Here is a 56,281-nt window from a genome sequence, read left to right on the forward strand (position 1 = left end):
GACCTCAGCGCTGATGACGGATGCGTGGGTTGGCAAAGCCGTAGAGGATGTCCACTACGAAGTTGACCAGAATCACCAGGCAGGCGATTAACAGGATGCCGTTTTGTACAACCGGATAGTCACGGGCGCCAATGGCTTCGATCAGCCATTTGCCGATGCCCGGCCAGGAGAAAATGGTTTCGGTCAGGACCGCGCCGGCCAGCAGGGTGCCGACTTGCAGGCCAACCACGGTCAGTACCGGGATCAGCGCGTTACGCAGGCCGTGGACGAATACCACACGCGATGGCGACAGGCCTTTGGCGCGGGCGGTACGAATGTAGTCTTCACGCAGCACTTCGAGCATCGACGAGCGGGTCATTCGCGCGATCACCGCCAATGGAATGGTCCCCAGCACGATGGCCGGCAGGATCAGGTGGTGCAGCGCATCGAAGAACGCGCCGACGTCATCGGCCAGCAGTGTATCGATCAGCATGAAGCCGGTACGTGGCTCGATGTCGTAGAGCAGGTCGATCCGCCCGGATACCGGGGTCCAGCCCAGGCTCACCGAGAAGAACATGATCAGGATCAGGCCCCACCAGAAGATCGGCATCGAGTATCCCGCCAGGGAGATGCCCATCACCCCATGGTCGAACAGGGATCCTCGCTTGAGTGCCGCAATCACCCCGGCCAGAAGGCCCAGGATGCCGGCGAACAACAGGGCGGCCATGGACAGTTCCAGGGTCGCGGGGAAGAGGGAGGTGAACTCGGTCCAGACGCTCTCACGGGTACGCAGGGATTCCCCGAGATCGCCGTGGGCCAGTTTGCCGATGTAATCCAGGTACTGGGCATACAGGGGTTTGTTCAGACCTAGGCGTTCCATTGCCTGAGCGTGCATTTCGGGGTCGACCCTGCGTTCTCCCATCATGACTTCCACGGGGTCGCCAGGGATCATGCGAATCAACGCGAAAGTCAGCAAGGTGATGCCGAAGAACGTGGGGATCAGTAACCCCAGTCGGCGGGCAATAAAACTAAACATCGTGTGGTGTACCTCATCAGCCGGTTAGGCGTGCCCGGCAGGCCTGGATCAGGCTTGCCGGGAGTTTTCTTATTTACTTCACCTGGGTGGTGGCGAAGTTATTCGTGGTGAGGGGGCTAATGTGATAGCCCTCTACGTTGTTGCGCATTGCGGTGAACATTCTAGTGTGCGCCATGCTGATCCATGGCTGGTCCTGGTTAAAAATAACCTGAGCCTGTTCGTACAGGGCTGCACGCTCGGCCGGGTCGGTTTTTTCCCGGGCCTGATCGAGCAGTGCCTGGAACTTGTCATTGCACCAGCGTGCGTAGTTTTCGCCGTTCTTGGCCGCTTCGCAACTGAGCATAGGCGTAAGGAAGTTATCCGGGTCGCCGTTATCGCCCGCCCATCCGGCGGAAACCATGTCGTGCTCACCGTTTTTCGCGCGTTTGAGCATTTCGCCCCATTCCATGACGCGGATGTCGACCTTGATCCCGACTTTGGCCAGGTCAGCCTGCATCATCTGCGCGCCGAGCATCGGGTTCGGGTTGGTCGCGCCACCACCGTTGCGGGTGAACAGGGTGAAAACCGTGCCTTCCGGTACGCCGGCTTCCTTGAGCAGGGCACGAGCCTTGTCCAGGTCGCGGACCGGATTCTTCATGTCGTGGTTATAGCCCAGCAGGGTGTCCGGGAACGGGTTGACCGCCGCGGTCGCATTGCCTTTGCCGAACAGCGCGTTGACCGCCGCTTCCTTGTCGAAGGCGATGTCGATGGCTTTACGCACGCGCACGTCGCTCAGGTATTTGTGCTGGGTGTTGATGGCGATGTAGGCGACGGTCATCGCGTTCAGTTCATCGACTTTCAGGTTCGGGTCTTTCTTGATGCTCGGGATGTCGTCCGGCTTCGGGTACAACGCGACCTGGCACTCGTTCGCCTTGAGCTTCTGCAGGCGCACGTTGTTATCGGTGGCGATGGCCAGGATCAGCGCCTCGGCCGGTGGCTTGCCACGGAAATAGTCCGGGTTGGCCTTGAAGCGAACCTGGGCGTCCTTGTTATAACGCTGGAAGATGAACGGGCCGGTACCGACCGGTTTGTTGTTCAGATCGGCGGTTTTGTTGGCCTTGAGCAACTGATCGGCGTACTCGGCGGAATAGATCGAGGAGAAGGCCATGGCGATGTCAGCCAGGAACGGCGCTTCACGGCGGGTCAGGGTGAACTTGACCGTGTTGTCATCGACTTTTTCGACACTCTTGAGCAGTTCCTTGAAGCCCATGCTTTCAAAGTAGGGGAAGCCCACGCTCGACAGTTTGTGCCATGGGTGATTCGGGTCCAGTTGACGCTGGAAGCTCCAGACCACGTCGTCGGCATTCATGTCGCGGGTCGGCTTGAAGTATTCGGTGGTGTGGAATTTGACGCCTTTGCGCAGGTGGAACGTGTACGTCAGACCGTCTTCGCTGATGTCCCAGGATTCGGCCAGTGCCGGAATCACATCCGTGGTGCCGGGCTTGAAATCTGCCAGGCGATTGAAAATGGTTTCCGCCACCGCATCGGCTGTGACTGCAGTTGTGTACTGGACCATGTCGAAGCCTTCGGGGCTGTTTTCGGTACAAACCACCAGCGGCTTGGCCGATACGCCCACCGCGACACTCAGCAAGGCGGCCGCGATGGCCGCACGTAGGGGAAGCATTTTCATCAAGAACCCTCTGCAATCGGTTAAAGGACAAAAGCCGAACGGCGACTCATCGCTGAGCGCACCGTTCGGCCCAATGCATTACAGAATATTGAACGGGATGGTGGTCACGAGACGGAACTCGTTGATGCTGCCATCGGACTGGAACTCGCTGGCACGGTGAGCGGTGTAGGTGCCGCGGATCGTGGTGGCCTTGAACGGACCGCTCTGAACTGCATAAGTGGCACCGATACCGTATTCGTAGTGGTGTTCGCCGTCCTGTTCCTGCACACCGTCGTAGCCTTTGCCAGCGACGCCTTTGTTGCCGGTGTAGTGGGTGCCGTCGATGCCCCAGCCACGCGCCTGGTAGATGTTGAATTTCAGGCCTGGCACACCGTATTCAGCCATGTTCAGGCCATACGCTACCTGGAAGGATTTCTCGTTCGGGCCGTTGAAGTCCGACAGCAGGGAGTTGGCCAGGTAGATGCCGTTGGTTTCGTGCAGGTAGTCGAAGTACTCGTTACCGTTCACTTCCTGATACGAGAAGGTCAAGGTGTGAGCCTGGTGGGTCAGGCCGAACGACAGCGAGTAAGTATCGTTGTCGATGTCGCCGATCAGCGCCTTGCCTTCTTCCTGGGTTTTGTAATAGTTCAGGCCAGTGGTCAGGCTCAGCACCTGGCTGTCGCCCAGCACGTGGGTAGCGCCGAAGTAGTACTGGTTCCAGATGTCTTCAGCCTGGGTTGCCCAGAGGCTGGTGGTCAGGCTGGAGAATGGGGTGTAGGTGATGCCGCCCGTGTAAATGTGATCGGATTCCACGCGGCCGTTGGCGTATTCCGTACGGAATTTTTGCAGGCTTTGTTCCATACGCGGAGACACGCGATCGAAGGTCGCGATATCAAAGGTCAGGTTTTCCAGCTCAGCGACGTTCAGGCTCACACCCTCGAAACTCGAAGGCAGGGCGCGGTTGCCGATGGTGTCGACTTGCGGGCTGCTGTAGCTCTGGCGACCGGCAGTCAGGGTGGAGTTGGAGACGCGCGCCTTGACGTTGGCCAGGCCCAGTTTGCTCCACTGGCCCACCGCATCGCCGCCTTTCTCGGTCAGGGTACGGTTGTTACCCGAGAAGGCGCCGGTCTTCGGTGCGCCACCGTTGCCGGCAGCCAGGTTTTCGCGATCACGCTCCAGTGCAATGGCGTTGTAGGCGGCGACTTCAGTGCTGAAGCCGACCGTGCCCTCGGTGAAGCCCGAGTTGTACTTGAGGATGGTGCCTTGCACCCAGTTGATACGGCGATCGGTTTCCTGCAATGCGCCGTCTTTGCTGTAGCGGAACTTGCCGCCGCGTTTCAGTTGTTCATTGGCGTACCAGTTACGCGTGGTGCCGGTAATCGACTGGCCTTCCACAAAGCCAGTGGCTTCGCTTTGAGCGGATTTTTCTTTCACGGTAACCGGTGTGAAAGCCTGGCTCTGGGTTTCAGCGTAAGCCGTGGCGGTCACGCTGCTGATGGCCAGGGCCAGTATTGCGGTGCTGCTCAGTTTCATGGGTGAAGCTCCTTTTTATTTCTTTTTTTTATGCCGTTCTTTTTTGATGAGCGGCTATTGCTTTGGAACTCTTTCACGCAACGCAAACGTTTGCTGCATGCCTTTTGGGCGAATTACGGCAAGGCGCCTGCATGGGGGCGCAGTACGCCCCCAGCGATTCAGCTACACGGTTTTATTTTTCGATGCTGACACCCGAGAAAACGTTACGACCGAAGGGGCTGACCTTGAACCCTTCGATTTTGGCGCTCAACGGCTGATTGACCGTTGAATGGGCGACTGGCGTGATCGGCACCTGCTGCTTGAGGTACTGCTGCGCCTGTTTGTAGAGGACGGTGCGCTGGTCGCGGTCGGTTACGACCTTGGCTTGCTTGATCAGCTTGTCGTAAGCCGGATCACACCACATGGAATAGTTGTTGCCGCCGATGGCATCGCAGCTGTACAGCGTGCCGAGCCAGTTGTCCGGGTCACCATTGTCACCGGTCCAGCCGATCAGGCTGACGTCGTGCTCGCCATTCTTGGTGCGCTTGATGTACTCGCCCCATTCATAGCTGACGATCTTGACCTTGAGGCCGATTTTCGCCCAGTCAGCCTGGAGCATCTCGGCCATCAGCTTGGCGTTGGGGTTGTACGGACGCTGGACGGGCATGGCCCACAAAGTGATCTCGGTGCCTTCCTTGACGCCGGCAGCCTTGAGCAATTCCTTGGCTTTTTCCGGGTTGTAGGCGGCATCCTTGACGGTGTCGTCGTAGGACCACTGGGTCGGCGGCATGGCGTTGACCGCCAGTTGCCCCGCGCCCTGGTAAACGGCGTTGAGAATGCCTTGCTTGTTCACCGCCATGTCCAGCGCCTGACGCACTTCAAGCTGGTCGAACGGTTTGTGGCGCACGTTGTAGGCGATGTAGCCGAGGTTGAAGCCGGGCTTCTCGATCAGTTGCAGCTTGGGGTCGTTCTTCAGCGCGGTGACATCGGCCGGACGCGGATGCAGGGTGATCTGGCACTCGTCGGCCTTGAGTTTCTGCACACGTACCGAAGCGTCGGTGTTGATGGCGAAGATCAGGTTGTCGAGCTTGACGCGCTCAGGCGCCCAGTAATGTTTGTTGCCGGTGTAACGGATGTTCGAGTCTTTCTGATAGCTCTTGAACACGAACGGCCCGGTGCCGATCGGCTTCTGGTTGATGTCGCTCGGCTTGCCCTCGGCCAGCAGCTGGTCGGCGTATTCGGCAGAGAGAATGGCGGCGAAGCTCATGGCGATGTTCTGAATGAACGCGGCGTCGACGCTGTTGAGCGTCATGACCACGGTCAGCGGCCCGGTCTTTTCAACCTTGGCGATGTTCTTGTTCAGGCTCATCCCGTTGAAGTACGGAAACTCTGTCGGGTAGGCCTTGCGGAAAGGTTGTTGCGGATCGAGCATGCGGTTGAAGGTGAACAGCACGTCGTCGGCATTGAATTCACGGGTTGGGGTGAAATATTTGGTGGTGTGAAACTTCACCCCTGGGCGCAGGTGAAAGGTGTACTTGAGGCCGTCCTCGGAAATATCCCAGTTTGTGGCCAGGCCCGGTACGACATTGGTCGAGCCTTTTTCAAACTCTGCCAGCCGGTTGTACAGCGGCTCGGCGGCATCATTGTCAGTCGCTGTCGTGTATTGCGCCGTATCGAACCCGGCGGGGCTGCCTTCGGAGCAGAACACCAGGCTGTTACTGGCCGCGTGGCCCATGGAGGTAGCGGCCAGCAGACCGGTGCCCAGCAATGCAGATAAAACCAAGGTATGGCGCATGACGCTCTCTCTTGTTCAGTGTTGTGACAATGAGCCTGCAATCCGTGCGTAGACGACGAGGCTTCACTGGTTTCAAGCCATGACGTGCAGCAAACAAACCGATGACCCACGCATGAGCTGGTCGGATACCGACGGTATGAACCGTGGCTCCGGCAGTAAATGCGAAGAGTCCGAAAGTCTCGTAGGAAATGACTACGTGGCCTGACGTTCTGCTGTAAGCAGCAGTCGACTTGGATGTAGGCGAATTCCTGCTTTCTCGGTTGATAAAGTAACGGCGACGTCCAGGACGTCGCCGTTACCCGATCTTATTTGCTGACGCTGACGCCGTAGAAGGAATTCAAGCCAAACGGGCTGATCTTGAAGTCCTGCACATTGGCGCGCATGGGTTGGAACACCGTCGAGTGAGCGATAGGTGTCATTGGAACAGCGTCTTTGAGGACGTGTTGCGCTTGCTTGTACAGTTCGGTGCGCTTGCCTTGATCCGAAGTGCGCTTGGCTTGCTTGACGATGTCGTCAAACTTCTTGTCGCACCACTTGGAGAAGTTGTTGCCTTCCAGCGAGTCGCAGCCGAACAGCACGTTCAGCCAGTTATCGGGATCACCATTGTCACCGCTCCAGCCAATCAGCATTGCCTGGTTCTCGCCGCCTTTGGAGCGCTTGATGTACTCGCCCCACTCGTAGCTCTGGATCTTGACCTTGAGGCCGACTTTCGCCCAGTCGGACTGCAGCATTTCTGCCATCAGCTTGGCGTTCGGGTTGTACGGACGCTGTACCGGCATCGCCCACAGAACGATTTCGGTACCTTCTTTCACGCCGGCTTCCTTGAGCAGCTCTTTGGCTTTCTCAGGGTTGTACGGTGCATCCTTGATGGTGGTGTCGTAGGACCACTGGGTCGGCGGCATGGCGTTGACGGCCAGTTGGCCGGCGCCCTGGTAAACCGAGTCGATGATCTGCTGCTTGTTGACCGCCATGTCCAGTGCCTGACGCACTTTCAGTTGGGCCAGCGGGTTCGGCTCGTTGCTGCCCTTGACTTTGTCCATCACGTTGTAGGCGATGTAACCGAGGTTGAAACCAGCCTGGTCAGGCAGCTTCAGGGTCTTGTCTTCACGCAGCGCCTTGAGGTCGGCCGGACGCGGGAACAGGGTGACCTGGCACTCGTTTTTCTTCAGTTTCTGGATGCGTACCGACGGGTCGGTGGTGATGGCGAAGATCAGGTTGTCGATCTTCACGTCATCCGGCTTCCAGTAGTCCTTGTTCCCGGTGTAGCGGATGTTGGAGTCTTTCTGGTAGCTCTTGAACACGAACGGACCAGTGCCGACCGGCTTCTGGTTGATGTCGGCGGCTTTGCCTTCCTTGAGCAGCTGGGCGGCGTACTCGGCGGACTGGATCGAGGCGAAGCTCATGGCCATGTTCTGGATGAACGCGGCGTCTACGTCCTTGAGGGTGAACTTGACGGTTTTGTCGTCGACTTTATCGATCTTGGTGATGTTGGTATCCATCCCCATGTCGGTGAAGTACGGGAATTCGGTCGGGTACGCTTTGCGGAACGGGTCATCCTTGTTAATCATGCGATTAAAGGTGAACAGCACGTCGTCGGCGTTGAACTCACGGGTCGGCTTGAAGTAGGGAGTGGTGTGGAACTTGACGCCTTCGCGCAGATGGAAGGTGTACGTCAGGCCGTCATCGGAGACGTCCCAGCTGGTCGCCAGACCAGGAATGACAGCGGTGCCGCCGCGCTCGAACTGGGTCAGGCGGTTGAACATGGTTTCTGCAGAGGCGTCGAAGTCGGTTCCGGTGGTGTATTGACCTGGATCGAAACCGGCCGGGCTTCCTTCGGAGCAGAACACCAGGTTGGTCGCAGCTTGGGCGAACGGTGCGGCGGCCAATAAGCTGGCGCCGACTAAAAACGGAATGACCGCTTGTTTAAGCATGGTGGCCTCATGATTTGTTGTCATTTTTTAATTTTGAGGACGACCTCGTGAGTCGTGCCTGCGGATACTTATGCAGGGGGCATACCCAATGCAAGATCTTGAGCGACTGCAGGTCTTAAACGGTGGCACGAACGTACCTTAATGTCGCATTTGTATAAAAGTTGACGCATTTGACCGTTTGCGCGGCATTTTTGCAGTGCATTCAGTGCACCTTTGTGGTGCGAATATAGCTTGGGTTGCCCGTGGGTGGGGCGAGGTGTTACCTATTTATACCCCGCTCTAAAGGGGTGGGTAGAGATTGATGGGAGTGGTTATCGTTGCACTGCAATTGGTCGAGTTGTACGAAGTGCAACTGTGGCTGTTTTTCAGGGATTTCTGTCGTCGCAGATAGAGCATAGATGGCAGTTTGCAAAAAAAAAGGCGATCACCGTGTGATCGCCTGATTGCATGGTGGCTTCGACTCAGGGCATCAGCACTTCGATCGAGCCGTCAGCCGTCATGCTGACCTGGCTGGTGCCGGCTTCGACTTGTGGAGTGACCGGCGCCGCTTCGTCCATGCTGGCCGCTTTCATCATCATCGGCGCGCGCATGTACGGTTGCGGATAGCCGTTGCTGTTGAGGTTCAGGTTGACGATTTTGTAGCCTTTGCCGCCCAGCGCATCGGTTGCCAGTTGCGCCCGTGCCTTGAAGGCAGTCACTGCTTCCTTGAGCAAGGTGTCTTCGCTGGCCTTGCGGGTTGGCGTGGCAATGGCGAAGTCCATGCCGCCCATCTTCAGGTCTGTGAGCAGTTCGCCGGTCAACTTCGACAGGGCGGCAAAGTCGGTGCTTTCCAGGCGCAACTCGGCACGTTCACGCCAGCCGGTGATCTTCTGGCCTTTGGTGTCGTAGATCGGATAGCTGTTGCGACTGCCTTGGCGCAGGGTGATGTCCTTGACCTGTTTGGCCTGGGCCAGCGCCTTGTTCATGGTGGTGCTGACGTCGGCCGCGAGTTTGGCCGGGTCGGTGTTTTGTTCTTCGGTGTAGAGGGTCACGATCATCAAGTCGCGAGCCACTTCCTGGCTGACTTCGGCGCGCAGGGAAATCTGGTTGTAATGAAGCTCGTCGGCCGCCAGGGTCGGGAGGCTGGCGAAAGCGCCAACGCTCAGGGCAAGGAGGGCGGCGCTGCGGCGGAATGTGTGCATGAAAGCTCCTGGGATGATGTGCAGGGAATCGTTCGGGCCTGCGTGAACCCATCAGACTCTAGCGATAATGATCCGGTTCGCACAGTTACAACTTCTATACAGATAACGTGTGCTGGGCTATTTGTGGCGAGGGAGCTTGCTCCCGTTCGGCTGCGAAGCAGTCGCAAAGTCGGATTGCAGGACCTCCCTGTTTTACCCGGTACGATGGAGCGGGCCTGCTACGCAGTCCAGCGGGACGGTGCGGCGATCCGACAAGCCCCCTCGCCACCACAGCGTTATCAGATTTGGCATGTGGTCGTTTGCCGCACTTTCGCTTCTGAAGGCGCCGCTTGGTTATACTCCCAATGATCCGCCTGGAGCGCTCATCAGGAGAGCTCATGCTCGCCCCCGTTCAAATCACTTCCGCCACTCGCCAGAATCTCTGGCGGCTGACTTTCATCCGGACTTTGGTACTGGCTGCCCAAGCCGGGTCGGTAGGCCTGGCCTACTGGTTCGAATTGTTGCCGTTGCCCTGGTTTCAACTGGCCGCCACCCTCGGTTGCTCAATGCTGCTGTGTGCATTCACCGCGATTCGCTTGCGCACCTCATGGCCGGTGACCGAGCTGGAATACGCCGTACAACTGGCCTGCGACCTGTTTATCCACAGTGCCTTGCTGTATTTCTCCGGGGGGTCGACCAACCCCTTCGTTTCCTATTATCTGGTGCCGCTGACCATCGCTGCCGTAACGTTGCCGTGGCGTTATTCGGTGATCCTGTCGGGCATTGCGCTGACGATGTACACCCTGTTGCTGGCACGCTTCTATCCGCTGCAAACCTTCCCCATCGCCCGGGAAAACCTGCAGGTGTACGGGATGTGGCTGAGTTTCGCCCTGGCGGCGGCGGTGATCACCTTCTTCGCCGCTCGCATGGCCGAAGAACTGCGCCGACAGGAAGAGTTGCGCGCCATCCGCCGTGAAGAAGGCCTGCGCGACCAACAGCTCCTGGCTGTCGCCACCCAGGCCGCGGGCGCGGCGCATGAGCTGGGTACGCCATTGGCGACCATGAGCGTGCTGCTCAAGGAAATGCGCCAGGACCATCACGACCCTATGTTGCAGGACGACCTGAGCGTGTTGCAGGATCAAGTCAAGCTGTGCAAAGAGACCTTGCAGCAATTGGTACGCGCCGCCGAGGCCAATCGCCGGTTGGCGGTGGAAATGCAGGACGTTACCGATTGGCTCGACGAAGCGCTCAATCGCTGGCACCTGATGCGTCCGGAGGCCAGTTACCGCTTCCAGCGCCTCGGCCAGGGCACGGTGCCACGCATGGCGCCACCGCCTGACCTGACCCAGGCCTTGCTGAATTTGCTCAACAATGCCGCTGATGCCTGCCCGGAGGGCTTGCAGGTGACGCTGGACTGGGACGCCGAAAACCTCACCATCAGCATCCGCGATCACGGCGCAGGCGTACCATTGGCTATCGCCGAACAGATCGGCAAACCGTTTTTTACCACCAAGGGCAAAGGCTTCGGCCTGGGCCTGTTTTTGAGCAAGGCCAGCGTGACACGCGCCGGCGGCTCAGTGAAACTCTACAGTCATGAGGAAGGTGGCACGCTCACCGAGCTGCGCCTGCCCCGTGTCGCCCGAGGAGACCAACATGAGTGACGAAACCCAAGTCGAAGGCGAAGAACTGCCGCATTTGCTGCTGGTCGATGACGACGCCACCTTCACCCGCGTCATGGCTCGCGCCATGGCTCGCCGTGGTTTCCGCGTCAGCACGGCTGGCTCCGCCGAGGAAGGCCTGGAACTGGCCAAGGCCGATCTGCCGGACTACGCCGCCCTGGACCTGAAAATGGATGGCGATTCCGGCCTGGTGTTGTTGCCCAAGTTGCTGGAAATGGACCCGGAAATGCGCGTGGTCATCCTCACCGGTTACTCAAGCATTGCCACCGCCGTCGAAGCGATCAAGCGTGGTGCCTGCAACTACCTGTGCAAACCGGCCGATGCCGACGACGTATTGGCGGCGCTGCTGTCCGAACACGCCGACCTCGACAGCCTGGTGCCGGAAAACCCGATGTCGGTGGACCGCTTGCAGTGGGAACACATTCAGCGGGTTTTGACCGAACACGAAGGCAACATTTCCGCCACGGCCCGCGCCCTGGGCATGCACCGCCGCACGCTGCAGCGCAAACTGCAGAAGCGCCCCGTTCGTCGCTGAACCTGCGCTGAACGAATGCGGGCCGCTCCTCGCGACAAACCGAACCGATCATCTATGATCGGTTCGTGCGTGTACTTTTCTCTATTGAGCCTTATCCATGAACCAGAACGCTGAGTACTCCGCGGTCAACGATGCTGTGCGCGGGCAGTTTTTTCGCAAAGTGTGGGCGATGATCACGCCTTACTGGCAAAGTGAGGAGAAGGCCAAGGCCTGGGCGTTGTTGATCGCGGTGATCGCGTTGTCACTGATCAGCGTGGGCATCTCGGTGTGGTTCAACACCTGGTACAAGGATTTCTATAACGCGCTGCAACAGAAAGACGAAGCCGCTTTCTGGCGCCTGATCCTGTACTTCTGCGCGATTGCGGCGGTGGCGATTGTCGGTGCGGTGTATCGCCTCTACCTGACTCAGATGTTGACGATCCGCTGGCGGGCCTGGCTGACCGAAAAACATTTCACGCGGTGGCTCAACGACAAGAATTACTACCAGCTGGAGCAGGGCGGCTACACCGATAACCCGGACCAGCGGATTTCCGAAGACCTCAACAACTTCACCAACAACACCCTTGAACTGGGTATCGGTCTGCTGCGCAATATCGTCAGCCTGGTGTCGTTCTCGATCATTTTGTGGGGCGTGTCGGGCAGTATCGAAGTCTTCGGTATCACCATTCCCGGCTACATGTTCTGGTGCGTGCTGGTTTACGCCGTGGTGGGCAGTTGGCTGACGCATTTGATCGGTCGTCGCTTGATCGGTCTGAACAACCAACAACAACGCTTCGAGGCCGACCTGCGTTTCTCCATGGTGCGGATTCGTGAGAATGCCGAAAGCATCGCGTTGTACAACGGCGAGCCGAACGAAAATCGTCGCTTGAGCGGCCGCTTCGGGATGGTCTGGCACAATTTCTGGGACATCATGAAGGTGTCCAAGCGCCTGACCTTCTTTACGGCAGGTTACAACCAGGCTGCCATTATCTTTCCGTTCATCGTTGCTTCGCCGCGTTACCTGGCGGGCAAGATCGAACTGGGCGAGTTGATGCAGATCAGCTCGGCGTTCGGCAATGTGCAGGAAAGTTTCAGCTGGTTTATCAGTGCCTACCAAAGCCTGGCTTCCTGGCGCGCCACCTGCGATCGTCTGCTCAGCTTCCGTCAGGCCATGACCGACAACGAACAGCGCGCACCGGCCATCGATGTGCAGAACCAGGGTGATGCATTGAAAGTGCACAACCTGGGCCTGGACCTGGCCGACGGCCGTGACTTGCTGACCAATGCCGACCTGACTGTGGAGGAGGGCGAGCGCGTGATGCTCAGCGGGCGTTCCGGCAGCGGCAAGTCGACGTTGCTGCGGGCGATGGGGCATCTGTGGCCGTCCGGTCACGGCAGCATTCGTCTGCCGGCGGCGCGTTATCTGTTCTTGCCGCAAAAGCCGTATCTGCCGATCGGTACGTTGCGTGAAGCGCTGAGTTATCCACAGGATGGCGGTACGTATCAGAGCGAGCGTTATGCGCACGTCCTGGAAACCTGCCGATTGCCGCATCTGGTGGCGCGTATTGATGAAGCCAATCACTGGCAACGCATGCTCTCGCCGGGTGAGCAACAGCGACTGGCCTTTGCCCGCGCGCTGCTTTACGCCCCGCAATGGCTGTACATGGACGAAGCGACCTCGGCGATGGATGAAGAGGACGAAGCGTCGCTGTATCAGGCACTGATCGACGAATTGCCCGGGCTGAGCATTGTCAGCGTTGGCCATCGCAGCAGTCTCAAGCGCTTCCATCCACGGCATGTGCGTATCGAAAATGGGCACTTGGTGGACCAGGCCGTGACCGCCTGAACATCATGCCTCTGTAGGAGCAAAGCTTGCTCGCGATCGCCGTCATGCGGTTTTCGACCTGGGACCGCGTGATCGTTCATCGCGAGCAAGCTTTGCTCCTACCAGGGGTGGTGGTGATCGTACAACCGCGTTGCGCTATGATGCGGTTTCAGCAGCCGAATATTTCGAGACAGACGTCCACCATGGAAAACCCGAACGACGCACCACGCCTACCTCGCAAGCGCCGCAGCCTCGCTCAGGAACTGGTGACGGTGCTGTCCGAGCAGATCCGCGACGGTCACCTCAAGCGTGGCGACAAGTTGCCCACCGAGTCGGCGATCATGGATGCCCATGGTGTCAGCCGCACGGTGGTGCGCGAGGCGATTTCCCGTTTGCAGGCGGCGGGGCAGGTGGAGACCCGCCATGGTATCGGCACCTTCGTTCTCGACACACCGAGCCCGAGTGGTTTTCGCATCGACCCGGCAACCGTGGTCACCTTGCGTGACGTGCTGGCGATCCTGGAATTGCGCATCAGCCTCGAAGTGGAATCCGCCGGCCTCGCTGCCCAGCGTCGCAGTCCCGAGCAATTGGCCTTGATGCGCGCGGCACTGGATGCGCTGAACGAAAGCGTGTCTCACGCCAGTGATGCCGTGGCTTCGGACTTCCAGTTCCACCTGCAGATTGCCCTGTCCACCGGCAACCGTTACTTCACCGACATCATGACTCACCTGGGCACCAGCATCATTCCGCGCACTCGGCTCAACTCCGCGCGGCTGGCCCATGACGATCAGCAGCACTACATGAATCGCCTGAGCCGCGAGCACGAAGAAATCTACGACGCCATCGCCCGCCAGGACTCCGATGCCGCCCGCGCCGCCATGCGCCTGCACCTGACCAACAGCCGCGAGCGGTTGCGTCATGCCCATGAAGAGGCTGAGGCGCAGCGGGTTTAGGGGAGCACAGGATTTTCCACTGGCACCGTCACATAGTCGATGTACTCGACTGTGTTATCACCCAATACCTTGAATTTTTTTTGAGTGACCTCCAGGTTTTTTTCCCGGCATCAACTCAAATTCGACCCAATCTCCAATGCTCACGTGCAGGTCGAATTCCATTGGCATGACCAGCGGCTTGAGCTGGGCGCTGGTCGGAAAGTTAAATCGATGTTTCGTTGGCATGACTGATTACCATTCGATGCGCAATGTCAGCAGTGAGCTGGTTTGTGGTTCGTTCTCGCCGCCGATCTGGTAGCACAGCGTGACTGTCTTGTTTACGTGTCTCTTCACTTCTTCTCTGGAGACGTAAACTTTCAGGTTTGGCGTTCTTGCGACGTCGTCAATGTCTTCGTTGTATTGTCCGGTAGGGATCTTTTTCCCCCGCCATTCCAGGTCGCCCTTGTCCAGATTCAAGATTGCAAAGGCTTCGTTGTAAGGCGAGGAATATGCGGAATCGGGAATGCAGACTTCCAGATCTCCTTGGAGCTTCGACAACACCACGACAGTTTCCTGATCGTCGGGCCGGGTTGTGATTCCTGTAAGCGTTGGGGCTTCAAGCGCCATGATGTATTCCTTGGAGTGTCGAGGTTGGCGAAATGGGGTTGCGGCACATGCCAAGCTCCGGATCAGAGTTATCCCTCTAGAGATGCGTCATTCGGAACTTGATAGAAATTACAGTTTCGACAAGCGGTTATGCTTCTTAGGGTCCTAGGATGACGTATCTCTAGGATTGGCATTATTCGAAGCGCCATCTTCTTCAGTCCCACCAAAGGCTTTTAAAAATGGGGTTTCCGAGCCTTTTGTCGAACAATTTTCACCCAGCGCGATGAAATGCAGTTGACGGTTGTATTTTAAGTTGTACGATGACCTACAACTTCGGCGAAGGCTGAACGGTTTTCTCACACAACGTTGCTACCAGGGTGTTCGAATAATGAATCCACAAGAACTGAAGTCCATCCTCTCTTCCGGTCTGCTGTCTTTCCCGGTTACCGATTTCAATGCACAGGGCGATTTCAATCGCGCTGGCTACATCAAGCGTCTGGAATGGCTGGCCCCATACGGCGCCTCGGCTCTGTTCGCCGCAGGTGGCACCGGTGAGTTCTTCTCTCTGGCGGCCAGCGAATATTCGGAAATCATCAAGACTGCCGTCGACACTTGCGCCACCAGCGTGCCAATCCTGGCCGGCGTGGGCGGTTCGACTCGTCAAGCCATCGAGTACGCACAGGAAGCCGAACGTCTGGGCGCCAAAGGCCTGTTGCTGCTGCCGCACTACCTGACCGAAGCCAGCCAGGACGGTGTTGCCGCCCACGTTGAAGCGGTGTGCAAATCGGTCAACATCGGCGTCGTGGTCTACAACCGCAACGTTTGCCGCCTGAACGCGCCGCTGCTGGAACGTCTGGCCGAGCGCTGCCCGAACCTGATCGGCTACAAGGATGGCCTGGGTGATATCGAGTTGATGGTGTCGATCCGTCGCCGCCTCGGTGATCGCTTCAGCTACCTGGGCGGTTTGCCGACCGCTGAAGTCTACGCCGCTGCCTACAAGGCGCTGGGCGTGCCGGTCTACTCCTCGGCGGTGTTCAACTTCATCCCGAAAACCGCGATGGATTTCTACCACGCGATCGCTCGCGAAGATCACGCCACCGTTGGCAAGATCATCGACGACTTCTTCCTGCCGTACCTGGACATCCGTAACCGCAAAGCGGGTTATGCGGTGAGCATCGTCAAGGCCGGGGCAAAAATTGCCGGCTATGACGCAGGCCCTGTGCGGGCGCCGCTGACCGATCTGACTGGCGAAGAGTACGAAATGCTCGCGGCGCTGATCGACAAGCAGGGTGCGCAGTAACACATCCGTTTAAGTAAGGCCGCTGAGTGATCAGCGGCCTTTTGCGTGAGGAGATCTTAAAGTGGCAGATGCAAAGCGTTTCGATAACTACATCAATGGCGAATGGGTTGCCGGTGGCGATTACTCGGCGAACATCAACCCGTCCGAGCTGAGCGACAACATCGGCGATTACGCCAAGGCTGACCTGGCCCAGGTCAACGCCGCCATTGATGCTGCCCGTGCCGCATTCCCGGCCTGGTCCACGTCCGGTATTCAGGCGCGTCACGATTCCCTGGACAAAGTCGGCAGCGAAATCCTCGCCCGTCGCGAAGAGCTCGGCACGCTGCTGGCCCGGGAAGAGGGCAAGACCCTGCCTGAAGCCATCGGTGAAGTGACCCGCGCCGGTAACATTTTCAAGTTCTTCGCCGGCGAATGCCTGCGTCTGTCCGGCGACTATCTGCCGTCGGTGCGCCCGGGCGTCAACGTCGAAGTGACTCGTGAGGCCTTGGGCGTGGTCGGTCTGATCACTCCGTGGAACTTCCCGATTGCCATTCCGTCGTGGAAAATCGCCCCGGCCCTGGCCTACGGCAACTGCGTCGTGCTCAAGCCTGCGGACCTGGTGCCGGGCTGCGCCTGGGCGCTGGCGGAAATCATTTCCCGCGCAGGCTTCCCCGCCGGTGTGTTCAACCTCGTGATGGGCAGTGGTCGAGTAGTGGGCGATGCACTGGTGCACAGCCCGAAGGTCGACGGCATCAGCTTCACCGGTTCCGTGGGCGTTGGTCGCCAGATCGCCGTGAGCTGCGTCTCGCGCCAGGCCAAGGTTCAGTTGGAAATGGGCGGCAAGAACCCACAGATCATTCTCGACGACGCCGACCTCAAGCAAGCGGTCGAACTGTCGGTACAGAGCGCGTTCTACTCCACCGGCCAGCGTTGCACCGCGTCGAGCCGCTTCATCGTCACCGCCGGGATTCACGACAAGTTCGTTGAAGCCATGGCCGAACGCATGAAGTCGATCAAAGTCGGCCACGCCCTGAAAGCCGGCACTGACATCGGTCCTGTCGTTTCGCAAGCGCAGCTCGAGCAAGACATGAAGTACATCGACATCGGCCAGTCCGAAGGTGCGCGTCTGGTCAGCGGCGGTGGTCTGGTGACCTGTGACACCGAGGGCTACTTCCTCGCGCCAACGCTGTTTGCCGACAGCGAAGCTGCGATGCGCATCAGCCGTGAAGAGATCTTCGGTCCGGTGGCCAACATTGTCCGCGTCGCCGATTACGATGCTGCGCTGGCCATGGCCAACGACACCGAATTCGGTCTGTCGGCGGGCATCGCCACCACATCCCTGAAGTACGCCAACCACTTCAAGCGCCACTCCCAGGCCGGGATGGTAATGGTCAACCTGCCGACCGCCGGCGTGGATTACCACGTTCCGTTCGGTGGGCGTAAAGGTTCATCCTACGGGTCACGTGAGCAAGGTCGCTATGCGCAAGAGTTCTACACGGTCGTGAAGACCAGCTACATCGGCTCCTGATCCACGCAATACCCTGTAGGAGCCGGCTTGCTGGCGATCGCATCACCCGGTGTCAATGACACACCGGGGGTGCCCGCATCGCTGGCAAGCCAGCTCCCACAAAAGACCGAAGAAGATTCACCCGCGCATAAAAATAATTTGTGGGAGTACATCTACATGCAATCGACGCAAAAGCCGACTCACGTCCGCTATCTGATCCTGCTCATGCTTTTCCTGGTGACCACGATCAACTACGCCGACCGGGCTACCATCGCTATCGCTGGCTCCAGCCTGCAAAAAGACCTCGGCATCGACGCCGTCACCCTTGGCTATATTTTCTCCGCATTCGGTTGGGCCTACGTGGCCGGGCAAATTCCCGGGGGCTGGCTGCTGGACCGTTTCGGTTCGAAAAAAATCTACGCACTGAGCATCTTCACCTGGTCGCTGTTCACCGTGCTGCAAGGCTTCGTCGGTGAATTCGGCATGTCCACGGCGGTGGTTGCGCTGTTCATGCTGCGCTTCCTGGTGGGCCTGGCCGAAGCGCCGTCCTTCCCTGGCAACGCGCGCATCGTTGCGGCGTGGTTCCCGACCGCTGAACGCGGTACGGCCTCGGCGATCTTCAACTCCGCGCAATACTTCGCCACCGTGCTGTTCGCCCCGCTGATGGGCTGGATCGTCTACTCCTTCGGCTGGGAACATGTGTTCATCGTCATGGGTATCCTGGGCATCATCTTCTCGCTGATCTGGCTGAAAGTGATCTACAGCCCGCGTGAACACCCACGGATCAACGATGCCGAGTTCAAGCACATCTCCGAGAACGGCGGCATGGTCGACATGGACCAGAAGGGCAAGAAGTCCGACGGTCCGAAGTGGGATTACATCCGTCAGTTGCTGACCAACCGCATGATGCTCGGCGTGTACCTGGGCCAATACTGCATCAACGGTATCACCTACTTCTTCCTGACGTGGTTCCCGGTGTACCTGGTGCAGGAACGCGGCATGACCATCCTCAAGGCCGGTTTCATCGCCTCGTTGCCGGCGATCTGCGGCTTCATCGGTGGTGTGCTCGGCGGGGTGATTTCCGATTACCTGCTGCGCAAAGGCCATTCCCTGACCTTCGCCCGCAAGGCACCGATCATTGCCGGCCTGCTGGTTTCCAGCAGCATCGTGGCCTGCAACTATGTCGATGTTGAGTGGATGGTCGTCGGCTTCATGGCCCTGGCATTCTTCGGCAAAGGCGTGGGCGCACTGGGCTGGGCCGTGGTGTCCGACACCTCGCCGAAACAGATCGCCGGTCTGAGCGGTGGCCTGTTCAACACCTTCGGTAACCTGGCCTCGATCACCACCCCGATCGTGATCGGCTACATCATCAGCTCCACCGGCTCGTTCAAGTGGGCGCTGGTGTTCGTTGGTTGCAATGCACTGGTCGCGGTGTTCAGCTATCTGGTGATCGTCGGTCCGATCAAGCGTGTGGTGCTCAAAGAGCCACCGGTCAGCGGTCCTGAAACCAACAATAAATTGTCTCAAGCGCATTCCTGAGGAGCGGCGTCATGCAGTTGATTGAACATTCCGACTCGCCGCGCTACATCCGCCTGCACGAGCGGGACAATGTGGTGATCGTGGTCAACGATCAGGGCGTCCCGGCCGGCACCGAGTTTGCCGATGGCCTGGTCACCGTGGACTTCGTGCCACAGAGCCACAAGGTCACCCTGGAAGACATTCCCGAGGGTGGCCAGGTGATTCGTTACGGCCAGGTCATTGGCTACGCCTTGCAGCCGATTCCACGCGGCAGTTGGGTCAAGGAAGATCAACTGCGCATGCCGACCGCGCCACCGCTGGACAGCCTGCCGCTGTCTACCGAAGTGCCGGCCGCGCAAGCACCGCTGGAAGGCTTCACCTTCGAGGGTTATCGCAACGCCGACGGCACCGTCGGCACGCGCAACATCCTTGGCATCACCACCACCGTGCAATGTGTGACCGGTGTGCTCGACCACGCGGTCAAGCGTATCAAGGACGAATTGCTGCCCAAGTACCCGCACGTCGATGACGTGGTGGCGCTGACCCACAGCTACGGCTGTGGCGTGGCGATTACGGCCACCGACGCCTACATCCCGATTCGTACCGTGCGCAATCTGGCGCGCAACCCGAACCTGGGTGGCGAGGCCCTGGTGATCAGCCTGGGTTGCGAGAAATTGCAGGCCGGGCAGGTGATGCACGAGGACGATGCCTCGGTGGACTTGAGCGAGCCGTGGCTCTATCGCCTGCAGGATTCCAGTCACGGTTTTACCGAGATGATCGAACAGATCATGGAACTGGCGGAAATCCGTCTGAAGAAGCTTGATCAACGCCGTCGGGAAACCGTGCCGGCGTCCGAGCTGATTCTCGGCATGCAGTGCGGTGGCAGCGATGCGTTTTCCGGCATCACTGCCAACCCGGCCCTCGGCTATGCCTCGGACCTGTTGCTGCGGGCGGGCGCGACGGTGATGTTTTCCGAAGTCACCGAAGTGCGCGACGCAATTTACCTGCTGACATCTCGGGCGCAGACCAAGGAGGTCGCCGAGGAATTGGTACGGGAAATGGACTGGTACGACCGTTATCTCGCCAAAGGCGAAGCGGATCGCAGCGCCAACACCACGCCAGGCAACAAGAAGGGCGGGTTGTCGAACATCGTCGAGAAATCCCTGGGCTCGATCGTCAAGTCTGGCAGCAGTGCGATCAGCGGCGTGCTCGGCCCTGGCGAGCGGTTCAAGGACAAAGGCCTGATCTTCTGCGCGACCCCGGCCAGCGACTTCGTCTGCGGGACGTTGCAACTGGCGGCGGGGATGAACCTGCACGTGTTCACCACCGGACGTGGCACGCCTTATGGGTTGGCCATGGCACCCGTGGTGAAAGTGTCGACCCGGACGGAACTGGCGCAACGCTGGCCGGACCTGATCGACATTGACGCCGGGCGCATTGCTACAGGCCGGGCCTCCATCGAGGAGCTGGGCTGGGAGTTGTTCCACTACTATCTGGATGTGGCCAGCGGCAAGCAGCAGACGTGGGCTGAGAAGCACAAGCTGCATAACGACATCACCTTGTTCAACCCGGCGCCGATCACCTGAGACCAACCAGTGATCGTTCCCACGCTCTGCGTGGGAACGCAACCCGGGACGCTCTGCGTCCCAAAAGCTCGACGCAGAGCGTCACAAGAGGCATTCCCACGCAGAGCGTGGGAACGATCAGGGTGAAAGTGGCTTATCATTAGCCTACTAACGACGCTCACCCAAGGTTACCCCCGGCATGCTGGCAATTTTCCTCGAAACCCTGAACATCACCGCACCGGTGTTCGCCATGCTGTTTCTCGGGGTGTTGCTCAAACGCATCGACTGGATCAACGACAACTTCATCCACACCGCGTCGGCCCTGGTGTTCAACGTCAGCATGCCGGCGTTGCTGTTTCTGGGCATCCTGCATGCCGACCTGCATGCCGCGCTGCAACCGGCGCTGCTGATCTATTTCTCCCTCGCGACCCTGGTGTGCTTTGCCATCGCCTGGGGTTGGGCGATTGTCAAATGCCCGCGCGAAGACCGCGGAATTTATACCCAGGGCGCCTTTCGCGGTAACAACGGGGTCATCGGCCTGGCGCTGGCAGCGAGCATGTACGGCGACTATGGGATTTCCCTCGGGGCGATTCTCGCGGCGTTGGTCATCCTGTTCTACAACACGCTGTCGACCATCGTGCTGGCGGTGTACAGCCCGGTGATCAAGTCCGATCCGTGGAGCATCTGCAAAAGCGTCATGGTCAATCCGTTGATCATCAGCGTGTTTGCGGCGGCCCCGTTTGCGTACTTCAAAATCAGTCTGCCGGGATGGCTGGAGACGTCCGGCCAATATCTGGCGCAAACCACTTTGCCGTTGGCGTTGATCTGCATTGGCGGCACGTTGTCGCTGGCGGCGATGCGCAAAAGTGGTTCGATGGCATTCAGCTCGAGCCTGGTGAAAATGCTCGGCCTGCCGATCCTGGCGACACTCGGCGCCTGGCTCTGGGGCTTCCGTGGTGCGGAGTTGGGGATTCTGTTCCTGTACTTCGGCAGCCCGACTGCAGCGGCCAGTTTCGTCATGGCCCGCGCGGCGGATGGCAATCATGAATTGGCGGCGGCGATCATCGTGATCACCACGCTGATGGCAGCGGTCACCACCAATATCGGGATCTTTTTGTTGCAGTGGGGTGGGTGGATTTAATCGATAGATTTGCGGCGTGTATCAGGGCTCTTCGCGGGCAAACCTCGCTCCTACGGGTTCGATATCCCCTGTAGGAGCGAGGCTTGCCCGCGAAGGGGGCGGACCTGATTACTCCGGCTTCTGGTAGCTATCAATCACTTCCTGCGCCGCCCGAAACGCATCGATTGCCGCCGGCACACCGGCATACACCGCGCAATGCAGCAGCGCTTCGCGGATTTCATCCACGGTGCAGCCGTTGTTCAGTGCGCCGCGTACATGACCTTTCAATTCCTGCGGGCACTTCAGCGCGGTCAGCGCGGCGAGGGTGATCAGGCTGCGGGTTTTCAGCGGCAAGCCTTCACGATTCCACACGGCGCCCCAGGCGTGTTCGTTGACGAAATCCTGTAATGGCTGGGTGAAATCTGTGGCGTTGCCCAGGGCGCGGTCGACAAAGGCGTCGCCCATCACTTGGCGACGTACTTCAACGCCGGGTTTTTTATGCTCGGTCATGGCAATTCCTTCTTGTGGTGTTGGCGCCGCCAGGCGCGCAGCGACGTGAACAACAAAAATGCCACCAGCGCCGGCAGGATGAAAAACAGCATCAGGTGCTCAAGCTTGCCCGCCAGTGGCATGCCGGTGGTGAACGACAACACGTGCAGGCCGTAAGCCAAGTACAAGCCCAGAAACAGCAGGCCTTCGGCGCGGGTTACGCGATAGCCGGAGTAGAACACCGGCATGCACAGCACGGCGACACCGAGCATCACCGGCAGGTCGAAGTCCAGGGCGTTGGGCGATACGGACAGGGGCGATGGCGCAAGCAGTGCCGTCACTCCGAGCACGCCCAGAAGGTTGAACAAATTACTGCCGATCACGTTGCCCACGGCGATCTCCCGTTCACCGCGCAACGCTGCGATCAGCGATGTCGCCAGTTCAGGCAAGGAGGTGCTGACCGCAACGATGGTCAGACCGATGATCCGCTCTGACAAACCCAGGTCGGTGGCAACCGCCACCGCTGCGCCCAGCAACAGATGCCCCGCATACACCAGCATCCCCAGCCCGGCGATGATCATCAGCACGCTGGTGAACCATGGCGCTTCGCCGGTGAGGCTGTGAGCCGATACCGGACGCACAGAATGCCGTGACTGGCGCAGCAACAACGCCAGGTACAGAAGCAATGCCGCCAACAGAACCACACCGTCGGCGCGAGTCAGTTCTTCATTCCACGCCAGTACGAAAACCAGCAGGCTGGCACCGATCATCAGGGGAATATCCAGGCGCACCAGTTGCCGCGACACCCGCAGTGGAATGATCAACGCCGAGAGGCCGAGAGTGACCAGGATGTTGAATATGCTGCTGCCGATCACACTGCCGACAGCGATGTCAGCGTTATGGGCTAGCGTGGCTTGCAGGCTGACGGCCATCTGCGGCGCGCTGCTGCCGAGGGCGACGATGGTCAGGCCGATGATCAGCGGTCGAACATGCAGGCGCGCGGCCAGTCGTACCGCGGCGCGCACCATCAATTCGGCGCCGGCAATCAACAGCACCAGGCCGCTGAGCAATTCGATCACGCTGATCAGGGGTAGGTCGGCTAGTCCGAAAATGGCTGGGGCTCCAAGTGTCAGTCGTCGAGGGCCTGGACGCGAACCCGCGCAGTGCCGCTCCTGAGCATGCCCAAGCGCGCGGCAGCTTCATGTGACAAGTCGATCAGGCGTCCACGGGTATGTGGCCCGCGGTCGTTGATGCGCACCACGCAGGACTTGTCGTTGTTCAGGTTAGTGACCTTCACCCGTGTGCCGAAAGGCAATTGGCGATGGGCGGCGGTCAGGGAATTCTTGTTGAAACGCTCACCACTGGCGGTGCGCTTGCCTTGGTGTTTGGCGCCGTAATACGAGGCAACGCCGGTCTTGTCATAGCCGTGCGGATCGACGATATCGTTGCTGGCGCAACCGGCAAGGAGCGAGAGGAGGGCGCAGGCACTTAGCAGACGCTTCATTAGGTGACCCCATGATCGTTCCCACGCTCCGCGTGGGAATGCAGCTCGTGACGCTCCGCGTCACAAAAAAAGCGGACGCAGAGCGTCCAGAGAGGCGTTCCCACGCAGAGCGTGGGAACGATCCCTGTGGTTAGCCTTCGAGCTTGCTTTTCAGCAATTCGTTCACCTGCTGCGGGTTGGCCTTGCCTTTGGAGGCTTTCATGGCCTGGCCGACGAAGAAGCCGAACATCTTGCCGCGCTTGGCTTCGTCTGCCGCGCGGTATTGCTCGACCTGTTCGGCGTTGGCCGCGAGCATTTCGTCCAGCACCGCCGAGATGGCGCCGGTGTCGGTCACTTGCTTGAGGCCACGCTTGTCGATGATCTCGTCGGCACTGCCTTCGCCGTTGGCCATCGCTTCAAACACTACCTTGGCAATCTTGCCGGAGATGGTGTTGTCCTTGATGCGCAACAGCATGCCGCCCAGTTGCTCGGCGGAAACCGGCGACTGTTCGATGTCCAGGCCTTGCTTGTTGAGCAGGCTGCCCAGTTCGACCATCACCCAGTTCGCCGCCAGTTTGGCGTCGCCGCCGATGCTCGCGACTTTCTCGAAGTAATCGGCTTGTTCGCGGCTGGTGGCCAAGACGCTGGCGTCGTACACCGACAGGCCGAATTGCGCCTGGAAGCGCTCGCGCTTTTGCGGTGGCAATTCCGGCAGGGTGGCGCGCACGTCATCGAGGAAAGCGTTCTCGATGACCACTGGCAGCAGGTCAGGATCGGGGAAATAACGGTAGTCGTTGGCTTCCTCTTTACTGCGCATCGGACGGGTTTCGTCCTTGTTCGGATCGTACAGGCGTGTCTGCTGGATCACCTTGCCGCCATCTTCGATCAGCTCGATCTGACGCTGGATTTCGCTGTTGATCGCCTTTTCGATGAAGCGGAACGAGTTGACGTTCTTGATCTCGCAGCGTGTGCCGAACTCGACCTGGCCTTTCGGGCGGATCGACACGTTGCAGTCGCAACGCAGCGAACCTTCGGCCATGTTGCCATCGCAAATCCCCAGGTAACGCACCAGTGCGTGGATCGCCTTGACGTAGGCCACGGCTTCCTTGGCGCTGCGCATGTCCGGCTCGGAGACGATTTCCAGTAGCGGCGTGCCGGCACGGTTCAGGTCGATGCCGCTGGCGCCGCTGAACTCTTCGTGCAGGCTCTTGCCGGCGTCTTCTTCAAGGTGCGCGCGGGTGATACCGACACGTTTGACCGTGCCGTCTTCCAGGGCGATGTCCAGGTGGCCCTTGCCGACGATCGGCAATTCCATCTGGCTGATCTGGTAGCCCTTGGGCAGGTCCGGGTAGAAGTAGTTTTTACGGGCGAACACGTTGTGCTGGCCGATCTCGGCGTCAATCGCCAGACCGAACATCACCGCCATGCGCACCGCTTCCTGGTTCAGCACCGGCAGCACGCCGGGCATGCCCAGGTCGATCAGGCTGGCCTGGGTGTTCGGCTCGGAACCGAAGGTGGTGGAACTACCGGAAAAGATTTTCGACCGGGTGGTGAGCTGAGTGTGAATCTCCAGCCCGATCACGACTTCCCATTGCATGTGTGTCTCCTCAGAAGCCGGTTGGGGTGCGGGTGTGCCAGTCAGTATTCAATTGATACTGGTGGGCAACGTTCAACAGGCGGCCTTCCTGGAAATACGGAGCGAGCAGTTGCACGCCGACCGGCAGGCCGTCGACAAAACCGGCCGGCATCGACAGGCCCGGCAGGCCCGCGAGGTTGGCGGTGATGGTGTAGACGTCTTCCAGGTAAGCAGCGACCGGGTCGCTGTTCTTGGCGCCGAGCTTCCAGGCCGGGTTCGGCGTGGTTGGGCCGAGGATGATGTCGACCTCATTGAAGGCCGCCATGAAGTCGTTCTTGATCAAGCGACGGATCTTCTGCGCCTTCAGGTAGTAGGCATCGTAGTAACCGGCGGACAGCGCGTAGGCGCCGACCATGATCCGGCGCTGCACTTCCGGCCCGAAGCCTTCGCCGCGAGAGCGTTTGTACAGGTCGATCAGGTTGACCGGGTTTTCGCAGCGATAACCGAAGCGCACGCCGTCGAAACGCGACAGGTTGGACGAGGCTTCCGCCGGGGCGATCACGTAGTACGCCGGAATAGCGTGCTGCATGTTCGGCAGACTGATTTCCTTGATCACGGCGCCGAGCTTTTTCAGCTCTTCGACACTGGCCATGATCAGGTCGGCGATGCGTGGGTCCAGACCTGCGCTGAAATATTCCTTCGGCACGCCGATGCGCAGGCCTTGCAGCGAGCCGTTGAGGCTGGCGCTGTAATCAGGCACGGGCTCGTCGATGCTGGTGGAGTCGTTCGGATCGAAACCGGCCATGCCTTGCAACAAAATCGCACAGTCTTCGGCGGTGCGCGCCATCGGGCCGCCCTGATCGAGGCTGGACGCGTAAGCGATCATGCCCCAACGCGACACGCGACCGTACGTCGGTTTCAGGCCTGTAAGGTTGGTCAATGCAGCGGGCTGACGAATGGAACCACCGGTGTCGGTGCCGGTCGCCGCTGGCAGCAGACGAGCGGCGACTGCCGCCGCCGAACCACCGGACGAACCACCCGGCACGTGTTCCAGGTTCCACGGGTTTTTCACCGGGCCGTAGTAGCTCGACTCGTTGGCCGAACCCATGGCAAATTCGTCCATGTTGGTCTTGCCCAGGGTTACAGCCCCGGCAGCGGCCAGCTTGGCGACGACGGTGGCGTCGTACGGTGCCTTGAAGTTGTCGAGCATCTTCGAGCCGCAGCTGGTGCGAATACCCTGGGTGCAGAACAGGTCCTTGTGGGCGATCGGCGCGCCCAGCAGCGCGCCGCTCTCACCATTGGCCCGGCGGGCGTCAGCGGCTTTCGCCTGCGACAGTGCCAGGTCTTCGGTGAGGCTGATGAAGCTGTTGAGCTGAGGATCGAGCTGGGCGATGCGCGCCAGCAGGACTTTGGTCAGCTCTTCGGAAGAAAACTTTTTATCGGCGAGTCCGCGGGCGATCTCGGCCAGAGTCAATTGATGCATTGCAGGCTCTTTCCCTTTAGTCGATGACTTTCGGAACCAGATACAGGCCGTTTTCGACCGCTGGTGCGATGGACTGATAGGCCTCGCGATGATTGGTTTCGGTCACGACGTCTGCACGCAGGCGCTGGCTGGCTTCCAGTGGGTGGGCCAGCGGTTCGATACCGTCGGTATTGACCGCCTGCATTTCGTCGACCAGCCCGAGAATGCTGTTGAGGGCCGAAGTGATGTGTGGAAGATCGGCATCATTGAGGCCAAGGCAGGCCAGATGAGCGATTTTTTCCACGTCGGAGCGTTCAAGCGCCATGGGATTCTCCAGTGGAAAACAGAACGGACGGCGTCCGTGTGTTAGATTGTCGGAACACTACCGCACTTCTACGGTCATAAGGCCGCGATTGTGGGGCTTGGTGCACAGAAAAGCGGCCAATTTAACATATTGGCGCCTTGCCCAAAATCCCTGTCGTTGTTAGAGTTTGCCGCACTTTTTTACCCACGCGTTGCCTAGGGTCCCTTTCCCATGTTCAAGAAACTGCGTGGCATGTTTTCCAGCGATCTTTCCATTGACCTGGGCACTGCCAACACCCTTATTTACGTGCGCGAGCGCGGTATCGTCCTGAATGAGCCATCGGTTGTGGCCATTCGGACACACGGTAACCAGAAAAGTGTCGTGGCTGTCGGCACCGAAGCGAAGCGCATGCTGGGCCGTACGCCAGGCAACATTGCTGCCATTCGTCCGATGAAAGACGGCGTGATCGCCGATTTCAGCGTTTGCGAAAAGATGCTGCAGTATTTCATCAACAAGGTTCACGAAAACAGCTTCCTGCAGCCCAGCCCTCGTGTGCTGATCTGCGTTCCGTGCAAATCCACCCAGGTTGAGCGTCGTGCCATCCGTGAGTCGGCCCTTGGTGCCGGTGCCCGCGAAGTGTTCCTGATCGAAGAGCCGATGGCCGCTGCGATCGGTGCCGGCCTTCCGGTTGAAGAAGCTCGCGGTTCGATGGTTGTCGATATCGGTGGCGGTACCACCGAAATCGCACTGATCTCCCTGAACGGTGTGGTGTACGCCGAATCCGTACGTGTGGGCGGCGACCGTTTCGACGAAGCGATCATCACTTACGTACGTCGCAACTACGGCAGCCTGATCGGCGAATCCACCGCCGAGCGCATCAAGCAGGAAATCGGTACGGCCTACCCGGGCGGTGAAGTTCGTGAAGTCGACGTTCGTGGCCGTAACCTGGCCGAAGGCGTTCCACGCGCGTTCACCCTGAACTCCAACGAAGTGCTGGAAGCTCTGCAGGAGTCTTTGGCCACCATCGTTCAGGCAGTGAAAAGTGCACTGGAGCAATCGCCTCCGGAACTGGCTTCCGATATCGCCGAGCGTGGTCTGGTGCTGACCGGTGGTGGCGCCTTGCTGCGCGACCTCGACAAGCTGCTGGCCCAGGAAACCGGTCTGCCGGTGATCGTCGCCGAAGACCCGCTGACCTGCGTTGCTCGCGGCGGTGGCCGTGCATTGGAAATGATGGATAAACACACCATGGATCTGCTTTCCAGCGAATAAGTCGCCGGAACGCCTCTATGCTGTTGAGCGCGCAGGCGGCACTTTGCAGTGCTGCCTGTTCGCGTTTATCTTCTGTCACTCTGCATCCAGGCCGGTTTGCTGCCGTATGAATAAAGAGAACATTTGCCTGGGAGGAGCGGCTTATTAAACCGCTTTTCACCAAGGGTCCCTCACTGGGCGTGCGCTTGTTGGTGCTGGTCGTGCTTTCGGTCGCGCTGATGGTGGTCGATGCCCGCTTCACACTGCTCAAGCCAGTGCGTAGCCAAATGTCGCTGGTGTTGATGCAGTCTTACTGGATCACCGACCTGCCGCAGCGGCTATGGCAAGGTGTCGCCAGCCAGTTTGGCAGCCGGACCGAACTCGTCGCCGAAAACGAAAAACTCAAGACTGAAAACCTGCTGTTGCAGGGGCGCATGCAAAAGCTTGCCGCCCTGACCGAGCAGAACGTTCGGCTGCGCGAGTTGCTCAACTCCTCGGCGCTGGTCAACGAGAAGGTCGAAGTGGCCGAGCTGATCGGCATGGACCCCAACCCCTTCACCCATCGCATCATCATCAACAAAGGTGAGCGCGACGGTGTGGTTCTCGGTCAGCCGGTACTCGATGCCCGCGGCCTGATGGGCCAGGTGGTGGAGTTGATGCCGTACACCTCCCGCGTACTGTTGCTGACCGATACCACCCACAGCATTCCGGTGCAGGTCAACCGCAACGGCTTGCGCGCAATTGCCAGTGGCACCGGTAATCCGGAGCGCCTGGAGCTGCGTCATGTGGCCGACACCGCCGACATCAAGGAAGGCGATCTGTTGGTCAGCTCCGGCCTGGGGCAGCGTTTCCCGGCCGGTTATCCGGTCGCGACGGTCAAGGAAGTGATTCACGATTCCGGCCAGCCATTCGCCATTGTCCGTGCGGTGCCGACTGCAGCACTGAATCGCAGCCGTTACCTGCTGCTGGTGTTCAGCGACACCCGTACCCCGGAAGAGCGTGCCAACGATGCCGCCCAGGCGCAGGAATCCCTGGATGCGCAGGGCGGTGGGCCGGTTATTCCGGCGACCGTGCCCAAACCGGCGCTCGTCCCGTCAGCCGTTGCAGCTCCTGCGACACCGGCAGCGGCCACACCCGCAGCCCCGGCGACCACACCGCCTGCCGCCACACCGGTCAAGCCAACGGCCACGCACCCGGCCGCCCCTAAACCACCTGCGACCGTACCCGCTGCCGCCAAACCACCGGCCGCTCAACCTGCCGTCGTCAAGCCTGCTGCCAAACCGCCAGTCTCTGCGCCGGCTACTCCTGGGGGACGAGAATAATGGTCGGTGTTACTGCCTCCCGAAATGGCTGGATCGTCTGGCTGACATTCGCCATCGGTTTGCTGCTTAGCGTTTCGCCGCTGCCGCAATTCATGGAAATCCTGCGTCCGCTGTGGCTGGCGCTGTTGCTCGCGTTCTGGGCGTTGGCCTTGCCGCAGAAGGTCGGGATGGTCACCGCGTGGTGCCTGGGCCTGGCCGAAGACGTGCTCTACGGTACGCTGCTGGGCCAGAACGCATTGATCCTGACTCTCATCACTTACCTGGTCCTGGCGCTGCAACAACGTCTGCGGATGTTCCCGATGTGGCAGCAGAGCCTGGTGATACTGGTGATCTTCGGTCTCGCGCAACTGGTCCAGTTGTGGCTCAGCGCCCTGACCGGTAACCGTCAGCCAACCCTGGCGCTGGTGTTGCCGGCACTGGTCAGCGCCTTGCTATGGCCCTGGATCAGCTTCGGTTTGCGCGGATTGCGTCGACGCTACAAAATCAATTAATTCGCTCAGGCATTAGACAGGGAGAGGTCTTGATGAAACGGTTGTACCTCGCCTCTGGTTCGCCGCGTCGGCGTGAACTGCTTACGCAGATCGGCGTACCGTTTTCCGTCATCAGTGCGGATATCGATGAAACCCCTTTGATCCATGAAACCCCGTCGGCCTATGTCGAGCGCCTGGCGCGCGGCAAGGCCGAGGCCGGGCAGCGTACGGTCGTGTCTGAAGAATCGTTCTGTGTGCTCGGCGCCGATACCGCCGTGGTGCTCGACGGAAAAATTCTTGGCAAACCGCTTGATGAAGCCGACGCGTGCGCCATGCTGATGATGTTGTCCGGCAACGAACATCAGGTGCTGACCGCAATTGCCGTGCTTGAAGGCGAGCATTGCGAGTCTCGGGTAATTACCAGCCTGGTGCGTTTTCGCCCGATCACGCGTGACGAGGCCGCGGCCTATTGGGCAAGCGGCGAGCCGCAGGACAAGGCCGGCGGCTACGGCATACAAGGGCTGGGCGCGGTGTTTGTCGCCGGGCTCAATGGAAGTTACTCGGCGGTGGTCGGACTGCCGCTGTGCGAAACCTTCGAGGTGCTCGGCCATTTCGGCATACCCTGTTGGCAAACCCATAACGCGCGTTGAGCGTCGTACTGAACAGATGCGGCCATTACCGTGAACATGCCTGAACGAGACCCTGCCATGAGCGAAGAGATCCTGATCAACATCACGCCGATGGAATCGCGCGTGGCGGTGGTCGAAAACGGTGTCCTGCAAGAGGTTCACGTCGAACGCACGCAAAAGCGCGGGATCGTCGGCAACATCTATAAAGGCAAGGTTGTGCGGGTATTGCCGGGCATGCAGGCGGCATTTGTCGATATCGGCCTGGATCGCGCCGCCTTCATTCATGCATCGGAAATTTCCCTGCGCGAGGGTCCGGCGGTCGAAAGCATCAGTGCGCTGGTGCATGAAGGCCAGAGCCTGGTAGTGCAAGTCACCAAGGATCCGATCGGCTCAAAAGGCGCACGGTTGACCACGCAACTGTCGATCCCTTCGCGCTATCTGGTCTACATGCCGCGCACCGCACATGTCGGCATTTCGCTGAAGATCGAGGATGAAGCCGAGCGCGACCGCCTCAAGCAAGTGGTCACCGATTGCGTTGCCAAAGAGGGGATCAAGGAAGCCGGCGGATTCATCCTGCGTACAGCAGCCGAAGGGGCCGGGGCCGATGAAATCCTCATGGACATCCGCTATCTGCGCAGGCTGTGGGACCAGATCAGCGAGCAAATCAAAACCATCAGCGCACCGAGCGTGATCTACGAAGATCTCGGCCTGGCGTTGCGCACCCTGCGCGATCTGGTGAGCCCCAAGATTGAGAAAATCCGCATCGATTCCCGGGAAACGTTCCAGAAAACCACGCAGTTTGTCGCCGAACTGATGCCGGAGATCGCCGATCGCCTGGAACACTACCCCGGCGAGCGGCCGATTTTCGATCTGTATGGCGTCGAAGACGAAATCCAGAAAGCCCTGGAGCGCAAAGTGCCGCTCAAGTCCGGTGGTTATCTGGTGGTCGACCCGGCGGAAGCCATGAGTACCATCGACGTCAACACCGGCGCGTTTGTCGGTCACCGCAACCTCGAAGAAACCATTTTCAAGACCAACCTCGAAGCGGCGACTGCCATTGCTCGTCAACTGCGTCTGCGCAACCTCGGCGGGATCATCATCATCGACTTCATCGACATGGAAGATGAAGAGCATCAGCGCCAGGTGCTGCGCACGCTGGAGAAGCAGCTCGAACGGGATCACGCCAAGACCAACATCATTGGCATCACCGAGCTTGGCCTGGTGCAGATGACCCGCAAACGCACCCGGGAAAGTCTCGAGCAAGTGCTTTGCGAGCCGTGCACGAGTTGCCAGGGCCGCGGCAAGTTGAAGACTCCGGAAACCGTTTGCTACGAAATTTTCCGCGAAATTCTCCGTGAGGCGCGCGCCTATCAGGCGGAAGGCTATCGTGTATTGGCGAACCAGAAAGTTGTCGACCGCCTGCTCGATGAAGAGTCGGGCAACGTCGCCGAACTCGAAGGTTTCATCGGGCGCACCATCCGTTTTCAGGTGGAAACCATGTACTCCCAGGAACAATACGACGTGGTGTTGCTCTGAGTCGCTGCGTCGTGATTTTTCCACAATGGCTGGCCTCAGCTTTTTGCAAAACATTTGCCATGGGAGCCAACTGACATGGAGCGTCTGACACGCATTTTGGCCGCACTGACCCGCTGGGGTCTGGGCCTGTGCGCGTTGGTTTTGGTGTTGATGGCGTTTTACGTCAGTCTCGGCCGGGAACTGACGCCGCTGGTGGCCGAATACCGCGCCGAAGTCGAAACCAAAGCCAGAGAGGCTTTGGGCATGCCGCTGCAAATTGGCGAGCTGCGGGGCGACTGGAGTGGTTTCGCGCCCATTCTCTCGGCCCACGATGTGACGGTCGGTGACGGCACCAATGCCTTGCATCTGGAAAAGGTGCGCGCGGTGCCGGACCTCTGGGCCAGCCTCATGGCCCGTGAAGTGCGCATCGCCCATCTGGAACTCAACGGCCTGAAGATCAGCCTCAAGGAAGGCGAGGACGGGCAGTGGGCGCTGGAGGGCTTGCCGGTCAAGGACGATCAGCCGCTGGACCCCGAGCAAATGCTCAATCGCATGCAAATGATCCAGCGCTTGTCGGTGCTCGACAGCCAGGTCACCTTGCAACCGTTTGGTGAGTCGCCGCTGACCCTGACCTACGTCGGCCTGAGCCTGAAAACCGGTGCGGTTCGCCAGCGACTGGATGCCCGCCTGACGTTGCCGGACGGGCAGCCGGTGGCCATTAACCTGCGCACTCGCATTCGCGCGAGTCAGTGGAAGGACGGCGAAGCGCAGGCTTATGTCAGCCTGCCGCAGAGCGACTGGTCAAAATGGCTGCCCGAACGACTGACCCGACAGTGGAATTTCTCCGAGATCAAGGCCGGTGGCGAGGTGTGGGTCACCTGGGGGCAAGGGACGCTGCAGAGTGCAGCGGTGCGCCTGAATGCACCGCAACTCAATGGCGCCTATGCCGAGCGTAAACCCGTCAAGATCAGTAACCTGGCGCTCAACGCCTACTTCCAGCGCAACGCCGAAGGCATGATGGTGACCCTGGATTCGCTGGCCATGAACCTTGGTGAACGTCGCTGGGAAACGCATCTGCAGCTCAAGCAAACCGCGGCCTCCGACAAGTCCGAAGAGCTCTGGCACCTGCAAGCCGACCGCCTCGACCTGACTCCGCTGACACCGTTGCTCAATGCCCTGGCGCCCTTGCCTGAAGGTCTGGCTACAGTGGTTGAACGGCTGAAGGTGACCGGAGGGTTGCGCAACGTTCTGATCGATTTGCGCCCTAACGCCACCGACGACAGCAAGTTCAGTTTCGCGGCCAACCTTGAGCAGGTTGGGTTTGATGCCTATCACGGGGCTCCGGCGGCACGAAATGTAACGGGCAGCATCAGCGGTGATCTTGGGCACGGCGAACTGCGCATGGACAGCAAGGATTTCATGCTGCACCTGGACCCGATTTTCGCCAAGCCATGGCAATACATCCAGGCCAACGCCCGCCTGACCTGGAAACTCGACAAAGAGAGTTTCACCCTGATCGCGCCGTACCTGAAGGTGCTGGGCGAGGAGGGCAAGATAGCCGGTGACTTTCTGATTCGCCTGTTTTTCGATGAAACCCGGGAAGATTACATGGATCTGCGGGTCGGCCTGGTGGACGGTGACGGTCGCTATACCGCCAAGTACCTGCCGACTGTCCTCAGCCCGGCGCTGGACGAATGGCTGCGCACGGCGATTCTCAAAGGGGCGGTGGATCAAGGCTTCTTCCAGTATCAAGGTTCGCTCAACCACGGCGCCGCCGAGACCGACCGCAGCATCAGCCTGTTTTTCAAGGTGCACGATGCCGAACTGGCGTTCCAGCCAGGTTGGCCACACGTCAGCAAGGTCACCGGTGATGTGTTCGTTGAAGACAGCGGCGTGCGCATCCTGGCCAGCAAGGGCCAGCTGCTCGACACCCGGGTCAGCGACATTTACGTCAATATTCCCCACGTACCCCAGGGGCAGAACAGTCATCTGTTTCTCGACGGTGGGTTCGCCGGCGGGTTGGGCGATGGCCTGAAAATCCTCAAGGAAGCGCCGATCGGCACTGCCGAGACCTTTGCCGGCTGGGAAGGCGAGGGTGATCTGCAAGGCAAGCTGAAGCTGGATATCCCGCTGGCCAAAGGTGAACAGCCGAAAATCCAGGTCGACTTCAAAACCGCCAAGGCTCGCCTGAAACTTCCCGAGCCCCCTCTGGAGCTGACTCAACTCAAAGGCGATTTTCGTTTTGATAGCACCAAGGGGCTAAGCGGGCAGAGCATCACCGCCCGGGCTTTCGATAAACCGGTGAACGCGCAAATTTTTGCCGATGGCCGCGAAGGCAAGCTCAATACCCGGGTCGTGGCCTCGGGGCAGGTTGAAGTGAAGAAACTCACCGAGTGGCTGAGCGTTACCCAGCCGTTGCCGGTCAGTGGCGTGATCCCGTATCAGCTGCAACTGACACTGGATGGTGCCGACAGCCAGTTGATGGTCAACTCCAGTCTCAAGGGCGTTGCCGTCGATCTGCCCGCACCTTTCGGCCTGACAGCAGAGGAGGGGCGAGACACGACATTTCGCATGACGTTGCAGGGCGCAGAGCGGCGTTACTGGGTGAACTACGGTCAGCTGGCGAATTTCACCTTTGCCGCACCGACGGGCAACTTTAACAACGGCCGTGGTGAGTTGTTCCTCGGCAACGGCGACGCGGTGTTACCCGGCGCTAAAGGCTTGCGTATTCGCGGAGTGCTGTCGGAGCTGGATGTCGGCCCCTGGCAGGATCTGGTCAATAAATACGCCGGACAGGATCCGGGGGGCAGTGCCAAGCAACTGCTCAGCAGCGCCGACTTCAAGGTCGGCAAGCTCAGCGCGCTCGGCACTACGCTGGATCAGGCTTCTGTGCAATTGACGCGCAAGCCGTCCGCCTGGGCCTTGCAGCTCGACAGCCAGCAGGCCAAGGGCAGTGCCACTATTCCCGATGCGAAAGCCGCGCCGTTGGTGGTCAACTTGCAATACGTTCGTTTGCCGGCGCCTGATCCGACGGTACTGGCCGACGAAAACTCCCCGGACCCACTGGCCTCAGTCGATCCGACGAAGATTCCGGCGCTGGATATCACCATCAACCAGTTGTTCCAGGGCAACGACCTGGTCGGCGGCTGGTCATTGAAGATTCGTCCGACGCCTAAAGGCATTGCGTTCAATTCGCTGGACATGGGCCTGAAGGGCATTCTGTTGCAGGGCAGTGGTGGCTGGGAAGGCGTGCCCGGTTCCAGCACAAGCTTTTTCAAGGGCCGGGCCAGCGGCAAGAACCTCGCTGATGTGCTCAAGGGCTGGGGCTTTGCGCCGAGCGTCACCAGCCAGGAATTCCATATGGACGTCGATGGGCGCTGGCCGGGATCGCCAGCATGGCTGGCGACCAAGCGCTTCTCGGGCACGCTGGACGCCTCACTCAAAGAAGGCCAGTTTGTCGAAGTCGAAGGCAGTGCCCAGGCTTTGCGTGTGTTCGGCCTGCTCAACTTCAATTCCATTGGTCGCCGCTTGCGTCTGGACTTCTCCGACCTGTTCGGCAAAGGCTTGAGCTATGACCGGGTCAAAGGCTTGCTGGAGGCAAACAACGGCGTGTACGTCACGCGTGAACCGATCCGCCTGACCGGCCCGTCGAGCACCATCGAGCTTGATGGCACTTTGAACATGGTCGCCGATCAGATCGACGCGAAACTGCTGGTGACCTTGCCGGTGACCAACAACCTGCCGATTGCCGCGCTGATCGTCGGAGCACCGGCCATCGGTGGTGCGCTGTTTCTGATCGACAAGCTGATCGGAGACCGCGTGGCTCGCTTCGCCAGTGTGAAGTACACCGTCAAGGGGCCGTGGAAAGAACCGAAAATCACCTTCGACAAGCCGTTTTGAGTTTCTTTTTTGAAAAGGCGCTCGGCAAATCTATGGAGTAGCATGGCCGCATACGTTTCCAGGAGTGCGCCATGTCTGTAGCGGTGATTCAAATGGTCAGCCAGAGCGATGTGCTGGCCAATCTGGTCCAGGCCCGACGCCTGCTCGAACAGGCTGCGAAGGCTGGGGCTGTGCTTGCCGTGCTGCCGGAAAACTTCGCTGCCATGGGGCGCCGCGACATTGCCGACATCGGCCGCGCCGAGGCCTTGGGCGAAGGCCCGATCCTGCCATGGTTGAAACAGACCGCACGTGACCTCAAGTTATGGATAGTGGCCGGCACTTTGCCGTTGCCGCCGGTGGATCAACCGACGGCCAAGGTGCATGCCTGCTCGCTGCTGGTCGATGATCAAGGCGAAACAGTGGCGCGCTACGACAAACTGCACCTGTTCGACGTCGACGTGGCCGACAATCGTGGCCGTTATCGTGAATCCGATGACTATGCTTATGGCAGTGGCGTTGTGGTGGCGGACACGCCGGTTGGCCGGGTTGGCCTGACAGTCTGTTATGACTTGCGCTTCCCGGAGCTCTACAGCGAATTGCGTGCAGCCGGCGCGGAGCTGATTACCGCGCCATCGGCGTTCACCGCGGTGACCGGCGCGGCGCATTGGGATGTGCTGATTCGCGCACGGGCCATCGAGACCCAGTGTTATGTGCTCGCGGCCGCCCAGGGCGGGACGCATCCGGGGCCGCGGGAAACGTTTGGCCATGCTGCCATCATCGACCCGTGGGGCCGGGTGCTGGCGCAACAGGATCAAGGCGAGGCCGTGCTGCTGGCCGAACGCGATAGCAGCGAACAGGCGTCCATCCGGGCGCGGATGCCGGTGTCCAGTCATCGGCGCTTTTTCTCGCAGGGCGCCCAGCGACCTGCCTCAGAACGATGAATTTTAAGGCGTAATGCATATGAGCGAGTTGTTGTCCTCAGTCAGTGAACATCTCCTGGCGCCTGGCGGCGTAACAATCGAAAGCTTGCAAGGCGTACTCGGCGACCTGGCCGGGCCGGGCATCGATGCCGCCGACCTGTATTTCCAGGGGCAGATTTCCGAGTCCTGGGCGCTGGAAGACGGCATCGTCAAGGAAGGCAGTTTCAACCTCGACCAAGGGGTTGGCGTGCGGGCGCAATCGGGAGAGAAAACCGGTTTTGCCTACAGCAACGCCATCACCCTGGAAGCCTTGGGCGCGGCGGCCCGTGCTGCCCGTTCGATTTCCCGGGCGGGACAGAACGGCACCGTGCAAGCGTTCACCACGCAAGATGTCGCTCAGCTGTACGCTCCGGACAATCCGTTGGAAGTGCTGACCCGCGCCGAGAAAGTCGACCTGCTCAAGCGCATCGATGCCGCGACCCGTGCCCTCGACCCGCGTATCCAGCAAGTGACCGTGAGCATGGCGGGGGTCTGGGAGCGGATTCTGGTGGCATCCACCGATGGTGGTCTGGCGGCGGATGTGCGGCCGCTGGTGCGTTTCAACGTCAGCGTGATCGTTGAGCAAAATGGTCGACGCGAGCGCGGCGGCCATGGTGGCGGTGGTCGTACCGATTACCGTTATTTCCTCGCCGAAGACCGCGCCATGGGGTATGCCCGTGAGGCACTGCGTCAGGCGCTGGTGAATCTCGAAGCCATCCCTGCGCCGGCCGGTACGCTGCCGGTGGTGCTCGGCTCCGGTTGGTCCGGCGTGCTGCTGCACGAAGCGGTCGGTCACGGCCTGGAAGGCGATTTCAACCGCAAGGGCAGCTCGGCCTACAGTGGGCGCATGGGCGAGATGGTTGCGTCCAAGCTTTGCACCATTGTCGATGATGGCACTCTGTCGGGGCGCCGCGGATCCTTGAACGTCGACGACGAGGGCACGCCGACCGAATGCACCACGCTGATCGAAAACGGCGTCCTCAAGGGCTACATGCAGGACAAGCTCAACGCGCGTCTGATGGGCGTCGCCCGAACCGGTAACGGTCGCCGCGAATCCTACGCGCACTTGCCGATGCCGCGCATGACCAACACCTACATGCTCGCCGGCGAAAGCGATCCGCAGGAAATCATCGCTTCGGTGAAGCGCGGCATCTACTGCGCGAATCTTGGCGGTGGGCAGGTGGATATCACCAGCGGCAAGTTTGTGTTTTCCACCAGCGAGGCGTACCTGATCGAGGACGGCAAGATCACTGCGCCGGTCAAAGGTGCGACCCTGATCGGCAACGGTCCGGAAGCCATGAGCAAAGTGTCGATGGTCGGCAACGATCTGGCGCTGGACAGTGGAGTGGGGACGTGCGGCAAGGATGGGCAGTCGGTGCCGGTAGGTGTCGGCCAGCCAACGCTGAAGATTGATGCGATCACCGTGGGTGGCACGGGCGCGTAAGGCGTGAAGCTTCGGGTGAGTCGCCTGGCGACTCACCCGGTCAGAGATTCAGCGCAGACCGCGTTGAGTCTCGTCCAGCTCACGGATGTACTTGAAGATTTTACGGCTGGAAGCAGGAGGCTTGTTTTGCGCAACCTCGTGCTGGGCCTGTCGGATCAGGGAACGTAATTGCTGGCGGTCCGCGTCCGGGTAGTCGACGACGAATTTTTCCAGCACGGCATCGTCGCCGGCGATCAGGCGATCGCGCCAACGCTCCAGGTTATGGAAACGTTCGTTGTACTGGCGAGTGGAGGCATCGAGTTGATCGAGCAGAACCAGAATGGCGTCAGTGTCCTGATCGCGCATCAGCTTGCCGATGAACTGAAGATGCCGTTTACGCGCGATGTTCGCGGTGTGCTTGGGCGCATCGGTCAGAGCCCGGCGCAAAGCGTCGGTCAATGGCAGTTTTGCCAGCAAGTCAGGCTTGAGTGTTGTAAGGCGCTCGCCGAGGTCAACCAGAGCATGCAGCTCGCGTTTAACCTGGGATTTGCTTTTTTCTCCCGTATCGAGGGAGTCGTCGTAAGAATCAACCATGGTGGCCGTCCGCAAAGAAACGCCGCCATGATAACCAGTCGGGGGCCGCTTGTCCGGCCCGGTCGCTCGATGACCGTTACCGAAAGCAGAATTTGAGTGGAGAACAGCATGAGTGCAGTTGAAAGCGTCGGCCCACAAGCGTTGCCGGCACTGCAGGAACAAGTCGAGCAGATCATCGCTGAAGCCAAGCGCCAGGGTGCCAGTGCCTGTGAAGTGGCAGTGTCCCTGGAGCAGGGCCTGTCGACCACAGTGCGCCAGCGTGAAGTCGAAACCGTTGAATTCAATCGTGATCAGGGTTTTGGCATCACCTTGTATGTTGGCCAGCGCAAGGGCTCGGCCAGCACTTCGGCGAGTGGCCCGGATGCCATTCGCGAAACCGTCGCGGCGGCGCTGGCCATTGCCAAACACACCTCGGAAGACGAAGCGTCAGGTCTTGCAGATGCTGCTCTGATGGCGCGTGACGTGGAGGACTTCGACCTGTTCCACCAATGGGACATCACCCCGGAACAAGCCATCGAGCAGGCGCTGGCCTGCGAAGCTGCGGCGTTTGCCGCCGATAGCCGGATCAAGAATGCCGACGGCACCACCCTGAGCACGCATCAGGGTTGCCGGGTCTATGGCAACAGCCACGGTTTTGTCGGTGGTTATGCGTCGACCCGCCACAGCCTGAGCTGCGTAATGATTGCCGAGGCCGATGGCCAGATGCAGCGTGATTACTGGTACGACGTGAATCGCCAGGGCAGTTTGCTGGCCGACCCTGTCAGCATCGGCCAGCGTGCCGCGCAGCGAGCGGCGAGCCGCCTGGGTGCGCGTCCGGTGCCGACCTGCGAAGTGCCAGTGCTGTTTTCGGCAGAATTGGCCGGTGGCTTGTTCGGCAGTTTCCTGTCGGCGATTTCCGGCGGCAGCCTGTATCGCAAATCGTCGTTCCTTGAGGGCACCCTCGGCCAGAAGTTGTTCCCGCAATGGCTGACGATCGATGAGCGACCGCACCTGATGCGCGCCATGGGCAGTGCCGCGTTCGATGGCGATGGCCTGGCAACCTACGCCAAGCCGTTCGTCGAAAAGGGCGAATTGGTTTCCTACATCCTCGGCACCTATTCCGGCCGCAAGCTCGGCATGCCGAGCACCGCGAACGCCGGCGGTGTGCACAACCTGTTCGTCACCCATGGCGACGAAGATCAGGCTGCCTTGCTGCGACGCATGGGGCGTGGCTTGTTGGTCACCGAGTTGATGGGCCAGGGCCTGAACATGGTGACGGGCGATTATTCGCGCGGCGCGGCGGGCTACTGGGTCGAGAACGGCGAGATCCAGTTTGCGGTCCAGGAAGTGACCATCGCCGGCAACATGCGCGACATGTTCAAACAGATCGTTGCCGTGGGTAATGACCTGGAGCTGCGCAGCAACATTCGCACCGGTTCGGTGTTGATCGAGCGGATGACAGTCGCCGGTAGCTAACCTCAGCAGCCCATGAAAAAGGCGCGCCACCCATTGGGTGGCGCGCCTTTTTCATGGGCCTGACTCGGCAGAAGCAACCGTGGTCGCGATTTCGCAGTGCCGGTCAACGATAGGCTTGCCGCTTACTCGCCTTCGTCGAAGTAGTTGTTGATCAGTGCGACCAAGGCGTCCAGCGCTTCCTGCTCCTGTTCGCCTTCCGTACTCAGGTAGATCCTCGTTCCTTTGCCAGCAGCCAGCATCATCATGGCCATGATGCTTTTTCCGTCGACGGTGGTTTGCGGCGTGCGGCCTACCCTGATCGTACAGTCCTTGAACTGACCGGCGACCCCAACGAATTTTGCGGATGCCCGGGCGTGCAGGCCCAGCTTGTTGATGATTTCGATTTCCAGAGCAGGCATCGCGATGTGAATCCTTTAGCTGAGGTCGCGGTGGCGAACCTGGACGTTCTTCAGGGATTGCTGCAGGGTCTTGCCCAAGCGTTCGGTCAGGTAGACGGAGCGGTGATGTCCGCCGGTGCAACCGATGGCAATCGTGACGTAAGCGCGGTTACTGGCCGCAAAGCGCGGTAGCCATTTGAGCAAGTATGTGGAAATGTCCTGGAACATCTCCTCGACATCCGGTTGCGCCGCCAGGTACTCGATCACAGGTTGATCAAGGCCGGACTGCGCGCGCAGCTCCGGCTTCCAGTAGGGGTTGGGCAGGCAGCGCACATCGAACACCAGATCGGCGTCCACCGGCATGCCGCGCTTGAAGCCGAAAGATTCCACCAGGAATGCCGTGCCGGGTTCCGGCTGGTTCAGCAGGCGCAGCTTGATCGTATCGCGCAGCTGATACAGGTTCAGGTTGGTGGTATTTACCTTGAGATCGGCAAGGTCGGCAATCGGCCCGAGCAGGCTGGTTTCATCACTGATGGCCTCGGCCAACGAGCGATTGGCGCTGCTCAATGGGTGGCGACGACGGGTTTCGGAAAAGCGTTTGAGCAAGGTTTCTTCGTCGGCGTCCAGGTACAGGACATCGCACTGGATATGCCGGCTGCGGACTTCTTCGAGCAGTTCGGGGAACCGCGACAGGTGACTCGGCAAGTTACGCGCGTCGATGGATACGGCAACCAGTGGTTGCACCAGTTCGGTATGGATCAATGCGCGCTCGGCCAACTCGGGCAGCAACCCGGCAGGCAGGTTGTCGATGCAGTAATAGCCATTGTCCTCAAGCACATCGAGGGCAGTACTTTTACCTGAGCCGGAGCGTCCGCTGACGATGATCAAGCGCATGATTAATGACCGTTTTGCTCGTCCAGGACTACCTGATACAAGGCTTCATTGCTCGGCGCGCTGCGCAGTTTTTCACGCACTTCCTTGCGGTCGAGCATGCTGGCGATCTGGCGTAAAAGTTCCAGGTGCGCATCGGTAGCGGCTTCCGGGACCAGCAGAACGAACAGCAGGTCAACCGGTGCGCCGTCGATGGCATCGAAATCGATAGGGGCATCAAGGTGCATCAAGGCACTGATGGGTGAATGACAGCCCTTGAGGCGACAGTGGGGGATGGCGATACCGTTGCCAAAACCGGTTGAACCGAGTTTTTCACGGGCGACCAGGCTCTCGAAGACATCCTGCATGGCCAGATCCGGCACTTCGCGATGGATGAGGTTGGCAATTTGCTCGAGGGCTTTCTTTTTACTGCCGCCCGGCACGTTCACCAGGGAACGGCCGGGGGTCAGGATGCTTTCAAGTCGGATCATGGGTAGGGAGTGTTAACGACCGGTCGCGCCCTGGAGGAGGCTCTGGGTCTTTTCCTTATGCTTTTTAAGTTGTTTATCCAGCTTGTCGGTCAATGCGTCGATCGCCGCGTACATATCGGTATGCTCCGCGTTGGCGACCACTTCATTGCCGGGAATATGCAACGTGGCTTCGATTTTCTGCTTAAGCTTTTCGACTGTCATCGTGACCTGCACGTTGGTGATCTTGTCGAAATGTCGCTCCAGTCGTTCGAGTTTTTCGCCGATGTAGGTGCGAAGAGGTTCGGTCACTTCCAGTTGGTGTCCACTGATGTTGACTTGCATACAGCTTCTCCTTCGTTGCCAGTGCATAAAGCGGCAGACCCGATGATCTGCCACTGGAACGCTGTGGCGTGGCTCTACATCAACCGCTTGCGTTCGCTCGAAGGCGCGATCCCGAGGGATTCGCGGTACTTGGCGACGGTGCGGCGAGCCACCTGAATGCCTTGTGCCTCCAGTAAACCAGCGATCTTGCTGTCACTCAACGGCTTTTTCTGATTTTCCGCGGCAACCAGTTTTTTGATGATCGCGCGGATCGCCGTAGACGAGCATTCGCCGCCTTCGGAGGTGCTGACGTGGCTGGAAAAAAAGTATTTCAGCTCATAAATGCCCCGGGGGGTATGCATGAATTTTTGCGTGGTCACCCGGGAGATCGTCGATTCGTGCATGCCGACCGCTTCGGCGATGTCATGCAACACCAGCGGTTTCATGGCTTCGTCGCCGTACTCCAGAAAGCCGCGCTGATGCTCGACGATCTGGGTGGCAACTTTCATCAGGGTTTCGTTGCGGCTTTGCAGGCTCTTGATGAACCAGCGAGCCTCCTGCAACTGATTGCGCATGAAGGTGTTGTCGGCGCTGGTGTCGGCGCGGCGCACAAAACCGGCGTACTGGGCGTTCACTCGCAGCCGTGGTACCGACTCCTGATTGAGCTCTACCAGCCAGCGCTCATTGTCCTTGCGCACGATGACGTCGGGGACGACATACTCGGCCTCGGTGGACTCGATTTGCGAGCCCGGACGCGGGTTGAGGCTCTGGACCAGTTCGATCACCTGGCGCAGCTCATCTTCCTTGAGTTTCATGCGGCGCATCAGCTGGCTGTAGTCACGGCTGCCGAGCAGGTCGATGTAGTCGGTGACCAGACGCTTGGCTTCGGCCAGCCACGGAGTCTTGGCGGGCAACTGGCGCAGTTGCAGCAACAGGCATTCGCCAAGGTTGCGCGCGCCGATACCGGCCGGCTCGAATTGCTGGATGCGGTGCAGGACGGCTTCGATTTCGTCCAGCTCGATATCCAGTTCCGGATCGAACGCTTCCAGGATTTCCTCGAGCGTCTCGTCCAGATAGCCCTGATTGTTGATGCAATCGATCAAGGTCACGGCAATCAGGCGATCGGTGTCGGACATCGGCGCCAGGTTCAGTTGCCACAACAGATGGCTTTGCAGACTCTCGCCGGCCGAGGTGCGGGTGGTGAAATCCCACTCGTCGTCATCGTTGCTCGGCAGGCTGCTGGCGCTGGTCTGGTAGACATCTTCCCACGCGGTGTCGACCGGCAGCTCGTTGGGGATGCGCTCGTTCCAGTCGCCTTCCTCGAGGTTGTCCACCGTCGGGGCGCTTTCCTGATACGAGGGTTCCTGAATCTCGGTGTTGGGCTTCTGTTCGACGTTGTCGGCCAGAGGGTCGGAATTGTCGAAATCCTCACCATCTTCCTGGCGTTCGAGCATCGGATTGGACTCCAGGGCCTCCTGGATTTCCTGTTGCAGGTCCAGGGTCGACAATTGGAGCAGGCGGATGGCCTGTTGCAGCTGCGGTGTCATCGTCAGCTGCTGGCCCATTCTCAAGACTAGCGATGGTTTCATGGCAGGGGCTTAACACCTTATTCGCCGGCGCACATGCGCCATCCACTACAGGGCGCCGAAGCGCCAAACATAAGCAAATTATATGCCTGAAACTGAAGTGTTTGCCTAGACCGCTGTAACAATAAAAACAGGTTGATTTTTACTGTTTGTCGCGAACTGTACCGCCATGAGCTTCAGTGCTTACAGGCGGAACTCGTGGCCCAGATACACTTCCTTGACCAGATCGTTGGCCAGGATGGTGTCGGAGTCACCTTCGGCGATCAGTTGGCCATCGTTGACGATGTAGGCGGTTTCACAGATATCCAGCGTTTCACGGACGTTGTGGTCGGTGATCAGCACGCCAATGCCCTTGGCCTTGAGGTGATGAATGATCTGCTTGATATCGCCTACCGAAATCGGGTCCACGCCGGCGAAAGGTTCGTCGAGGAGAATGAATTTCGGGTTGGTGGCCAATGCCCGGGCGATTTCCACGCGACGACGCTCACCACCGGACAGGCTCATGCCGAGGTTGTCGCGGATGTGGCTGATGTGGAATTCCTGCAGCAGGCTTTCCAGTTCCTGTCGACGGCCGGCCTTGTCGAGTTCCTTGCGGGTCTCGAGGATGGCCATGATGTTGTCGGCCACCGACAGTTTGCGGAAGATCGACGCTTCTTGCGGAAGATAGCCGATACCCGCCTTCGCACGACCATGCATCGGCTGGTGGCTGACGTCCAGGTCGTCGATCAGTACGCGACCCTGATCGGCCTGTACCAGGCCGACGATCATGTAGAAGCAGGTGGTCTTGCCGGCGCCGTTGGGGCCAAGCAGGCCGACGATCTGACCGCTGTCGATGGACAGGCTGACGTCACGCACGACCTGGCGGCTCTTGTAGCTCTTGGCCAGATGCTGAGCTTTCAGAGTTGCCATTACTGGGCCTTTTGCTCGTCGGTTTTCTTTTTCGGCTGGATCACCATGTCGACGCGCGGACGCGACTCGGTCACCTTGCTACCCGTGGCGCGACCAGCGCTGGCCAGTTTCTTCTGGGTGTCGTAGACGATTTTCTCGCCCTGGGTGACGTTGTTGTCCTTGTCGATGACTTTGGCGCGGTCGATCAGCACCACGCGATTTTGCGAGGCGTGGTACTGGATGGTTACGCCGTAGCCCTGCACGGGTTTGGTGTCGCCCGCGGTTTGCAGTTGCTCGAAGTAGGCCAGGTTGCCCACCGATGTCACCACGTCGATGTCGCCATTCGGAGCGCGGGTCATGGTCACTTTGTTGCCGGTGACCTTCATCGAACCCTGGGTGATGATGACATCGCCCGTGTAGGTGGCAATACCGTTCTTGTCGTCCAGTTGGGCGTCGTCGGCCTGGATGCGAATAGGCTGCTGTTGATCGTCCGGCAGAGCCCAGGCGCTCACGCTTCCCAGTGCAGCGCTCAGACTGAGCAAAATAGGGAGGGTTTTAACGAGCCTCATACTGTCCTCTTACGTTCGATAGCAGGTGTATCCTGCTTTCTTTCAAATACGCTTTCATTCCCTTGCCAGTCGATACACCGCCAGCGCCGTCGATTCTAACGGGTTGCTCGGTCTGCGCATATTGCTGCTGCGGGAACACCGTCATACGAGTGGTGGTGATCAGGGTTCTGCGGTTTTTCTCATCGAAGCGGGTGATGCGTACCGAGTCGATCAGTTCGACCTGGGTGCCGTCTGGATTGACTTCACCCTTATCGCTCTGGACATGCCATGGAAACTGCGTGCCGCGGAACATGTTCAGGTCCGGATTGGTCAGTAGCGTTACTTCAGTCGCTTTCAGGTGCTCGACCTTGTCCGAAGTCATTTCATACTGCAACTTGCCATCGGGCAGGAACTGCACGCTATGGGCATTGATGGCGTAGTAATCAATTGCGCTGTTATCGACCTGCACGACCGGCTTGTCGAGGAAGCGTTCCGGACTGATGTTCCAATAGCCGACCGCGGCGAAAATCGCCGTGATGCAGCCGAACAGCAGTATGTTGCGTATTTTTTTGCTCAGCATGTTTGGCTCACAGGTACGCGGCGTTGGCCGCATCGAGGCGGCCCTGGGCGCGCAGGATCAGTTCGCAGAATTCACGGGCGGCACCTTCTCCACCGCGGGCCATCGTGACGCCGTGGGCGTGCTCGCGCACGAAGCTGGCGGCATTGGCCACAGCCATGCCCAAACCGACGCGGCGAATCACCGGCAGGTCCGGCAGGTCGTCACCGAGGTAGGCGACCTGTTCATAGCTTAAGCCTAATTGCTCAAGAAGACCGTCGAGAACCACCAGTTTGTCTTCGCGCCCCTGGAACAGATGAGGAATGCCGAGGTTTTTTGCCCGACGTTCGACCACCGGGGTCTTGCGGCCGCTGATGATGGCGGTCTGTACGCCGGCGTTCATCAGCATTTTGATGCCTTGCCCGTCGAGCGTATTGAATGTCTTGAATTCACTGCCGTCTTCAAGGAAATACAGGCGACCGTCGGTGAGAACGCCGTCGACGTCGAAAACCGCCAGTTTGATTGCCTGGCCGCGTTGCAACAGGTCGGTACTCATTACATTACCCCCGCGCGCAGCAAGTCGTGCATGTTCAAGGCGCCGACCGGACGGTCTTCGTCGTCAACCACGACCAGTGCGTTGATCTTGTGGTCTTCCATGATTTTCAGGGCCTCGGCGGCGAGCATTTCGGCGCGGGCAGTCTTGCCGTGGGCGGTCATGACCTGATCGATCGTGACGCTATGGATGTCGATGCTGCGGTCCAGGGTGCGGCGCAAATCACCGTCGGTAAAGATCCCGGCCAGTTTGCCATTGGTTTCAAGGATCACCGTCATGCCCAGACCCTTGCGGGTCATTTCCATCAATGCATCCTTGAGCAGGGTGCCGCGCTGGACCTGTGGGAGCTCCTGACCGGCGTGCATGACGTTGTCCACTTTCAGCAGCAGGCGTCGGCCCAGGGCGCCGCCCGGGTGCGAGAACGCGAAATCTTCAGCGGTAAAGCCGCGGGCTTCAAGCAAGGCAACGGCCAGGGCATCGCCCATGACCAGTGCGGCGGTCGTCGATGAAGTCGGCGCCAGGTTCAGCGGGCAGGCTTCGTGCTCGACGTGAACATTCAGGTTCACCTCGGCGGCCTTGGCCAGCGGCGAGTCAGGGTTGCCGGTCATGCTGATCAGCTGGATGCCCAGGCGCTTGATCAGTGGCAGCAGGGTGACGATTTCATTGGTCGAGCCGGAGTTCGACAGCGCGAGAATGATGTCGTCCCGGGTGATCATGCCCATGTCGCCATGGCTGGCTTCGGCGGGGTGGACAAAAAATGCCGTGGTGCCGGTGCTGGCCAGGGTGGCGGCGATCTTGTTGCCGATGTGCCCCGACTTGCCCATGCCGACCACGACTACGCGGCCTTTGCTGGCCAGAATCATCTCGCAGGCGCGTACGAAATCCGCATCGATTTGTGGCAGCAAGCCTTGTACGGCTTCCACTTCGAGGCGAATGGTGCGTTGGGCGGATTGAATCAGGTCGCTGGATTGGCTCATGTCAGAAATCGTTTAGCCTGATGAAAAGGCGGCGATTATAGCGGTTATGATCGAAACCCTCACGCAAGTTCGTCGCGCATTGTCATTCCTTGTTACTCAATCCCTCTAAATGACGCGTCATGGCGGGCATGTGACCGAATATGGCCCGGCTTTGGCCTTGGGCGCGTGACCATTGCAGTGATATAGTTCGCCGCCAGTTCGGCCCGCCCGAGAGGCATGTGCTTTCGTCAGAAAGTCAGGCGTCCGAGTGAGAGGCTGCATCGCAAGGAGTTTAGATGAGTGCCGATAACGCCTACGCGGTCGAGCTGAAGGGACTGACCTTCAAGCGCGGTGCGCGCAGCATTTTCAATAACGTCGATATCCGTATTCCCCGCGGCAAGGTCACCGGCATCATGGGACCTTCCGGGTGTGGCAAGACTACGCTGTTGCGGTTGATGGGCGCACAATTGCGGCCCAATAGCGGCGAAGTCTGGGTCAATGGGCAGAACCTGCCGACGTTGTCGCGCAGCGATCTGTTCGATGCCCGCAAGCACATGGGCGTGCTGTTCCAGAGTGGCGCACTGTTTACCGATCTCGATGTATTCGAGAACGTGGCTTTTCCACTGCGCGTTCACACCGAGCTGCCGGAAGAAATGATCCGGGATATCGTCCTGCTCAAATTGCAGGCCGTAGGTTTGCGCGGTGCCATCGACCTGATGCCCGACGAACTGTCCGGCGGCATGAAGCGTCGTGTCGCGCTGGCGCGGGCCATTGCGCTCGATCCCCAGATTCTCATGTATGACGAGCCCTTCGTTGGCCAGGACCCGATCGCCATGGGCGTATTGGTGCGCCTGATCCGCTTGCTCAATGATGCCTTGGGCATCACCAGTATCGTGGTTTCCCACGACCTGGCCGAAACCGCGAGCATTGCCGACTACATCTATGTAGTGGGCGACGGGCAGGTGCTGGGGCAGGGCACGCCGGACGAACTGATGAACTCGGACGACCCGCGTATCCGTCAATTCATGACCGGTGAACCCGATGGTCCGGTCGCGTACCACTTTCCAGCGACGGATTACCGCGCAGATCTTCTGGGGAAGCGTTGATGCGCAAGATTTCACTATTGGAACGAGTGCGCCGGTTCGGCCACGCCGGCATCGATGTGCTGGCGGTGTTCGGGCGCTCGACGCTGTTTCTGTTTCACGCACTGCTGGGTCGCGGCGGTATCGGCGGCGGTTTCGGTCTGCTGGTCAAGCAACTGCATTCGGTAGGCGTGATGTCCCTGGTGATCATTGTGGTCTCCGGGGTGTTCATCGGTATGGTGCTGGCGCTGCAAGGCTTCAACATTTTGTCCAGCTACGGCTCGGAGCAGGCGGTAGGGCAGATGGTCGCGCTGACGCTTTTGCGTGAGCTGGGGCCGGTCGTGACCGCGTTGCTGTTTGCCGGGCGTGCCGGTTCGGCGCTGACAGCCGAGATCGGCAACATGAAATCCACCGAACAGCTTTCCAGCCTGGAAATGATCGGTGTCGACCCGCTCAAGTACATCATTGCCCCGCGCCTGTGGGCCGGCTTCATTTCCCTGCCGGTGCTGGCGATGATTTTCAGCGTGGTGGGCATCTGGGGTGGTTCGTGGGTGGCTGTCGACTGGCTGGGTGTCTACGAGGGCTCCTACTGGTCGAACATGCAGAACAGTGTGACCTTCACTGACGATGTGCTCAACGGCATCATCAAAAGCATCGTATTTGCCTTCGTCGTGACCTGGATCGCCGTATTCCAAGGCTATGACTGCGAGCCCACTTCCGAGGGAATCAGTCGCGCCACTACCAAGACCGTGGTCTATGCCTCGTTGGCAGTCCTCGGTCTGGACTTTATTCTGACCGCCTTGATGTTTGGAGATTTCTGATGCAAAACCGCACCCTGGAAATCGGTGTCGGCCTTTTCTTGCTGGCTGGCATCCTGGCTTTGTTGCTGCTGGCATTGCGGGTCAGTGGCCTGTCCCCGAGCCCGAGCACCGACACCTATAAACTTTATGCGTATTTCGACAATATCGCCGGTTTGACGGTCAGAGCTAAAGTGACCATGGCCGGTGTCACTATCGGCAAGGTCACAGCGATCGATCTGGACCGCGACAGTTTCACCGGTCGGGTGACCATGCAGCTGGAAAAGCGTGTAGATAATCTGCCGGCGGATTCCACTGCATCTATCCTGACCGCTGGCCTGTTGGGCGAGAAGTACATCGGTATCAGCGTGGGCGGGGAAGAAGCGTTGCTCAAGGATGGCGGGACCATCCATGACACGCAGTCGTCGCTGGTGCTCGAGGACTTGATCGGGAAGTTCCTTCTCAACACCGTTAGCAAAGACCCCAAATGAGGAATTTGTAAATGATCTCTACCTTGCGACGTGGCCTGTTGATATTGCTCGCGGCCGTGCCGTTGATGGCTAACGCCGTGGCGGCCCCTTCCGCGCATGACCTTGTCCAGGACACCACCAATCGGATGCTGGCCGACCTGGCCGCCAACAAAGAGAAATACAAGCAAGATCCGCAAGACTTCTATAACGCGCTGAACACGATTGTCGGGCCTGTTGTCGATGCCGAGGGCATCTCCAAAAGCATCATGACGGTCAAGTACTCGCGCAAAGCCACGCCTGCACAGATGAAGACCTTCGAAGAGAACTTCAAGAAAGGTCTGTTCCAGTTCTATGGCAACGCCTTGCTGGAGTACAACAACCAGGGCATCACCGTTGACGCTCCCAAGGAGGAGTCCGGGGACCGCACCAGTGTCGGCATGACGGTCAAGGGCAGCAGCGGTGCGATCTACCCAGTGTCCTACACCCTCGAAAAAATCAATGGCGAATGGAAACTGCGTAACGTCATCATCAACGGCATCAACATCGGCAAGCTGTTCCGCGATCAGTTCGCCGATGCAATGCAGCGCAATGGCAACGATCTGGACAAGACCATCAATGGTTGGGCCGGGGAAGTCGCCAAGGCCAAGGAAACTGCCGAACAATCGTCCGAGAAGCAAACTCAATGAGTGAGTCGGCAGTCCGGATGGACGAAGCCGGCGAGCTGCGGCTCAGCGGCGTGCTGGACTACCGCACCGGCCCGGCCTTGCGTCAGCAGGGGCAGGCGCTGATCAAGGCCAGCAAGGCGGCGACAGTGGTGGTCGATTGTTCGGCGGTAGAAAAATCCAGCAGCGTCGGTTTGTCGTTGCTGCTGTGTTTCATGCGCGACGCACAGGCTGCCGGCAAGGCGCTGAGCATCCGCGCAATGCCGGAAGACATGCGTGAAATCGCTCAGGTCAGCGAGCTGACCGAGCTGTTGGCGCATCCCTAACCCGCATCTATAAAGAAGCCCCCCGTCAGAGTCCTGCTCCGCGGGGTTCGCAGGCGCGGGGCTTTTTTGTATGATGTCCGACCCGCGCGCACAGGGCGCCGATTGAGGTTGAGCATGCAGGCCGTAGAAGTGAAGAGCTTCCTTGAAGGAAAGCTGCCCGGAACAAAGGTTGAAGTCGAGGGCGAAGGCTGCAATTTCCAGCTGAACGTGATTAGCGATGAACTGGCGGCGTTGAGCCCGGTGAAGCGTCAGCAGCAGATCTATGCCCATTTGAACCCATGGATCACCGATGGCAGCATCCATGCGGTCACTATGAAATTTTTCAGCAGCGCGGCCTGGGCCGAGCGCACCTGAGCCCAAGGGCGTCGAGATTCTTATGGATAAATTGATTATTACTGGCGGTGCTCGTCTTGACGGCGAAATCCGCATCTCCGGGGCAAAGAACTCTGCCCTGCCGATCCTGGCTGCCACGCTGCTGTGCGATGGCCCGGTCACCGTTGCCAACCTGCCGCACCTGCACGACATCACCACCATGATCGAGCTGTTCGGTCGCATGGGCATCGAGCCGGTGATCGACGAGAAGCTGGCAGTCGAGATCGACCCTCGCACCATCAAGACCCTGATCGCTCCGTACGAACTGGTTAAAACCATGCGTGCGTCGATTCTGGTACTGGGACCGATGGTTGCCCGTTTCGGCGAAGCCGAAGTTGCCCTGCCTGGCGGTTGCGCCATTGGCTCGCGTCCGGTTGACCTGCACATCCGTGGTCTTGAAGCCATGGGCGCGATCATCGACGTCGAAGGCGGCTACATCAAGGCCAAGGCGCCTGAAGGCGGCCTGCGCGGTGCGCACTTCTTCTTCGATACCGTCAGCGTGACCGGTACCGAGAACATCATGATGGCCGCCGCCCTGGCCAAGGGCCGCAGCGTTCTGGCCAACGCCGCGCGCGAGCCTGAAGTCGTCGACCTGGCAAACTTCCTGAATGCCATGGGTGCCAAGGTTTCCGGCGCCGGTACCGATACCATCACCATCGATGGCGTCGAGCGTCTGCACACCACCACTTACAAGGTGATGCCGGACCGTATCGAAACCGGTACTTACCTGGTTGCTGCTGCCGTGACCGGCGGGCGCGTGAAGGTCAAGGACACTGATCCGACCATCCTTGAAGCCGTGCTGGAAAAACTGCGCGAAGCGGGTGCCGAAATCACCTGCGGCGAAGACTGGATCGAGCTGAACATGCACGGCAAGCGGCCAAAAGCCGTCAACGTGCGGACCGCTCCGTACCCGGCGTTCCCGACCGACATGCAAGCGCAGTTCATCTCCCTCAACGCCATTGCCGAAGGCACCGGTGCTGTGATCGAGACGATCTTCGAAAACCGCTTCATGCACGTTTACGAACTGCACCGCATGGGCGCCAAGATCCAGGTCGAAGGCAACACCGCCATCGTCACCGGTACCGAAAAGCTCAAGGGCGCGCCAGTCATGGCTACCGACCTGCGCGCTTCGGCCAGCCTGGTGATCTCGGCACTGATTGCCGAAGGCGACACCCTCATCGATCGCATCTACCACATCGACCGTGGTTACGAGTGCATCGAAGAGAAACTGCAGATGCTGGGCGCCAAGATCCGTCGCGTTCCGGGCTAGTTCCTGCTGCAGGGGCATAAGGACATGCCCGTTGAATTGTTGAAGTCGAGCCGGTTTCCGGCTCGATGTGTGTCCGGCGCCGTTTGCGACCGGGCATGAGTACCTTGATAAGGACTGACGTTTCCCATGTTGACCATCGCACTGTCCAAGGGCCGCATCCTTGACGACACCCTGCCGCTTCTCGCTGAAGCGGGCATCGTGCCGACCGAGAATCCGGACAAGAGCCGCAAGCTGATCATTCCCACGACCCAGGAAGATGTACGCCTGCTGATCGTGCGTGCCACCGACGTGCCGACCTATGTCGAGCATGGTGCCGCCGACCTCGGTGTCGCCGGTAAAGACGTGCTGATGGAATACGGCGGCCAGGGCTTGTATGAGCCACTGGACCTGCAAATCGCCCAATGCAAGTTGATGACGGCTGGCAAGGTCGGCGCGGTCGAGCCCAAGGGCCGCCTGCGCATCGCCACCAAGTTCGTTAACGTTGCCAAGCGTTACTACGCCGAACAGGGTCGCCAGGTCGACATCATCAAGCTGTACGGTTCGATGGAACTGGCACCGCTGATCGGTCTTGCCGACAAGATCATCGACGTGGTCGACACCGGCAACACGCTGCGGGCCAATGGCCTGGAGCCACAGGATTTCATTGCGGCCATCAGCTCCCGTCTGATCGTCAACAAAGCTTCGATGAAAATGCAGCACGCCCGTATCCAGGCGTTGATCGACACCCTGCGCAAGGCAGTGGAGTCTCGACACCGCGGCTGATTCACCTGCGCGACGCTGAGTCGCGCCGTCTATCCGCCTCATAGCCAGAATTCTCAGGTGCCCAAGCGGATCGAATGTTAGCTTCGGGCGCCTGAGTTTTTTGCCATTCCTATGAGGCTCTCGCTATGACCGCACCGACTGCAATTCGCCGACTCAACGCTGCTGACCCGGATTTCGCGCATCATCTGGATCATCTGCTGAGCTGGGAAAGTGTGTCTGACGACTCGGTCAATCAGCGAGTGCTGGACATCATCAAGGCTGTGCGCGAGCGCGGTGACGCGGCGCTGGTGGACTTTACCCGCCAGTTCGACGGTTTGGACGTCAAGTCCATGGCCGACTTGATCCTGCCGCGTGAGCGCCTGGAGCTGGCATTGACCCGCATCTCCGTGGCGCAGCGCGAAGCGCTCGAAGTCGCTGCCGCCCGTGTGCGCAGTTACCACGAAAAGCAGAAACAGGACTCCTGGAGCTACACCGAGGCCGACGGCACGGTGTTGGGCCAGAAAGTCACGCCGCTGGATCGCGCTGGGCTGTACGTACCGGGCGGCAAGGCTTCTTATCCATCGTCGGTGCTGATGAACGCCATTCCGGCCAAGGTTGCCGGCGTGACCGAAGTGGTCATGGTGGTGCCAACCCCGCGTGGTGAGATCAACGAACTGGTGCTGGCCGCTGCCTGCATCGCCGGGGTCGACCGGGTCTTCACCATCGGCGGTGCGCAAGCCGTTGCGGCATTGGCCTACGGCACCGAAAGCGTGCCGAAGGTCGACAAGGTGGTCGGCCCGGGCAACATCTACGTCGCCACCGCCAAGCGCCACGTGTTCGGCCAGGTCGGTATCGACATGATCGCCGGTCCGTCGGAAATTCTTGTGGTGTGCGACGGTCAGACCGATCCGGACTGGATCGCCATGGACCTGTTCTCCCAGGCCGAGCACGACGAAGACGCCCAGGCGATTCTGGTCAGCCCGGATGCCGAGTTTCTCGACAAGGTCGCGGCCAGCATCGCCAAGCTGATGCCGACCATGGAACGCGCCACGATCATCGAAACCTCGATCAATGGCCGTGGTGCGTTGATCAAGGTGCGCGACATGGAACAAGCCATGGAAGTGGCCAACCGTATCGCGCCGGAGCACCTGGAGCTGTCGGTTGCCGATCCACAAGCCTGGTTGCCGCAGATTCGTCACGCCGGGGCGATTTTCATGGGCCGACACACGTCCGAAGCGCTGGGCGATTACTGCGCCGGCCCGAACCACGTGCTGCCGACTTCCGGTACTGCGCGCTTCTCGTCGCCGCTGGGTGTGTATGACTTCCAGAAACGTTCGTCGATCATCTTCTGCTCAGAACAGGGTGCTTCGGAACTCGGTAAAACCGCTTCCGTGCTGGCTCGTGGCGAGTCGCTGACCGCGCACGCCCGTAGCGCCGAATACCGCATCGTTGACGACAAGAAGGGGAACTGAGATGAGTAAATTCTGGAGCCCGTTCGTCAAGAATCTGGTGCCTTACGTGCCGGGCGAACAGCCAAAACTGGCGAAGCTGGTGAAGCTCAACACCAACGAAAACCCGTACGGTCCATCGCCCAAAGCCCTGGCAGCGATGCAGGCTGAGCTGAACGACAACCTGCGCCTGTACCCGGACCCCAACAGCGATCTGTTGAAGAATGCCGTGGCCAAATACTACGGCGTGCAGAGCAATCAGGTGTTTCTCGGTAACGGTTCCGATGAAGTGCTGGCGCACATCTTCCACGGTCTGCTGCAACACAATCAGCCATTGCTGTTCCCGGACATCAGCTACAGCTTTTACCCGGTCTACTGCGGGTTGTATGGCATCACGTTCGACGCCGTACCGCTGGACGAGCAGTTCCGGATCAACCCGGCGGACTATGCCAAACCGAACGGCGGGATCATCTTCCCCAACCCGAACGCGCCGACCGGTTGCCTGCTGGCACTTGAAGCGGTCGAGCAGATTCTCAAGGCGAATCCGGATTCGGTGGTGGTGGTCGATGAGGCGTACATCGACTTCGGCGGTGAAACCGCGATTGCGCTGGTGGACCGCTATCCAAATCTGCTGGTGACCCAGACCCTGTCCAAGTCCCGTTCCCTGGCGGGACTGCGGGTGGGTCTGGCAGTCGGCCATCCGGACCTGATCGAGGCGCTGGAGCGGATCAAGAACAGTTTCAACTCTTATCCGCTGGATCGCATGGCCAATGTCGGCGCCGCCGCCGCATTCGAGGACCGCGAGTATTTCGACAAGACGTGCCGATTGGTGATCGAGAATCGCCAGAAGGTTGTTGCGCAGTTGGAGGAGAAGGGTTTTGAGGTGCTGCCATCGGCGGCCAACTTCATTTTTGCCCGTCACCCGCAGCACGATGCGGCAGGGCTTGCGGCGAAGTTGCGTGAGCAAGGCGTGATCGTTCGGCACTTCAAGCAGGAGCGGATTGCGCAGTTCCTGCGGATCAGCATCGGTACGCCAGAGCAGAACCAGGCGCTGATCGACGGTTTAGGCGATCTCTAAACCGGCCCGGAATCTGTAGGAGCGAGGCTTGCCCGCGAAAAAGGACGACTCGGTAAAAAACGAATACCGAGCCATCGTCCTTCGCGTGCAAGCCTCGCTCTTCACTTAAGAGCACGTCAGCTCCCTCGCCACGGGTACAGTGTTCGTCCTTAAGTGAACAGCATTTCGCTCCTACAAGGTTTTATGGGTTACTCGTGATGCGGCTCGCCTAGGAACGTCAGCGAGCTGAACAGCCCGCGACTGTTCACGTCAGGGCTGTCTTTTACCGGCACTTCCATCTGCGCCGAAATCACGTTCAAGCCTTCATTGCGCACCACCACGTGTGCCCGACCCTGTGCATCGGTTTCGGTGCTCAAGGTATTCGGTGCGTTGCGATAGTCCCCCACCAACTTCACGCCCGCCGCCGGTTTGCCATCCAGCAATACTCGCACCGGCAATGATCCGCCCGGCCCTACAGTCAGCGGATCGACCTCAGGCAGAATCAGCAATTTCAGTT

The 56,281-nt window shown here is 59.6% G+C and carries 55 protein-coding genes (1 of these 55 cut by a window edge); 29 read left to right on the forward strand and 26 right to left on the reverse strand.

Going from position 1 to position 56,281, the window contains the following annotated elements; genetic code table 11:
- Positions 1–4: 4 nt before the first annotated feature.
- The 4 genes from D8U18_RS10885 to D8U18_RS10900 all read right to left on the reverse strand — a co-directional run bounded on the left by D8U18_RS10885 (position 5) and on the right by D8U18_RS10900 (position 5,970).
- Positions 5–1,015, reverse strand: coding sequence for an ABC transporter permease subunit (locus D8U18_RS10885; RefSeq protein ID WP_075947650.1), 1,011 nt, complete (start codon positions 1,013–1,015; stop codon positions 5–7).
- A gap of 73 nt (positions 1,016–1,088) precedes the next feature.
- A complete protein-coding gene (locus D8U18_RS10890; RefSeq protein WP_130906256.1) occupies positions 1,089–2,684 on the reverse strand; it encodes an ABC transporter substrate-binding protein in 1,596 nt (531 codons plus the stop codon).
- A gap of 78 nt (positions 2,685–2,762) precedes the next feature.
- Positions 2,763–4,196 (reverse strand): OprD family porin, encoded by a 1,434-nt coding sequence (locus D8U18_RS10895; protein ID WP_131107611.1) that lies wholly within the window; start codon positions 4,194–4,196, stop codon positions 2,763–2,765.
- A 172-nt stretch (positions 4,197–4,368) separates the two neighbouring features.
- Positions 4,369–5,970, reverse strand: coding sequence for an ABC transporter substrate-binding protein (locus tag D8U18_RS10900; protein WP_056854999.1), 1,602 nt, complete (start codon positions 5,968–5,970; stop codon positions 4,369–4,371).
- 79 nt (positions 5,971–6,049) lie between these two features.
- Here D8U18_RS10900 and D8U18_RS29220 point away from each other — a divergent pair, with 79 nt between their 5' ends.
- Positions 6,050–6,175, forward strand: coding sequence for a hypothetical protein (locus D8U18_RS29220; RefSeq protein ID WP_269083297.1), 126 nt, complete (start codon positions 6,050–6,052; stop codon positions 6,173–6,175).
- A gap of 100 nt (positions 6,176–6,275) precedes the next feature.
- On the opposite strand, the gene D8U18_RS10905 is transcribed toward D8U18_RS29220, so the two are convergent.
- Together D8U18_RS10905 and D8U18_RS10910 are read right to left on the reverse strand one after the other, a co-directional pair.
- Entirely contained in the window at positions 6,276–7,901 is a 1,626-nt protein-coding gene (locus D8U18_RS10905; RefSeq protein WP_130906257.1) for an ABC transporter substrate-binding protein, read from the reverse strand.
- Between the two features lie 461 nt (positions 7,902–8,362).
- The gene (locus tag D8U18_RS10910; protein ID WP_056855001.1) at positions 8,363–9,082 is read right to left on the reverse strand and encodes an SIMPL domain-containing protein; all 720 of its coding nucleotides are present in this window, start codon (positions 9,080–9,082) and stop codon (positions 8,363–8,365) included.
- Positions 9,083–9,459: 377 nt separating this feature from the next.
- Here D8U18_RS10910 and D8U18_RS10915 point away from each other — a divergent pair, with 377 nt between their 5' ends.
- The 4 genes from D8U18_RS10915 to D8U18_RS10930 all read left to right on the forward strand — a co-directional run bounded on the left by D8U18_RS10915 (position 9,460) and on the right by D8U18_RS10930 (position 14,032).
- Positions 9,460–10,722, forward strand: a complete 1,263-nt coding sequence (locus tag D8U18_RS10915) for an ATP-binding protein (protein ID WP_056855002.1) — start codon at positions 9,460–9,462, stop codon at positions 10,720–10,722.
- The gene (locus tag D8U18_RS10920; protein WP_056855003.1) at positions 10,715–11,275 is read left to right on the forward strand and encodes a response regulator transcription factor; all 561 of its coding nucleotides are present in this window, start codon (positions 10,715–10,717) and stop codon (positions 11,273–11,275) included. Before D8U18_RS10915 ends, D8U18_RS10920 begins: the two co-directional genes overlap by 8 nt.
- A 97-nt stretch (positions 11,276–11,372) precedes the next feature.
- Positions 11,373–13,100 (forward strand): ABC transporter ATP-binding protein/permease, encoded by a 1,728-nt coding sequence (locus D8U18_RS10925; protein WP_131107612.1) that lies wholly within the window; start codon positions 11,373–11,375, stop codon positions 13,098–13,100.
- A 182-nt stretch (positions 13,101–13,282) separates the two neighbouring features.
- The gene (locus D8U18_RS10930) at positions 13,283–14,032 is read left to right on the forward strand and encodes a FadR/GntR family transcriptional regulator (protein WP_177336588.1); all 750 of its coding nucleotides are present in this window, start codon (positions 13,283–13,285) and stop codon (positions 14,030–14,032) included.
- A 57-nt stretch (positions 14,033–14,089) separates the two neighbouring features.
- On the opposite strand, the gene D8U18_RS10935 is transcribed toward D8U18_RS10930, so the two are convergent.
- Both D8U18_RS10935 and D8U18_RS10940 read right to left on the reverse strand, forming a co-directional pair.
- A complete protein-coding gene (locus D8U18_RS10935) occupies positions 14,090–14,257 on the reverse strand; it encodes a hypothetical protein (protein ID WP_241664316.1) in 168 nt (55 codons plus the stop codon).
- A 6-nt stretch (positions 14,258–14,263) separates the two neighbouring features.
- Positions 14,264–14,638: a hypothetical protein gene (locus D8U18_RS10940; protein ID WP_056855006.1), complete on the reverse strand. Its 375-nt coding sequence runs from the start codon at positions 14,636–14,638 to the stop codon at positions 14,264–14,266.
- A 367-nt stretch (positions 14,639–15,005) separates the two neighbouring features.
- Between D8U18_RS10940 and kdgD the strand changes: the two genes are divergently transcribed.
- The 5 genes from kdgD to D8U18_RS10965 all read left to right on the forward strand — a co-directional run bounded on the left by kdgD (position 15,006) and on the right by D8U18_RS10965 (position 21,627).
- A complete protein-coding gene (gene kdgD, locus D8U18_RS10945; RefSeq protein WP_020796617.1) occupies positions 15,006–15,917 on the forward strand; it encodes a 5-dehydro-4-deoxyglucarate dehydratase in 912 nt (303 codons plus the stop codon).
- A 61-nt stretch (positions 15,918–15,978) separates the two neighbouring features.
- The gene (locus D8U18_RS10950) at positions 15,979–17,424 is read left to right on the forward strand and encodes an aldehyde dehydrogenase family protein (protein ID WP_056855007.1); all 1,446 of its coding nucleotides are present in this window, start codon (positions 15,979–15,981) and stop codon (positions 17,422–17,424) included.
- Positions 17,425–17,580: 156 nt separating this feature from the next.
- Entirely contained in the window at positions 17,581–18,942 is a 1,362-nt protein-coding gene (locus D8U18_RS10955; RefSeq protein ID WP_056855008.1) for an MFS transporter, read from the forward strand.
- Positions 18,943–18,953: 11 nt separating this feature from the next.
- Positions 18,954–20,507, forward strand: a complete 1,554-nt coding sequence (gene garD, locus D8U18_RS10960; RefSeq protein WP_131107613.1) for a galactarate dehydratase — start codon at positions 18,954–18,956, stop codon at positions 20,505–20,507.
- A 178-nt stretch (positions 20,508–20,685) separates the two neighbouring features.
- Positions 20,686–21,627, forward strand: a complete 942-nt coding sequence (locus D8U18_RS10965) for an AEC family transporter (RefSeq protein WP_056855010.1) — start codon at positions 20,686–20,688, stop codon at positions 21,625–21,627.
- 108 nt (positions 21,628–21,735) lie between these two features.
- Here the strand turns inward: D8U18_RS10965 and D8U18_RS10970 are convergent, their stop codons facing one another.
- The 6 genes from D8U18_RS10970 to gatC form a co-directional block, all read right to left on the reverse strand.
- Entirely contained in the window at positions 21,736–22,116 is a 381-nt protein-coding gene (locus tag D8U18_RS10970) for a carboxymuconolactone decarboxylase family protein (protein WP_056855011.1), read from the reverse strand.
- Entirely contained in the window at positions 22,113–23,174 is a 1,062-nt protein-coding gene (locus D8U18_RS10975) for a calcium/sodium antiporter (RefSeq protein WP_131107614.1), read from the reverse strand. The genes D8U18_RS10970 and D8U18_RS10975 overlap by 4 nt, the downstream gene beginning before the upstream one ends.
- A gap of 50 nt (positions 23,175–23,224) precedes the next feature.
- Positions 23,225–23,599: a septal ring lytic transglycosylase RlpA family protein gene (locus tag D8U18_RS10980; protein ID WP_056855013.1), complete on the reverse strand. Its 375-nt coding sequence runs from the start codon at positions 23,597–23,599 to the stop codon at positions 23,225–23,227.
- A gap of 130 nt (positions 23,600–23,729) precedes the next feature.
- Positions 23,730–25,175, reverse strand: coding sequence for an Asp-tRNA(Asn)/Glu-tRNA(Gln) amidotransferase subunit GatB (gatB, locus tag D8U18_RS10990; RefSeq protein ID WP_130908124.1), 1,446 nt, complete (start codon positions 25,173–25,175; stop codon positions 23,730–23,732).
- A gap of 10 nt (positions 25,176–25,185) precedes the next feature.
- Positions 25,186–26,637 carry an Asp-tRNA(Asn)/Glu-tRNA(Gln) amidotransferase subunit GatA gene (gatA, locus tag D8U18_RS10995; RefSeq protein ID WP_056855015.1) on the reverse strand — a complete coding sequence of 484 codons (1,452 nt, stop codon included), beginning with the start codon at positions 26,635–26,637 and terminating at the stop codon, positions 25,186–25,188.
- Positions 26,638–26,653: 16 nt separating this feature from the next.
- The gene (gene gatC, locus D8U18_RS11000; RefSeq protein ID WP_007901429.1) at positions 26,654–26,941 is read right to left on the reverse strand and encodes an Asp-tRNA(Asn)/Glu-tRNA(Gln) amidotransferase subunit GatC; all 288 of its coding nucleotides are present in this window, start codon (positions 26,939–26,941) and stop codon (positions 26,654–26,656) included.
- Positions 26,942–27,151: 210 nt separating this feature from the next.
- On the opposite strand from gatC, the gene mreB reads away from it, so the two are divergent.
- The 8 genes from mreB to tldD all read left to right on the forward strand — a co-directional run bounded on the left by mreB (position 27,152) and on the right by tldD (position 38,386).
- Positions 27,152–28,189 (forward strand): rod shape-determining protein MreB, encoded by a 1,038-nt coding sequence (mreB, locus tag D8U18_RS11005; protein WP_002555108.1) that lies wholly within the window; start codon positions 27,152–27,154, stop codon positions 28,187–28,189.
- A 143-nt stretch (positions 28,190–28,332) separates the two neighbouring features.
- Positions 28,333–29,490 carry a rod shape-determining protein MreC gene (mreC, locus tag D8U18_RS11010; RefSeq protein ID WP_131107615.1) on the forward strand — a complete coding sequence of 386 codons (1,158 nt, stop codon included), beginning with the start codon at positions 28,333–28,335 and terminating at the stop codon, positions 29,488–29,490.
- Entirely contained in the window at positions 29,490–29,981 is a 492-nt protein-coding gene (mreD, locus tag D8U18_RS11015) for a rod shape-determining protein MreD (RefSeq protein WP_056855017.1), read from the forward strand. The genes mreC and mreD overlap by 1 nt, the downstream gene beginning before the upstream one ends.
- Before the next feature lie 32 nt (positions 29,982–30,013).
- The gene (locus D8U18_RS11020) at positions 30,014–30,610 is read left to right on the forward strand and encodes a Maf family protein (RefSeq protein WP_056855018.1); all 597 of its coding nucleotides are present in this window, start codon (positions 30,014–30,016) and stop codon (positions 30,608–30,610) included.
- 57 nt (positions 30,611–30,667) lie between these two features.
- Positions 30,668–32,125: a ribonuclease G gene (gene rng, locus D8U18_RS11025; protein WP_056855019.1), complete on the forward strand. Its 1,458-nt coding sequence runs from the start codon at positions 30,668–30,670 to the stop codon at positions 32,123–32,125.
- 75 nt (positions 32,126–32,200) lie between these two features.
- Entirely contained in the window at positions 32,201–36,004 is a 3,804-nt protein-coding gene (locus tag D8U18_RS11030) for a YhdP family protein (RefSeq protein ID WP_131107616.1), read from the forward strand.
- Positions 36,005–36,075: 71 nt separating this feature from the next.
- The gene (locus tag D8U18_RS11035; RefSeq protein ID WP_056855021.1) at positions 36,076–36,924 is read left to right on the forward strand and encodes a carbon-nitrogen hydrolase family protein; all 849 of its coding nucleotides are present in this window, start codon (positions 36,076–36,078) and stop codon (positions 36,922–36,924) included.
- Positions 36,925–36,943: 19 nt separating this feature from the next.
- The gene (tldD, locus tag D8U18_RS11040) at positions 36,944–38,386 is read left to right on the forward strand and encodes a metalloprotease TldD (RefSeq protein WP_056855022.1); all 1,443 of its coding nucleotides are present in this window, start codon (positions 36,944–36,946) and stop codon (positions 38,384–38,386) included.
- A 48-nt stretch (positions 38,387–38,434) separates the two neighbouring features.
- Here tldD and yjgA read toward each other — a convergent pair whose 3' ends face one another.
- Entirely contained in the window at positions 38,435–38,959 is a 525-nt protein-coding gene (gene yjgA / locus D8U18_RS11045; RefSeq protein ID WP_131107617.1) for a ribosome biogenesis factor YjgA, read from the reverse strand.
- Between the two features lie 108 nt (positions 38,960–39,067).
- Between yjgA and pmbA the strand changes: the two genes are divergently transcribed.
- Positions 39,068–40,414, forward strand: a complete 1,347-nt coding sequence (pmbA, locus tag D8U18_RS11050) for a metalloprotease PmbA (protein WP_130906268.1) — start codon at positions 39,068–39,070, stop codon at positions 40,412–40,414.
- Positions 40,415–40,536: 122 nt separating this feature from the next.
- Here pmbA and D8U18_RS11055 read toward each other — a convergent pair whose 3' ends face one another.
- The 10 genes from D8U18_RS11055 to D8U18_RS11100 all read right to left on the reverse strand — a co-directional run bounded on the left by D8U18_RS11055 (position 40,537) and on the right by D8U18_RS11100 (position 47,560).
- Entirely contained in the window at positions 40,537–40,812 is a 276-nt protein-coding gene (locus D8U18_RS11055) for an HPr family phosphocarrier protein (RefSeq protein WP_056855024.1), read from the reverse strand.
- Between the two features lie 15 nt (positions 40,813–40,827).
- On the reverse strand, positions 40,828–41,685 hold the full coding sequence (gene rapZ / locus D8U18_RS11060) for an RNase adapter RapZ (RefSeq protein ID WP_056855025.1): 858 nt from the start codon (positions 41,683–41,685) through the stop codon (positions 40,828–40,830).
- Positions 41,686–41,687: 2 nt separating this feature from the next.
- Positions 41,688–42,152, reverse strand: coding sequence for a PTS IIA-like nitrogen regulatory protein PtsN (gene ptsN / locus D8U18_RS11065; protein ID WP_056855026.1), 465 nt, complete (start codon positions 42,150–42,152; stop codon positions 41,688–41,690).
- Between the two features lie 12 nt (positions 42,153–42,164).
- Positions 42,165–42,473 (reverse strand): ribosome-associated translation inhibitor RaiA, encoded by a 309-nt coding sequence (gene raiA / locus D8U18_RS11070; RefSeq protein ID WP_007941242.1) that lies wholly within the window; start codon positions 42,471–42,473, stop codon positions 42,165–42,167.
- A 74-nt stretch (positions 42,474–42,547) separates the two neighbouring features.
- Complete coding sequence (locus D8U18_RS11075; RefSeq protein ID WP_056855027.1) at positions 42,548–44,041, reverse strand: RNA polymerase factor sigma-54; 1,494 nt, start codon at positions 44,039–44,041, stop codon at positions 42,548–42,550.
- 180 nt (positions 44,042–44,221) lie between these two features.
- A complete protein-coding gene (gene lptB, locus D8U18_RS11080; RefSeq protein ID WP_131107618.1) occupies positions 44,222–44,947 on the reverse strand; it encodes an LPS export ABC transporter ATP-binding protein in 726 nt (241 codons plus the stop codon).
- A complete protein-coding gene (lptA, locus tag D8U18_RS11085; protein WP_056855029.1) occupies positions 44,947–45,495 on the reverse strand; it encodes a lipopolysaccharide transport periplasmic protein LptA in 549 nt (182 codons plus the stop codon). Before lptA ends, lptB begins: the two co-directional genes overlap by 1 nt.
- Positions 45,482–46,054 carry an LPS export ABC transporter periplasmic protein LptC gene (lptC, locus tag D8U18_RS11090; protein WP_056855030.1) on the reverse strand — a complete coding sequence of 191 codons (573 nt, stop codon included), beginning with the start codon at positions 46,052–46,054 and terminating at the stop codon, positions 45,482–45,484. Before lptC ends, lptA begins: the two co-directional genes overlap by 14 nt.
- A gap of 7 nt (positions 46,055–46,061) precedes the next feature.
- On the reverse strand, positions 46,062–46,586 hold the full coding sequence (locus tag D8U18_RS11095; RefSeq protein ID WP_056855031.1) for an HAD family hydrolase: 525 nt from the start codon (positions 46,584–46,586) through the stop codon (positions 46,062–46,064).
- Entirely contained in the window at positions 46,586–47,560 is a 975-nt protein-coding gene (locus D8U18_RS11100; protein WP_130906270.1) for a KpsF/GutQ family sugar-phosphate isomerase, read from the reverse strand. Before D8U18_RS11100 ends, D8U18_RS11095 begins: the two co-directional genes overlap by 1 nt.
- 275 nt (positions 47,561–47,835) lie before the next feature.
- On the opposite strand from D8U18_RS11100, the gene D8U18_RS11105 reads away from it, so the two are divergent.
- The 10 genes from D8U18_RS11105 (at position 47,836) to hisC (ending at position 55,785) form a co-directional block, all read left to right on the forward strand.
- The gene (locus D8U18_RS11105) at positions 47,836–48,645 is read left to right on the forward strand and encodes an ATP-binding cassette domain-containing protein (protein ID WP_056855033.1); all 810 of its coding nucleotides are present in this window, start codon (positions 47,836–47,838) and stop codon (positions 48,643–48,645) included.
- On the forward strand, positions 48,645–49,442 hold the full coding sequence (gene mlaE / locus D8U18_RS11110) for a lipid asymmetry maintenance ABC transporter permease subunit MlaE (RefSeq protein WP_056855034.1): 798 nt from the start codon (positions 48,645–48,647) through the stop codon (positions 49,440–49,442). The genes D8U18_RS11105 and mlaE overlap by 1 nt, the downstream gene beginning before the upstream one ends.
- Complete coding sequence (mlaD, locus tag D8U18_RS11115) at positions 49,442–49,909, forward strand: outer membrane lipid asymmetry maintenance protein MlaD (RefSeq protein WP_056855035.1); 468 nt, start codon at positions 49,442–49,444, stop codon at positions 49,907–49,909. Before mlaE ends, mlaD begins: the two co-directional genes overlap by 1 nt.
- Before the next feature lie 11 nt (positions 49,910–49,920).
- Complete coding sequence (locus D8U18_RS11120; RefSeq protein WP_056855036.1) at positions 49,921–50,574, forward strand: ABC transporter substrate-binding protein; 654 nt, start codon at positions 49,921–49,923, stop codon at positions 50,572–50,574.
- Positions 50,571–50,876 (forward strand): STAS domain-containing protein, encoded by a 306-nt coding sequence (locus D8U18_RS11125; RefSeq protein ID WP_056855037.1) that lies wholly within the window; start codon positions 50,571–50,573, stop codon positions 50,874–50,876. Before D8U18_RS11120 ends, D8U18_RS11125 begins: the two co-directional genes overlap by 4 nt.
- Before the next feature lie 114 nt (positions 50,877–50,990).
- The gene (locus D8U18_RS11130) at positions 50,991–51,230 is read left to right on the forward strand and encodes a BolA family protein (RefSeq protein WP_008054378.1); all 240 of its coding nucleotides are present in this window, start codon (positions 50,991–50,993) and stop codon (positions 51,228–51,230) included.
- Between the two features lie 22 nt (positions 51,231–51,252).
- The gene (gene murA / locus D8U18_RS11135; RefSeq protein WP_056855038.1) at positions 51,253–52,518 is read left to right on the forward strand and encodes a UDP-N-acetylglucosamine 1-carboxyvinyltransferase; all 1,266 of its coding nucleotides are present in this window, start codon (positions 51,253–51,255) and stop codon (positions 52,516–52,518) included.
- 126 nt (positions 52,519–52,644) lie between these two features.
- Positions 52,645–53,280, forward strand: coding sequence for an ATP phosphoribosyltransferase (gene hisG, locus D8U18_RS11140; protein WP_008018703.1), 636 nt, complete (start codon positions 52,645–52,647; stop codon positions 53,278–53,280).
- A gap of 125 nt (positions 53,281–53,405) precedes the next feature.
- Entirely contained in the window at positions 53,406–54,731 is a 1,326-nt protein-coding gene (hisD, locus tag D8U18_RS11145) for a histidinol dehydrogenase (RefSeq protein ID WP_131107619.1), read from the forward strand.
- 1 nt (position 54,732) lies between these two features.
- Positions 54,733–55,785, forward strand: coding sequence for a histidinol-phosphate transaminase (hisC, locus tag D8U18_RS11150; RefSeq protein WP_131107620.1), 1,053 nt, complete (start codon positions 54,733–54,735; stop codon positions 55,783–55,785).
- A gap of 188 nt (positions 55,786–55,973) precedes the next feature.
- Here the strand turns inward: hisC and D8U18_RS11155 are convergent, their stop codons facing one another.
- Positions 55,974–56,281 carry the 3' portion of a DUF4198 domain-containing protein gene (locus D8U18_RS11155; protein WP_130932402.1) on the reverse strand. The gene runs 412 nt beyond the window's last position, so the window shows 308 of its 720 coding nt (coding positions 413–720); the start codon falls outside the window, past its right edge; it ends in the stop codon at positions 55,974–55,976.

Source organism: Pseudomonas sp. Sample_10, assembly GCF_004321495.1.
Lineage (GTDB): Bacteria > Pseudomonadota > Gammaproteobacteria > Pseudomonadales > Pseudomonadaceae > Aquipseudomonas.

Excerpts from the sequence above, each read along its gene's own strand:
- D8U18_RS10930 (WP_177336588.1), top strand. The coding sequence starts at position 13,283 with ATGGAAAACCCGAACGACGCACCACGCCTACCTCGCAAGCGCCGCAGC.
- lptA (WP_056855029.1), bottom strand. The coding sequence starts at position 45,495 with ATGAGGCTCGTTAAAACCCTCCCTATTTTGCTCAGTCTGAGCGCTGCA.
- D8U18_RS11120 (WP_056855036.1), top strand. The coding sequence starts at position 49,921 with ATGATCTCTACCTTGCGACGTGGCCTGTTGATATTGCTCGCGGCCGTG.
- D8U18_RS10895 (WP_131107611.1), bottom strand. The coding sequence starts at position 4,196 with ATGAAACTGAGCAGCACCGCAATACTGGCCCTGGCCATCAGCAGCGTG.
- D8U18_RS11105 (WP_056855033.1), top strand. The coding sequence starts at position 47,836 with ATGAGTGCCGATAACGCCTACGCGGTCGAGCTGAAGGGACTGACCTTC.
- D8U18_RS10965 (WP_056855010.1), top strand. The coding sequence starts at position 20,686 with ATGCTGGCAATTTTCCTCGAAACCCTGAACATCACCGCACCGGTGTTC.
- D8U18_RS10915 (WP_056855002.1), top strand. The coding sequence starts at position 9,460 with ATGCTCGCCCCCGTTCAAATCACTTCCGCCACTCGCCAGAATCTCTGG.
- hisC (WP_131107620.1), top strand. The coding sequence starts at position 54,733 with ATGAGTAAATTCTGGAGCCCGTTCGTCAAGAATCTGGTGCCTTACGTG.
- kdgD (WP_020796617.1), top strand. The coding sequence starts at position 15,006 with ATGAATCCACAAGAACTGAAGTCCATCCTCTCTTCCGGTCTGCTGTCT.
- ptsN (WP_056855026.1), bottom strand. The coding sequence starts at position 42,152 with ATGATCCGACTTGAAAGCATCCTGACCCCCGGCCGTTCCCTGGTGAAC.
- tldD (WP_056855022.1), top strand. The coding sequence starts at position 36,944 with ATGAGCGAGTTGTTGTCCTCAGTCAGTGAACATCTCCTGGCGCCTGGC.
- D8U18_RS11075 (WP_056855027.1), bottom strand. The coding sequence starts at position 44,041 with ATGAAACCATCGCTAGTCTTGAGAATGGGCCAGCAGCTGACGATGACA.
- gatA (WP_056855015.1), bottom strand. The coding sequence starts at position 26,637 with ATGCATCAATTGACTCTGGCCGAGATCGCCCGCGGACTCGCCGATAAA.
- D8U18_RS10920 (WP_056855003.1), top strand. The coding sequence starts at position 10,715 with ATGAGTGACGAAACCCAAGTCGAAGGCGAAGAACTGCCGCATTTGCTG.
- D8U18_RS10980 (WP_056855013.1), bottom strand. The coding sequence starts at position 23,599 with ATGAAGCGTCTGCTAAGTGCCTGCGCCCTCCTCTCGCTCCTTGCCGGT.
- D8U18_RS11100 (WP_130906270.1), bottom strand. The coding sequence starts at position 47,560 with ATGAGCCAATCCAGCGACCTGATTCAATCCGCCCAACGCACCATTCGC.
- lptC (WP_056855030.1), bottom strand. The coding sequence starts at position 46,054 with ATGCTGAGCAAAAAAATACGCAACATACTGCTGTTCGGCTGCATCACG.
- D8U18_RS11020 (WP_056855018.1), top strand. The coding sequence starts at position 30,014 with ATGAAACGGTTGTACCTCGCCTCTGGTTCGCCGCGTCGGCGTGAACTG.
- D8U18_RS10905 (WP_130906257.1), bottom strand. The coding sequence starts at position 7,901 with ATGCTTAAACAAGCGGTCATTCCGTTTTTAGTCGGCGCCAGCTTATTG.
- murA (WP_056855038.1), top strand. The coding sequence starts at position 51,253 with ATGGATAAATTGATTATTACTGGCGGTGCTCGTCTTGACGGCGAAATC.
- mreB (WP_002555108.1), top strand. The coding sequence starts at position 27,152 with ATGTTCAAGAAACTGCGTGGCATGTTTTCCAGCGATCTTTCCATTGAC.
- mlaE (WP_056855034.1), top strand. The coding sequence starts at position 48,645 with ATGCGCAAGATTTCACTATTGGAACGAGTGCGCCGGTTCGGCCACGCC.
- D8U18_RS11030 (WP_131107616.1), top strand. The coding sequence starts at position 32,201 with ATGGAGCGTCTGACACGCATTTTGGCCGCACTGACCCGCTGGGGTCTG.
- lptB (WP_131107618.1), bottom strand. The coding sequence starts at position 44,947 with ATGGCAACTCTGAAAGCTCAGCATCTGGCCAAGAGCTACAAGAGCCGC.
- D8U18_RS10970 (WP_056855011.1), bottom strand. The coding sequence starts at position 22,116 with ATGACCGAGCATAAAAAACCCGGCGTTGAAGTACGTCGCCAAGTGATG.
- D8U18_RS11035 (WP_056855021.1), top strand. The coding sequence starts at position 36,076 with ATGTCTGTAGCGGTGATTCAAATGGTCAGCCAGAGCGATGTGCTGGCC.
- D8U18_RS11125 (WP_056855037.1), top strand. The coding sequence starts at position 50,571 with ATGAGTGAGTCGGCAGTCCGGATGGACGAAGCCGGCGAGCTGCGGCTC.
- pmbA (WP_130906268.1), top strand. The coding sequence starts at position 39,068 with ATGAGTGCAGTTGAAAGCGTCGGCCCACAAGCGTTGCCGGCACTGCAG.
- D8U18_RS11055 (WP_056855024.1), bottom strand. The coding sequence starts at position 40,812 with ATGCCTGCTCTGGAAATCGAAATCATCAACAAGCTGGGCCTGCACGCC.
- D8U18_RS10935 (WP_241664316.1), bottom strand. The coding sequence starts at position 14,257 with ATGCCAACGAAACATCGATTTAACTTTCCGACCAGCGCCCAGCTCAAG.
- D8U18_RS29220 (WP_269083297.1), top strand. The coding sequence starts at position 6,050 with ATGACGTGCAGCAAACAAACCGATGACCCACGCATGAGCTGGTCGGAT.
- D8U18_RS11095 (WP_056855031.1), bottom strand. The coding sequence starts at position 46,586 with ATGAGTACCGACCTGTTGCAACGCGGCCAGGCAATCAAACTGGCGGTT.
- gatB (WP_130908124.1), bottom strand. The coding sequence starts at position 25,175 with ATGCAATGGGAAGTCGTGATCGGGCTGGAGATTCACACTCAGCTCACC.
- rng (WP_056855019.1), top strand. The coding sequence starts at position 30,668 with ATGAGCGAAGAGATCCTGATCAACATCACGCCGATGGAATCGCGCGTG.
- D8U18_RS10885 (WP_075947650.1), bottom strand. The coding sequence starts at position 1,015 with ATGTTTAGTTTTATTGCCCGCCGACTGGGGTTACTGATCCCCACGTTC.
- D8U18_RS10925 (WP_131107612.1), top strand. The coding sequence starts at position 11,373 with ATGAACCAGAACGCTGAGTACTCCGCGGTCAACGATGCTGTGCGCGGG.
- hisG (WP_008018703.1), top strand. The coding sequence starts at position 52,645 with ATGTTGACCATCGCACTGTCCAAGGGCCGCATCCTTGACGACACCCTG.
- yjgA (WP_131107617.1), bottom strand. The coding sequence starts at position 38,959 with ATGGTTGATTCTTACGACGACTCCCTCGATACGGGAGAAAAAAGCAAA.
- D8U18_RS10940 (WP_056855006.1), bottom strand. The coding sequence starts at position 14,638 with ATGGCGCTTGAAGCCCCAACGCTTACAGGAATCACAACCCGGCCCGAC.
- D8U18_RS10890 (WP_130906256.1), bottom strand. The coding sequence starts at position 2,684 with ATGAAAATGCTTCCCCTACGTGCGGCCATCGCGGCCGCCTTGCTGAGT.
- raiA (WP_007941242.1), bottom strand. The coding sequence starts at position 42,473 with ATGCAAGTCAACATCAGTGGACACCAACTGGAAGTGACCGAACCTCTT.
- D8U18_RS11130 (WP_008054378.1), top strand. The coding sequence starts at position 50,991 with ATGCAGGCCGTAGAAGTGAAGAGCTTCCTTGAAGGAAAGCTGCCCGGA.
- mlaD (WP_056855035.1), top strand. The coding sequence starts at position 49,442 with ATGCAAAACCGCACCCTGGAAATCGGTGTCGGCCTTTTCTTGCTGGCT.
- mreD (WP_056855017.1), top strand. The coding sequence starts at position 29,490 with ATGGTCGGTGTTACTGCCTCCCGAAATGGCTGGATCGTCTGGCTGACA.
- garD (WP_131107613.1), top strand. The coding sequence starts at position 18,954 with ATGCAGTTGATTGAACATTCCGACTCGCCGCGCTACATCCGCCTGCAC.
- hisD (WP_131107619.1), top strand. The coding sequence starts at position 53,406 with ATGACCGCACCGACTGCAATTCGCCGACTCAACGCTGCTGACCCGGAT.
- D8U18_RS10955 (WP_056855008.1), top strand. The coding sequence starts at position 17,581 with ATGCAATCGACGCAAAAGCCGACTCACGTCCGCTATCTGATCCTGCTC.
- gatC (WP_007901429.1), bottom strand. The coding sequence starts at position 26,941 with ATGGCGCTTGAACGCTCCGACGTGGAAAAAATCGCTCATCTGGCCTGC.
- rapZ (WP_056855025.1), bottom strand. The coding sequence starts at position 41,685 with ATGCGCTTGATCATCGTCAGCGGACGCTCCGGCTCAGGTAAAAGTACT.
- D8U18_RS10910 (WP_056855001.1), bottom strand. The coding sequence starts at position 9,082 with ATGCACACATTCCGCCGCAGCGCCGCCCTCCTTGCCCTGAGCGTTGGC.
- D8U18_RS10900 (WP_056854999.1), bottom strand. The coding sequence starts at position 5,970 with ATGCGCCATACCTTGGTTTTATCTGCATTGCTGGGCACCGGTCTGCTG.